Here is a 57671-nt window from a genome sequence, read left to right as displayed (position 1 = left end):
ACGGCTTTGACTGGCAACCCGACACCTTGCGCTGGTACGTCGATGGCGTGCTGGTCAGGGAATCGAAAAACACCCACTGGCATTTCCCGATGCAAGTGGTGTTTGACAGCGAGGCGTTCTGGAACTGGTTCGGCGTGGTCAACGATGCCGATTTGCCTTCCACTTTCAGCGTCGACTACCTCAGGGTCTGGCACCGCGCGCCATGACATTCGATCACAATCAACAACCGTTGAAATCCCTTTAAACGCCCATGAATCCAGGCCCTGCCGTGGAGGTTTTCGCGCGCCCGCTCGGTCGCTGGAAAAACTACTAAATACACCTATTCTCAATACGTCCAATAGTGGGCTGTAAATCAACGGATTGGTTTAATAACGTAGTAGAGGGCCTCACTATGCAAGGGTCAGGGCGTTCTTCTTTTGGCTCCCATTTGCGTCCGCAGCGTCAGGCGCTGGCGTTGGAACCACGGATTCTGTTTGACGGCGCGGCGGCCTCGGCGGCCGTCGACCAGCATCACACCGACCCGACGGCAACACCGGCGGCGGTTGATGCCCCCAACCCCCATGCCACCACGCCAACCGAAGGCCATGCCGCCACCGAGCAGGCTCCCTCGGCGGCGCGCAGCTTGCTGGTTATCGACAGCCGGATCGAAAATCGCGACCAACTGCTCGCGCAATTGCCTGCCAATGTCACGGCCATCGTGGTCAATGCCGGTGAAGACGGCCTGGCGGCGATTTCCGCCGCGCTGGCGCAACTGGGCAAGGTCGATTCGATCCAGGTCATGTCCCACGGTGCCGCCGGGCAGTTCACCCTGGGTAACCGCACGATCACTTCCGACAATGTCGACCAGTTGTCGCAGACCCTCGAACAATGGCGCAACAACCTGACCCAGGGCGCCGATATTCAGCTGTATGGCTGCGATGTCGGTGCCGGTGTTGCCGGCAAGGCACTGGTCACCGAACTGGCGCGCTGGACTGGCGCCGACGTCGGGGCCTCGAGCAACGACACCGGCAGCACCAAGGCCGGGGGTGACTGGACCCTGGAAACCAGGGTCGGCGATATCGACAAGAGCATCGCCATCAGCAGCGTCGCCATGGCCCACTTCGACGGGCTGCTGGCCGACGCCGCACCTACCGCGACTGTGTCTACTGCCGGCAGCGACGTGCTGCTGGGTGACAGCTTCACCTTCACCGTGAACTTCAGCAACACCTCGACCCAGACCGGCTTTGCGCCCTTCATCGACCTGGCGATGCCGGCCACCGGCAAGGACGGCAACGATGGCGTGAGCTTCATCTCCGCCAGTTACCTGGGGCAGAACCTGGTGACCCACGTGGTCACGTTCGACGCGTCGGGCAACGCCATCCACCCGTTGGCCAAGGACGCCAGTGGCAATTTCCGGGTGATCAGTGCCTCGACTTACGGCCTGCGGGCCGGCGACTCGCTGATCGTCATCGAGCTGCCGTTTGCCAGCGTCACCAATCAGCAACCGGTAATCGGGGTGCAAATCACCGCCAGCCTGAGCAACCTGGCCGACACGGCGTTTTCCAACGGCAGCCCGGACCTGACCATCAGTGCCACCGGCGGCTTCCAGTTCGGCAACGATGCCATTGATAACCCGACCACCGACCCGAGCCTGATCCAGGTCGGTGCCTCGACCTTCGTCGTGCACCCGACGGTCATCACTTTCGATGAAACCCTGAGCACGCCCGAGGGTGAAACCGCCACCGGGCCGAACTATGGCCGCACGCTGACACTGTCCGTCACCCCGGCACCGGGCCAGACCCTGACCAATGTGGTGGTCACCCAACCGCTGCCGGACAACGTCCAGGTCACCGCCATCACCCCTGGCCCTGGTGGTCACCTGACCTCCATCACCCTGCACGACGGTACGGTGGTGACCGACCCGGTGCGCATTGCCGCGTTGATCGCCGCCGATAACGTGTTTATCAACGCCTTTACCGTGCAGTACGACAGCCTGACTGCCAAAACCGACACCGTGGTGTCGTTCTACGTGCCGGAAGTCGATGCCAACGGGCAACCGATCATCAACCCGGTCACGGGCGATGCCGTGACCGTGACCATCGGTGCGCCAAGCGCCTCCGGGCAATGGGTACCACTGGATCCCCGGGACGTCACCGCGCCCAATACCACCATCGATTTCAGCGGTACCGGCGGCACGACGGAGTTCATCGCCAAGTCGATCACCCTGCTCAAGACCTCGACCATCCAGACCGACATCGGCCATACCGGGGTAACCCCGGGCGACACCTTGCAGTACAACCTGACGCTGAACGTCTCGGACTACTTCGCCTTCGGCAAGGACTTCTTCAACGAAGGCCAACTGGTCATTCGTGACCAACTCAGCGACGGCCAGACCCTGACCGGCACGCCGACCATGACCGTGACCCTCAACGGGGTGACCCAGACCATCACCCTGGTCACCACTGTGGTCAACAATGCCGACGGCTCGACTTCGATGGTGTTCGACATCGCCCAGTCGCTGCGCAACGCGTTTTCCAACATCCGTGGCTGGCTCAACGGCGACCTGGCCTTCGACGACACCCTCGAAGGCGCAGTGGTTGCCGTATTGAGCTATTCGGCGATTGTCGGCCAGTCGTACAAGCCGCCGTCGGGCAACCCGCAGCCGGAAATCAACGAAGGCGATGAGCTGGGCAACTCCGCCACCGTCGACGGCACCCTGTTGCAGGACATTTTCAACCTGACCGGGCAAAGTGAAACCGACAGCTCGGCCACCACCAGTGTGATCCCGACCAGCAACGTCGACATCAGCCTGGTCGAGGTCAACAACGGCACACCACCGGCCAATGGCGAGCTGCGCCCCGGCGATGAAGTGACGTTCGAACTCAGTTACGACCTGGTCACCGGTGACTATGAAAACTTCAAACTGACGGCCTACCTGCCCTTGCCGTTGTTCAACGTGACCGGGGTGACCTGGGGCTCGGGCAGTGATGTCGGGCAATGGCAAATAGGCCCAGGCAACACCAATGCCGGCGGCGTGCTCAGCGTGACCAGCGCCGACGGCAACTCGGTGGTGTTCGACTTCGGCAGTTTCGCCACCTCTGCGACCACCGGCAGTCGCATCGTCATTCGCTTTACCGTTCGGGTTGGCGACCAGCCATTTGCCGACCAGCGCGCCCTCGACGTGCTGGCGCAGTCGAGCCAGCAAACCACCCTCACCGACCGCACGCTGATTTCCTCGGACGTGGTGCCCATCGTGTCCATCGCCGAGCCAGTGCTGAACATCAAGCACGGCGTGGTCTCCGGCTCCAACGGCACCGTCAGCAACACCACCGGCAGCTGGAACCCGCCGGGCAGCACCGGCGTGCCGTTCAATGGCAGTGTCACTGACCTGGCGGCGGTCGACGGCAATATCGTCAACATCGACGGCGGCGACAGCCTGCGTCTGGTCACGGCGATTGAAAACACTGGCGGTGGCGGCGCGTTCGACGTCAGCACCAGCATCACCCTGCCCAACGGTTTGAGTTTTGTCGGTGGCAGCCTGGCGGCGGCGAACCTGCAGATTTACCGCGGCGACGGCACACTGCTGGTGCTTGGCACCGATTACAGTGTCAGCGGCAACCAGATCACCTTCCTCGATGCCGGCGGCCAGGCCACACTGCTGGCCGGGCGTAGCGGCACCGCAGCCGATACCAGCGGCGCCAATGTGGTGGTGATCAGCTATGACGTGCTTGTCAGCAACACCATCGAGGCCAGTCGCACCCTGCAATCGACCGCGACCCTGACCAATTACGCCAGCGTCAATGGCGGTACGGACTTCACCCCGACCGACCTGACCGATATCGCCAGCGAACAAGTGGCGGCCCCGGTGATCAACAAGGTGTTTGCCGATGGCACCCTGGACAATGGCGACTCCAGCGCCAGCCACACCACCGGCAGTGACCTGGTGATCGGCGAAAGCATGCGCTACGACATCGTCGTCACCCTGCCGGAAGGCACCACGCAGAATCTGCGCATCGACGACCTGATCCCGCCCGGCATGCGCCTGGACACCAGTTTCAATGGCGGCCTGGGCTACCAGATCATCACCACCCGTGCCGGCAGCGGCGCCCTCGGTGCGGACTTCGCCGGCAGTGTGGTGATCGGCACCTTTGCCGGCCAGGGCGGCACCCTGGGCGCGGACGGCGTGGATGCACGCTGGACTTTCACCGTGTCCAGCGTCTCGGCCGACAACCAGACCGGCAACAACACCTTCGTGATTCGCCTGCAACTGGTGGCCAACAACGTCATCGCCAACCAGGCCAACGTGTCCCTGCAGAACAATGCGCAACTGACCTTCAGCGATCCGGACAGCGACACGCCCAACGGCGCCGTGGCGGTCGACCGCACCGTTGCCGTCGCCGGTGGCCTGCCCACCGTGACCGTGCGCGAACCGACCCTGCAAGTGACCCAAGTGATCACCTCGACTTCGGGCCTTGGCGGCTACGACCAGGGCGACACGGTGACTTTCACCATCACCATCACCAACGGCAGTGCCGGCAGCGATTTCAACGCGTTCGACATCAGCTTCCTCGACAACCTGCCGACGCAACTGGACAACGTCACGCTGACCGGCGTGTTCTACCAGAACGGTGCGACCAACAATGGCGGCGTGGATTTCGAAATCGTCGGCGGCCAGTTGCGCACGGCCAGCGGTGCCAATATCGATATTTCCAAGGGCGGCAGCATCGTCCTCAACCTCAGTGGCGTGGTCAACGCCACGGCGGCCTCGCAATCGAACTTCGCCAACGTGGCGACGGTGCAATGGACCAGCCTCGACGGCACGCAAAGCGGCGAACGCACCGGCGTCGATGGCTTGCTCAACGGCGGCACGCTCAACGATTACCGCAGCGCTTCAACCTTGATCGTGCCGGTGGCCCAGGCCATCCAGATCTCCCGGGTCGGCGGCCTGCCCGACACCCCTGCCCCGAACCCGACCACGGCGCCCGTGGAAACGGTGACCATCGGTGAAGTGATTCGCTACCGGGTGGTGGTGCTGATTCCCGAAGGCAACAACCCCAACTACCAGATCCAGATCACCCTGGCCAACGGCCTCGAGTTCATCTCGCCGGATGCCCTGGTCAATGCCTTGCGCATCGGCTTCATTGCCGATGGCGGCCTGACCAGTGACGTCAACCTGATCGTCGGCGGCACCCTGAACATCACCGGCAACGAGAACAGCCCGCAGGCGCTGCCGATCACTCCGGACCTGCTGGGCCTTGGCCCGACCGGCGTTTTCGACCCCAGCCGCTTGACCATCGTCACCAACCCAGATGGCAGCCAGGTAATCACCTTCAACCTGGGCAACGTGGTCAACGGCGGCGGCACGGACGCCGACCTTGAAGGTGTGGTCCTGGAATTCAACGTCCGCGTCACCAACCAGGCGAGCAACATTGCCGGTGCACAACTGGGTGCCAGCGCCCATGAGATCGTCGACGGCAACGGCCGTGCGCAGAGCAATACCATTATCGAAAGAGTGGTGGAGCCGAGCTTCAGCGGCCTGGACAAACAGATCGTCGCCTTTGACCCCAACCCGACCGGCACCAGCGGCAGCGCCACGGTGCAACTGAGTTTCACCCAGAACGGCGGCCTGCCGGCCTTCGATGCGCAAGTCAGCGACAGCTTCGCCGGTGGCAGCAACTACACGCTGCTCAGCGTCACCATCAACGGCCAGAGCTTCGGACCCGGCAACCTCCCGGCGGGCGTGACTTTCAGTACCTCCGGCGGCCTGAGCGTCAACTTCGACCAACTGGACGTCGGCGCGCAGATCCAGGTGCGCTACCAGGTCACCCTGCCCAACTCGACCATTGTCGCCAGCAGCAACGCGACCCTGACCTGGAGCAGCCTGCCGGAAGACTTCACCAGTTGGGGCGGCAACAGCGTCGGCACCGACGGCACCATCGATGGCGAACGTACCGGCAGCACCGTCGGCCCGAACCAGTACATCCTCCGTGACAACGCCGGTCTGGGCGTGATCAGCGGCACCCTGTGGAACGACACCGCGACCCCGACCGCCAGCGCCACCCCCGACGGCGCCGGCCTTGCCGGACAAACCGTGACCCTGACCTGGGCCGGTGCCGATGGCGATCTGACGACCACCGCCGACAACCTGCAATTCACCACGGTCACCGACGCCAATGGCCAGTACCACTTCGGCGTGCTGCCAATAGGCGTGTTCCGCATCGACGTACCGGCTGGGCTGATCAGCTACCCACAACCTCTGGGCGACCTGCGGGTGCGGGTCGACAGCGATGCCGGCACCCTCGGCCAGATCACCATCAGCCTGGGCGATGCCGACACGCAAAACGCCAATGCCGGTTATGTCGAGCAGAACGACGCCCCGGTCAACAGCCTGCCCGGGACCCAGCAAGGTCTCGAGGACGTGGTGTTGAACATCGGCGCCATCACCGTCGCCGACGTCGATGTCGACCGCGACCCGAACGTCAACGACCGCAACATGAGCGTGACCCTGCAAGTGCTGCACGGCACGCTGTTCCTCGGTACCACGGTTCCCGGTGTCACCGTCAACGGTGCCAACACCGCCACCCTGACCCTGACCGGCACGCTCGCCGACCTCAACACCGCGCTGGCCAGCCTGCGCTACCTGGGCAACGCCAACTTCAACGGCACCGACACCCTGACGGTGATCAGTAACGACCAGGGCAATTACGGTGACGCGAACGGCGATGGTTTGCCCGGTACACCGGCCGATGCCCTGACCGACACCGACACCCTGCAAATCGTCCTCGCCCCGGTCAACGACGCACCGGTGGCGGTCAATGACAACGCCACGGCCGTTGAAGCCGGCGGCACCAACAACAATGTGGTCGGCACCGACCCTACCGGCAACGTGCTGACCAACGACAGCGACGTCGACATCGCCACCAACGCCGACCAACTGCATGTGCTTTCCGCCGGGACCAGCGGTGGCACCCAGGTACAGATCGCCGTCGTCACGGCGATCAACGGCCAATACGGCCAACTGATCATCGGCAGCAACGGTGCCTATCAATACGTGGTCGACAACAATAATCCGACGGTGCAGGCCCTGCGCCTGGCGGGCCAGACCCTGGTCGATCGTTTCGACTATGTAGTCAGCGACCTGGGCGGTTTGACCGCCACGGCGACCCTGACGGTGACCATCCAGGGTGCCAACGACACGCCGGTTGCCGTGAATGATGATGGCGTCGCCATCGAGGCCGGCGGTGTGCTCAACGGCACACCGGGCACCAACGCAACCGGCAACGTGCTGGACAACGACACCGACGTCGACAGCGTGGCCAATGGCGAAACCAAAACCGTCAACGCCGTGCGCCCCGTGCCGGAAGCTGGCACCGGCCCGATCACCCCAGTGACCGGTCCAACCAATGTGGTCGGCCTGTACGGCACGCTGACCATCAATCCGAACGGCAGTTATACCTACGTGATCGACAACAACAACGCCACCGTGCAGGGCCTGAGCGCGGGAGACCAGTTGATCGAGTTCTTCAGTTATCGGGTCAACGATGCCGCTGGGCTCAATGACGTCGGGCAATTGCGCATCGTCATCCAGGGCGCCAACGACAACCCGGTGGCCAGCGATGACGCGGCTTCGGCGCAAGCGGCATCGACCAACGGCGATGCCGCCGAAAGCAACCCGAGCGGCAACGTCATTCAGTTCCCCAGCCGGCCGGGCACCATCACCCAGCCAGGCGGCAATGGCATCGACACCGACGTCGACACGGCGGACCAGCCCAGCAGTGTGTTGCTGGTCAATGGCGTGATCAATAAAAGCGAAGCCACCTACAACCCGGCCACCGATGTGTTGAGCGGCGTAACCACCGGCACCACCTCAGCCAATGGCACGGTGGTGGTCGGCCTGTACGGCACCCTGCGCATCGGCGCCGACGGTTCGTTCTTCTATGACGTCGACAGCACCAATGCCACGGTGCAGGCACTGGCCCCGGGGCAAACCGTCACCGAGTTCTTCACTTACCGGGTGGTGGACACCAAGGGCCTGACCGACACCGCGCAACTGGTGATCACTGTGCATGGCGTCAACGATCCACCCGTGGCGCAGAACGTCATCGCTGTCGCCACCGAAAAAGGCGGCATCAACAACACCTCACCGGGTGTCGACCCCACTGGCGATGTCACGGCCACGGCTTTTGACCCGGACGGCGATCCTCTGACGGTGACACTGATCCGGCCCGGCGCCCTGGCGGATGGCGGCACGCAAGTGCCGGTGGTGGCCGGCGGCACGGTGATCACTGGCCTGTATGGCACCCTGACGATTTTCCCGGACGGCAGCTACAGCTACGCCGTCGATAACAACAACGCGGACGTGCAGGCTCTGCGCACCAACGCCAACCTGCTGCTGGAGCGCTTCACCTACACCATCAGCGATGGCGTCAACCCGACGCCGGAAACCGACAGTGCGGAAATCATCGTGTTGATTCGCGGGCAGAACGACAACCCGGTCGCCGTCGATGATACCTCCACCGCCATCGAGGCCGGTGGCTCGAACAACAATCAACCCGGTGTCGACCCCATCGGCAACGTGCTGGACAACGACAGCGATGTAGACGGCGGTGAAGTGCCCGCCGACCTGCCCGACCATAACTACGGCGAAACCCGCGCCGTGTCGGCGGTGCGGACCGGTGCCGAAACCGACACCGGCCCCGCCACCAACGGCACGCTGGGCAGCGAACTGCGCGGCACCTATGGCTGGCTGACCCTCAATGCCGACGGCAGCTACAGCTATCGCCTCGACAACAGCATGGCTGCCGTACAGGCCCTGCGCCCCGGCGACACCCTGACCGACTTGTTCACTTACACCGTGATCGATGCCAGCGCCGCCACGGACAAGGCGACACTGACCATCACCATCCAGGGCCGCGACGACACCCCGGTTGCGCAGAACGACAACGCCACCGCCATCGAGGCCGGTGGCCTGAACAACGGCACACCGGGGCAAAACCCCAGCGGCAACGTGCTGAGCAACGACACCGATGTCGACGGCAATGGCGAGACCATCAGTGTCAGCGGCGTCAACCATGGTGCAACGGTGGGTACGCTTGGCACGGGCCTGGCCGGCGCCTTTGGTACGCTGACCCTCAATGCCGACGGCAGCTACATCTACGTGGTCGACAACAACAACGCGCAAGTGCAGGCCCTGCGCACCCTGGTCGACACACTGACCGAGACCTTCACCTATCAGGTCCGCGACCTGTTCGGTGCTACCAGCAGCGCTACGCTGACCATCACCATACGCGGCGCCAACGACAACCCGCTGGCGACCGACGACAGCACAGTGGCCGTCGAAGCCGGCGGCACTTTCAATAACCTTCCCGGCGTCAATCCGTCAGGCAACGTGCTGACCAACGATACCGACGTCGATGCCAGCGACACCAAGACCGTCACCGACATTCGCAGCGGCACCGAAGCCGCCGGTGGCACCTTCACCACCGTGGGCACCAGTCGCAGCTTCGCCGGCCTCTACGGCACCCTGACCATCAATGCCGACGGCAGCTACAGCTACGTGGTCAACAATGCCCTGGCCGCAGTCCAGGCCCTCAAGGTCGGCGACTCGCTGGTGGAGACCTTCACCTACCGGATGCGCGATACCGTCGGTGCGACCGACGTCGCACAGCTCAACATCCTCATCGCCGGCGCCTGGGATGCGCCGGTGGCGGCCAACGATACCGCCGTGGCCGTCGCCGACAGCGGCAACGGTGATGCGGTCAACCCGACCCGCAACGTCTTGACCAATGACACCGACGTCGACCAGGGCGATACCCTGCAGGTCACCGGTATCCGCTTCGGCACCGAAGCCGCCGGCGGCACCCTGAGCGCGGTCAATCCGGGGACCAACAACACCAACGGCACCATCATCAATGGCCTGTACGGGCAGTTGATCATCGGCGCCGACGGCAACTTCACCTACAACGTCGATTCCAGCAACCCGACAGTCGCGGCATTGGGTCCGCTGCAATTCCTCGATGAGCACTTCACCTACCAGGTCACTGACCGTGGTGCACAAAATGACCTGGCGGAAATCCACATCATCATCCGCGGGCGCAACTCGGCACCGGTGGCCAATACTGATACCGCGACCGCCGTCGAGGCCGGTGGCATCAATAACTCGCAGGCGGGCATCAACCCGTCCGGCAACGTCATTACCAATGACACGGACGTGGAAAGCGACCCCCTGCACGTTTCGGCGATCCGTACCGGCAACCTGGCCGGCAGCGGCAACACCGGCGTGCCAGGCAGCACATTGCGCGGTCTGTACGGTGACCTGGTGATCAACGCCGACGGCAGTTACACCTACACCGTCGACAACAGCCTGGCCGTGGTGCAGGCCCTGCGCCTGAGCGGCCAGACCCTCAGCGAAGTGTTCACCTACACCGTGAGCGACATCTTCGGCGCCAGTAACAGCGCCGAACTGCGCATCACAGTGGACGGCCAGAACGACACGCCAGTCGCCCAGGACGACACCTCCACCGCCGTCGAGGCCGGGGGCGTGGCCAACGGCACACCGGGCCGCGATGCCAGCGGCAACGTACTGACCAACGATACCGACGTCGACAGCGTGGCCAACGGCGAAACCAAACAGGTGCTGAGCGTGACCGGCGAAAACGGCCAAGCCGCCAATGCCGGTCAGGTGCTGGTCGGCCGCTACGGGCAACTGACCCTGAATGCCGACGGCAGCTACACCTATGTCATCGACAACAACAATCCCACCGTCCAGGCCTTGCGCACGGCCGGCGAGACCCTCAGCGAGACCTTCACCTACCGCATGGCCGATACCGCCGGCGCCACGGCGGATGCACGCCTGACCGTGGTCATCCAGGGCGCCAACGATGCCCCGGTCGCCCGTAACGACAGTGTGACCGCCACTGACCAGACGCCTGCACCACAAGCCACCGGCAACGTGTTGCCTAACGACGGTGATGTCGATGGCAACGAACACCTGCAGGTGGTCGCCGTGCGTACCGGCGCCGAGAACGGCACCGGCACCGCAGGCGTGATCGGTCAACCCATCATCGGGCTGTACGGCACGCTGGTGCTTAACGCCGATGGCAGCTACACCTACACCATCGACCAGAACAATCCGCAAGTGCTGGCGGCCGCCGGTTTGGGTCAGGTCTTGCAGGACGTGTTCACCTACACCATCAACGATCTGGCCGGGGCCAGCGATCAGGCCGAACTGGTGATCAATCTGGATATTGCGACACCCTTCATTCCCGCACCCCAGGGTGACTTCTTCAGCCGTGACCCTAACGCCCAGACCGGCAACCTGCGCCTGCCCGATCCGTTGCCGGCGATCTTCGTCACCCCGGTGGTCGAACGGGCCGCGGATGTGCTGGAGCTGTCGACCTGGAATGCCGATGGCAGCAGCCTGCGCATGGGCTCGAACGGCGAGTTCACCGTTGACTCGCTGGGCAATGGCCTGGGTTTGGTGCCAGGGCAATTCGTCTCCCAGGCCGTTCGCGACAGCCGCGAGGACAGCGATGCGGAGCTGGCGTGGCTGCTTGGCCGGCATGGACGCATCAACCTGACCGCCGATGGCCTGTTACGCGATCCATCACTGTTTGCCGTTGATCCGGCCGACATGACCCACGCCCCGTCGGCTCCGGAGAAGCCGCAACAGGCCCGACCGGCGCGGGGTTTCAGTGCCCAGTTGCAGCATGCTGCAAAACGCTTGCACGCGAACAACCGGGGCCAATGAATTGATTGAACCGAACCGAAACAAGCAATTGAACCAAGGATTGAACATGCCGAAAAACGCGACCCGGTTTCTCAGTACTGCCCTGGCCTCGGCGTTGTTGCTCAGTGCCTGTTCATCAACGGAGCCTAAACCCTCCACCGACGAAGAAAACCGTCAGCGGATCATCGCCGACCAGTCCCGGATGTATTCCGCCCAGGAACCGGTGACTGCACCCATTACCTTCTACGAAGCCGCCGCCCGGGCGTTGAAGTACAACCTCGACTATCGCCTCAAGCTCATGGAGAGCGCACTGGCCTCGGACCTGCGCGATGTGTCCAGTCACGAGATGCTCCCGCGACTGGTGGCGTCGGCCGGTTACGCCGGGCGCAACAATGATTCCGGCGGCACCTCCATCGGCATCGAAGACCGCCAGATCAGCTTGCGTCCATCGACCTCCGAAGAGCGTTATCGCGAACTCTATGGCCTGGGCCTGAGCTGGAGCCTGCTGGACTTCGGCGTGGCCTACTACCGCACGCAGCAGAAATCCGATCAGATCCTGATGGCCGAAGAGCGTCGGCGCAAAGTCGCGCAAAACGTCCTGCAGGATGTGCGCAATGCCTACTGGCGCGCCCTCGGTGCCCAGCGCCTGATGCCGGAGGTGGACAAGCTGCTGATGCGCACTCACTCCGCGCTAGCCTCCGCCCAGCAAGCCGAGCAACGAGGACTGCTGCCGCGCCAGGAAATCCTCGCCTACCAGCGCGCCCTGCTCGATTCGATCTACCTGCTGACCGTGCGCCGCCAGGACCTGGAATTCGCCCAAGCCGAACTCGCCGCACTGATGTCATTGCCGCCAGGGGCGAAAATGGTCCTGGCCGACATGCCCGATCCACCGCTGCCCGAGGTGCGCCAAAGCATGGCGCAGCTTGAACAGCTGTCCCTGGAGCACCGCCCGGAAATCATGGAAGAGTGGTACCGCAAGCGGGTCAACCAAAAGGATCTGGAAATCGCCAAGGCGCAGCTGTGGCCTAACGTCAGCGTCGATTTTGGCTGGAAGTACGATTCCAACAAATACCTCTACAACAACGACTGGATGGGCACCGGCCTGCAAGTTTCGATGAACCTGCTGCGCCTGCTGCAACTGCCGGCACTCAACGCCGCGGAAAAATCCCAGGGCGAAACCGATGACATGCGTCGTGTCGCGCTGTCGATGGCGATCCTCACCCAGGTGCGGGTCGGTACCTTGCGTTACCAGTTGGCCCGTCAGGAGGTGGAGTTCACCGAAGACAGCCTGCGGGTCGATCGCAGCCTGCTCGACTACGCCCAGGCGGCAAAAACCGGCGCCCTGGGTTCCGAGCTTGAGGTGATTCGTTCCGAAGGCCGTTACCTGCTGTCGCGCTATCAACGTGAAGCGGCGTTCTCCAGTGCCCAGGCTGCCTGGGGCCGTTTGTACAACTCGGTGGGGCTGGACGTGCTGCCCGAAGAGATCGAAAAACACGACATCAAGACCCTCGCCCGGGAAATCCAGCGCACTTTGAACGAACAAGAACAGCAACGTCTGCTCATCACTCAGCAAGGAACGCCGAATGCGCAAAACCGCCCTTGAGTCCCGTTTCGGGGCCCTGTTGTTGGCCTGTCTGATCCTGCCCGTCAACGCCGATGACACCCCGTCGGCCTCAACCCTGGATAGTGCCAGCGCCATTCGCGTGTTGCTGGCCGCCGAGCTGGAAACCACCCTGTCGAGCCAGATGGCCGGGACCCTCGGTGAAATGAAAACCGGTTTCGGTGAACACGTCGCCAAGTCCGAGGTGCTGGCCCGGTTCAACTGCAACGAAGCCGATGCGCGGAGCAAGGTGGCCGCCGCCGAACTGGCCATGGCGAAACAGAATCTGGAAGCGAAAAAGCAGCTGCGACAGCTCAATGCAGTGGGCGATATCGAGGTGTCAGTGGCCGCCACCGAGGTGCAGAAAGCCGACGGTGCACGGGCCATGGGTGTGGCCCAGAGCGGTTACTGCCAGGTGCTGGCGCCGTTTTCCGGGCGTATCGCCAAGGTATACGTCAAACCGTACCAGACCGTCACGGCCGGCACGCCACTGTTCGATCTGGTCAGCGACGGCAACCTGAAGGTGCGCCTGAACGTACCCTCCAACTTGCTGAAAACCCTGAAGCCCGGCCTGCCATTGCAAGTGAGCATTCACGAGACCGGTAAAACCTATCCGGCCCACGTCAGCGCCATCAACTCGCGGGTCGATGCCGTGGCCCAGACGGTCGAACTCGAAGCCAGGCTCGACGAGAAATACCCGGACCTGATCGCCGGCATGAGCGGCACCGCGCGCTTCAATCAAGACGTCCAGCCATGACAATGAACGAGCCGTTGCCCCACCCTCACCTGCTGCTCGAACTCGATGCCCTGCGGGACAAGGCGCTGGCCGCCGATACCCTGAATGCACTGGCGTTCAGCATGGCCAATGACCTGTACCCGCTGCTGCCGTTTCATCAGGCGCTGGTGTTTGCCCAGCATGATTCGTCGCTGGAATTGCTCAACGTGTCCGGCCTTTCCCGGCCCAGTGAAGACTCACCGTATCTGGTGTGGCTGCGCCGCGCCAGTCGCTGGGTGAACACGCAAGTGCCAGAAGGTGAGCCGGTTTGGCTGACCCAGGACAGCACTACGCCACCGGCAGACATCGCCGAAGGTTGGGGTGAATGGTGGCCGTCAGGGCTGTGGTGCGTGCCGGTGCAACACCGCGACGGTCATCGTCTGGGTTTGCTGATTCTGTTGCTGGAGCAGGAACCGCCGGCGATTTTGTGGCAACACCTCAAGGGGCTGGTCAACACCTGGAGTTACTGCTGGGCGGCATTGACCCGGCAGCGGCGCCTCAGCCGCTGGCGCCCCAACCGCAAGCAAATGCTGTTGGGTTTGCTTGTGGTCGGTGCCTTGCTGTTGTTGCCAGTGCGGCAAACGGCACTGGCGCCCACGGAAATCGTGTCGCGACAGGCGCAGATCATCAGTTCGCCCATCGACGGCGTGATCGAACGGATACTGGTACGGCCCAATCAACCGGTCGAGGCCGGGACACCACTGTTTTCCCTCGACGAAACCACCCTGCGCAGCCGCGCCGAGGTGCTCGGCAAGGAAGTCGCAGTGGCCGACGCAGAGTTGCTGGCTGCCAGCCAGCGCGCCTTCGACAATCCGCAGAGCAAAAGCGAACTGACCTTGCTCGAAGGCCGTGCCCAGCAACGCCGGGCCGAGTTGGCGGCAGTGCAGGCGCAGCTCAAACGCACCCAGGTGCTGTCGCCCCGGGGTGGCGTGGCAGTGTTCAGCGACCCCAACGACTGGCTGGGCAAACCGGTAGTCACCGGCGAGCGCATCATGCAAGTGGCCGATCCGACGCAACCGGCAATGCAGATCCAGTTGGCCGTGGCCGATGCCATTGCCCTGGAGCCGGGCGCCGAAGTCACGCTGTTCCTCACCGCGTATCCGCTGACGCCGCTCAAGGGCAAGATCCTCGAAACCAGTTATCAGGCCCGTGCCAGCGATGAAGGCGTGGTCGCCTATCGCTTGCTCGCCAGCATCGACGGTACGCCGGAACATGCGCGACTGGGCCTGCACGGTACGGCCAAGCTCTATGGCGGCCGAGTGATGCTCGGTTACTACTTGCTGCGCCGGCCATTGGCGACGCTGCGGGCGTGGAGTGGCTGGTGATGCTCGACCCGGCTGATATTCCCCTGCCGCCGCTACGCGAGGACCTGCGCCTGAGCGAAGCGGCCCACGGCAGCAACGGCGAACCGGCCTGGGTGATCCAGGACACGGTGGTCAACCGCTTCTACCGCATCGGCTGGCTGGAGTTCGAATGCCTGCTGCGCTGGGGGCAATCGCCACGACAGATCAGCGAGCAGATTGGCGAAGGCACCGCACTGAAGCCGGAGGTCGAACAGATTCTCGATTTCCGCCAGTTCCTCGAACACCATCAACTGCTGCGTGCAGGGCCGGCGGCGCTGGAAAGACTCAAGGCCAAGGGTGAGGAAGGCAGCTGGCTGAGCTGGCGCTGGTGGCTGCACCATTACCTGTTCTTTCGCATTCCGCTGTTGCACCCTCAGCACCATCTGCAGCATCTGGCTCGGGCACTCGCCTGGCTGCTCCACCCTCTGACAGGTCTGCTGGTATTCGCCCTGAGCCTGCTCGGGGTGATCCTTGTGCTGCAACAGTGGGATGTGTTCACCCACGCCGTGGTCGAGTCGTTTTCCACCGAAGGCCTATTCAGTTTCGCCCTGGCACTGATCGTCGCCAAGACCCTGCACGAACTAGGACACGCGCTGGTGGCGACACGTCTGGGTCTGCGGGTCGGGCACATGGGCATTGCCTTCGTGGTGCTGTGGCCGATGCTCTACACCGACACCGGCGAGAGCTGGAAACTCAGCCGCTCACGGCAACGCCTGGCCATCGCTTCGGCCGGGATCATCACCGAGTTGTCCCTGGCCGGACTCTCCACCCTGGGCTGGGCCTTGTGCGACCCGGGTGCGCTGCGTAACGCCCTGCTCTATCTGGCGACCACCAGTTGGCTGCTGTCACTGGCGCTCAATGCCAGTCCGTTCATGCGCTTCGACGGCTACTTCATCCTCTCTGACCTGCTGGACTTCCCCAATCTGCACGAGCGTGCCTCGGCCTTGGCCCGAGTGACCCTGCGGCGCAACCTGCTGGGCTTGCAGGAACCCTGGCCGGAGTCATTTCCGACCGGACAGCGGCGCATGCTGGTGACCTTTGCCATCGTCACCTGGATGTATCGGCTGGTGCTGTTTTTAGGGATCGCCCTGGCGGTCTATCTGTTCTTCTTCAAATTGCTCGGGATCATTCTGTTCATGGTTGAACTGTCCTGGTTTATCGCCATGCCGGTGGTGCGCGAATTGAATCACTGGTGGCAACACCGTGCGGGCGTGCCGCGTGCGCGCAAGATACTGTTCTATGGCGTGCTGGCCCTGATCGTGGCGGGGTTGGCGATTCCCTGGCGCAGCCAGATCGACGCCGTAGGCGTAGCCCGCGCTGAACATCAACTGCGAGTCTATGCGCCCTACCCGGCACGCTTGCAGTCGATCCACGCCAACGGTCCGGTCAAGGCCGGGGAAACCCTGATCGTACTCGACGAGCCGGACATCGCCTCGCGCGTAAAAAGCAGTGAAGCCAACGCACGCAGCTATGAAGCACGCTTGTCCGGCCTGCTGGCCGACCCCGGTGGTTTGCAGGAAGATGCCGTCACCCGCCAGCGCCTCAACGTGCAGTTCGAAGAAGCCCGCGCCGCACGCTCGGAAATCGCCCGGCTCAACCTGCAGACGCCCTTTGCCGGGATCTGGCTGGACGTCAATCCGGACTGGAAACCGGGGCAATGGGTCGGTCGTCAGGAAGCCATGGGCATGCTCGTCGACCCGCGCAGCTGGCAGGTGGATGCCTATGTTGCCCAGGATCAGGTGCATCGCATGGCGATCGGTGATCACGTGCGTTTCTACCCGGACGGTCAAACCACGCCGCTTGACGGGCGGGTCCTGCAAATCGGCAGCACCCGCGCCAGCCAGCTGTCGCACCGCATGCTTTCTTCCCACTTTGGTGGTCCAGTGCCGACCACCTCCGCCGAACATGCGTTGATCCCAAGTTCGGCGTTGTTTCAGGTGCTGATTCAGTTGGACGAACCACTGCCGAGCCTGCGCGAAACCCGCGGGCACCTGAAAATCGAAGGTGAGCGGCGCAGCCTGCTGGCCGATGGCGCAACGCATCTGATGGCGGTGTTCATGCGTGAGAGCGGGTTCTGAGGGGCGTCTATCCCGCCACCACAAACACGATGATCGGCCCGCACACAGCCAACAGCACATTGGAAATCGCATAGCACACGGTAAAACCAATCACCGGGGTGTTGCTGCCGGACTGCTCGATGATCTTGTTCATCGACGCCGCTTCTGTCTGCGCACCCGCCAGACCACCGAACAGGATCATCGGGTGCAAGCGCAGGACATAACGACCGAAGTACAGCGCCACCAGCGGCGGGATGATGGTCACCACGGCCCCGGACAGCAGCAATGCCAGGCCTTGTTCCTTCATTGCGGCAAACGCGGCAGGACCGGCAAGCAAGCCGACCACCGCGCCGAAGGCTGTCAGGCCGAACTCGGAAAACGCCCATTGCGCAGCTGGTGGCAGCGCGCCGACTTCCGGATGACGGGAGTTGTACCAGCCGATCACCAGGGCTGCGACCAACACCCCGCCACCGATACCGAGCTCTACGGGAATCATGCCGATATGGGTCGACAGCAACCCCAGCAGCGAGCCCAGCACCATGCCCAGGGTGTGCATGGCGATGTCGCTTTTGTAGTTGTGTTCACGAATCCGCCCCAACCGCTTGGCCAGCGCTTCGACGCTGGCGGTACGCCCGGTCAGGGTGATCACGTCGCCCCGACGCAACACCGTATTGGGCAGCAACGGCAATTCGTAGCCTTGACGGGTGATGGTGTTGATGAAGCACCCCAGGCGCTCGGTATTGACCAGCCGGCCCCGTGCGGCATGGATGGTCTTGCCGGCGAATTCCGGTGAGGTCAGGACGATGTCCACTTCACGGGTGGGGAACGACAGGGATTCCGGATGGTCGATTTCCGGTCCGAGCCATTGGCTGAGCGTGCCCACCGCATCACGCAAGGCATAGACGCCAACGATGTCACCGGCCATCAGCAGGAAATTCTCGTCGCGGTCGATGACCTGACCGGCACGCACCACACGCTCGAACGTCAGCGACGCATGTTCACGCTCGACATCGGCAATCCGCCGGCCATTGGCCTGGCTATTCGCAGCGACCTGATGGGCGCGCACCACCACACGGGTATAGGGCACGGTGATCGCGTCTTCTTCCTTGGCGATACCCAGTTCCAGCTCCAGCTCCCGGGCTGAGGCCTTGAGATCGACACCGAGCAGTTTCGGCGCAATGCTGCCGACAAAGACAATCAGGCCGATGGTGCCGAACAGGTAGGTGATCGCGTAGGCAATCGCCATGTGGCTGTTGAGCTGGGCCCGGGCGGCATCGTCGATCGACAGTTGATTGATGGCGCTGCTGGCGGTGCCCATGATCGCGGTATCAGTCAGCGCACCGGCCCCCAGGCCCGCCGTGAAACCGGCATCGAATTTGAAGATGTAGTTCATCAACAGGATCGCACCCAGTGCGGTGGCACAGAGCACTACCGACAACAGCACCAGTTTCAGCGTGCCGCGATTGAGACTGCCGAAAAATTCCGGACCGCTCTTGAAACCCACTGCGTAGATGAACATCACAAAGAACACTGACTTCAACCCGGCGGGTACTTCGAGACCGATCTGGCCGATCAGCAAGCCCATCAACAACGCGCCGGCAACCGACCCCAAATGAAAACTGCCGAGGTGGATACGGCCGACGAACACGCCGAGGGCGATGGCCAAAAATACCGCGATTTCCGGGTCAGTCCGCAGGGCGTGGAGAATGAACTCAAGCATGGTGCGGACTCCCTATCGGTGAATTTCAAGATTCCTTCGGTTCTTGCGCAGGCGCCGTGTACCACTTGTCCCTCGGCACCCACTTCTCCTGTTGCGGATCGCCCAGGTAGTGCGGCGACATGATCTGCACGCCGTACTCGTTGAACACGTCCTGGATATTGGCGTGCAGCATGCTCAGCAACACCGCGCGCGGCCGTGGCTGGCTGGGAATGGCCTGGGCGACCAGGCGGTATTCCGGGTAGAAGTCCGACAGTGCCGTCTGGAACACCTGTGGCGGCGGCGATTCGAGGATGCCCTGGGTACGTTTGGCCGCCTCCAGCAACATGCCTTCAACCTGGCGCCATGGCGTGTCGTAGCCGATGGTCACTACCGTGTCGACCACATAACCGGGCCCTTGCACGACCCGTGAATAGTTTTTGGTGACGGTCCCGGTGATCATCGAGTTGGGCAGGGTCAGCACTTCGCCGAGGCCGGTACGAATGCTGGTGGTGAACATGCCCAGTTCGGTCACCGTGCCTTCATGGTCGCCGATGCGCACGAACTCGCCGGGACGCAAGGTGCGGGTGTAGGTCAGGATCAACCCGGCCGCTGCCTGACCAACCACGCTGGAAGCACCCAGCGAAATCATCAGGCCGACCAGCACTGACAAGCCCTTGAACGCATCGGTGCCGGCACCCGGCAGGTAGGGATAGGCCATGGCCAGGGCAAACAGCCAGATCGCCAGGGACGTCAGGCGCTGGGTCGGGCGCAGGGTTTCGTGATTCAGCCAGTTGAAGGTGCCGGGCGTCGCCATGCGCCGCAGCATGCGCTGACTGAACGCTACGACGCCACGGGCGATAAAGAAAATCGCCAGCGCCACACCCAGCCCGGGGATGGCGCCGATAATGCCTTGCAGCAGATATTCGCCGACTTCCAGCAGGTAGCTGTTAAGGCTTTCTCCCCAGGGCCGGGTGTAGGGAAACCGCGACAGGACAAAGCCCAGCCACTCATAGGTGAGCAGCAACACCACGACCCAGCGCACAAACTCCAGTACACGACTGGCCAAGGGGTACAGGAAGCTGGCATCGATCAGTGGAATGCGACCGACCTTCAGCGCCTGGGTGTGTTTATGCATCAGCTCGGGCAGCTTTTTCAGCAATCGGCGACGCAGGTACGACATGCCGAGCAACAGGCCCAGGTAGATACCGGTGGCCAGTACGGCCGCGGCGATTGATCTGAGGATCAATTGCAGACTGCGGGCTTCCTGGGTTTCGCCCACGACCTGGCGTAGTTTTTCCGCCGCCGCGTCGGCAGCCTGCTGCACGGTGTCGAATTCAGTCGGATCGAAATCGTCAGGTGAAACGATGAACGCCCGACGCGAGCCCAACAGCACCATGTAGCTTTTCATGATCGGATCGAGGCTGACGTTAGGAACGTCGTCCTCGTCCAGTGCCTCGGTGATGACCGCCTTGGCCCGCTTGACCCGCACCGCCGGTGCTTCGCCCAGCAACGTCGCGCGAAACACCATGATGCTGCGGTTCGCTACCTTCAGTTCAGCCGGGGCATCGGGCGTTTTTGGCGCGTCTTCGGCCCACAGCTGCACTGACCAGAACATCCCGAAAACAGCAAACAATACAGCGAGCGGCCTGCTCCACATCTATCGGTTCCTTACATCACGAAATTCAGGTCGAGGGTTCCTGTCGGAGCATAGTTCACCGATGAACGGTTGCCAGATTTCGTTCAAGGCGCCTTGAGAGGGAGCAAAAATCCTGCCTCCGGCTCGATCAGGCGGCGTCCTTGTCGCCCAGTGGTTCTTCGACCCACTGCCAGAACAGCTGATAACCCACGGCCAGCACCACTGGCCCGATGAACAAGCCGATGATCCCGCTGGTAACCATGCCGCCCAAGGCACCGATCAACACCACCGGCATCGGCACGTCGACACCACGCCCCAGCAGCAAAGGCTTGAGCACGTTGTCCACCAGACCGGCGACGAAGGAGTAGATCGCAAAAATGATGGTCGCGGTGCTGGCGCCTTCGGTGGCGAAAACGAAGGCGATCACCGGGATCGTCACCAGCGCCACCGGCAACTGCATGATGCCGAGCAACAGCACAGCCATGGCCAGCAGGCCGGCACCGGGAACGCCCTTGAGGACGAAACCGATGCCCACCAGCAGCATCTGGATAAACGCGATACCCACCACGCCGAGGGCCACCGCACGAATGGTTGCGGTACACAGCGCCGCGATGCGCGGGCCTCTTTCCGGGCCGCTGATGCGCGAGGTGATCTGCACCGCGCTGCGTGCACCGGCCCGCCCATGGGCCATGAACACGCCGGCGATGATCAGCGCAAACAGAAAGGTCAGGAAGCCCATGCCGACCCCGGCGAGCTTGCCCAACAGGCTCAGGCTGACGTCCTTGATCTGCGGGATGTACTTAGCCATCAGCCCGGAGAGGTCCGTGGACGCCTGCAGCCAGATCGCCGACAGCGGCTTGCCGATCACCGGCCAGCTGGCGATGGAGTCGGCAGGTGGCGGAATATGGAAGCCGCCTTCCTTGACGACACCGATGGCGCTGGTCACGGAATCGGCAATCGAGGTGCCGAGGATGTAGATCGGAATGACCAGCAGCACGATGGAGACCACCACTATCAGCGTCGCAATCATGCCCTCCTTCTCACCCAATGGTCCCTTGAGCTTCTCCAGCAAGGGATAGAGGGTGATCGCCAGGATCAGCGACCAGAGCATCAGGTCACGAAACGGGCTGAAGATGTCGAAGCAGAACAGCACCAGCACCGCAATCAGTCCCGCGCGTATGAACACATCGAGCAGATTGCGGGAGAAAGTTTTCTCGGACAGAGGGGTAAGCTGCATGAGCGCTTCCTGGCATTGGGGAGGATTAGCCCAGCATAGACGCTCCTGCAAGAGTCTGCGGTAGCCGAGACTTTCGCCAAGCCACAGGCAAAGACAGCACACCGGTTCAATATTCGTACTGCGATCTGCGCAACCATGACGCCTTCACTCCCCCCCGTAAGGACAGTGTCATGGCCATCGCAAAAGCAGTTCCCGGCAAAACCCTGCTGACCCCGACCGACCACACCCTGATCATGATCGACCATCAGTCGCAAATGTCCTTCGCGACCAAGTCGATCGATGCCGTCACCCTGCGCAACAACGCGGCGCTGGTGGCCAAGGCAGCCCGTGGCTTCAAGGTCTCGACCATTCTCACCACCGTTGCCGAGAAGAGTTTTTCCGGCCCGATATTCGATGAGATCAAAGCGGTGTTCCCCGAACACAACATCATCGACCGCACCAGCATGAACACCTGGGAAGACGAGCGTATTGCCGTCGAAGTGAACCGGATCGGCAAGGCGAAAATCGTCCTCGCCGGCCTGTGGACCTCGGTATGCATCGTCGGCCCGGCGCTGTCGGCCATCGACCAGGGTTTCGAGGTCTATGTGATCGCCGACGCCTGCGGTGACGTCAGCACCGAAGCCCATGAAATGGCCATGCAGCGCATGATCCAGATCGGCGCCCGTCCCATGACCTCCCTGCAATACCTGCTGGAACTGCAACGGGACTGGGCGCGCAGCGAGACCTATGACGAGACGGTCAGAACTTCGATTGCCAATGGCGGCGCTTATGGCCTGGGGCTGATCTATGCCAAGACCATGTTTGGTGCCTCGGAAGGCCACTAATACGGCCCCCTGTAGGAGCGAGCATGCTCGCGATGAGCGCATGGACAACACGGAGTGTCTGAGGCCCCGCGTTATCGTTGACGACCATCGCGAGCTTGATCCTACAGGACGGTGGAAAACCCGCCCCTTGTGGTGAACGAATGATGATGTGTGATTCGCAAGACCTCCGCGCAGGTTTGCCGTTGTGGTTATCGCTATTGCTGGCCGGTACAACTGGGAGCGCATGGGCCGACGAGTCCGCCCAAGGTTTTATCGACGGCGCAACCCTGGGCGTGCTCAGTCGCAACTTCTACCTCAACAGCGATTACCGCACGCCCTCGCCGTCCGGCAAGAGCTACAAAGCCGAATGGGCGCAAGGCTTCATCAGCTCCTTTGAATCCGGTTTCACCCAGGGCACCGTGGGTTTTGGCCTCGACGCCCATGGGTTTCTCGGGATCAAACTCGATGGCGGCAAGGGCCATTCCGGTACCGGCCTGCTGCCAGTGGACAGTGATGGTGAAAGCGCCAGCAACTATTCAAGCGGCGGCGGTGCAATCAAACTGAAAAGCTCGAAAACCACCCTGGCGTTCGGCGAAATGCTGGTGGAAACCCCGGTGTTCGACACCGCCGACAAACGCCTGCAACCGGAATACGCCACCGGGTTTCTCTTCGACAGCCGCGAAATCGACGGGATGAACCTGCAAGCCGGGCACTTCACCGCGTTCAAGAATCAGGACAGCGCGTCGAGCAAGGGCGACTTCTTCGGTTACGGGGCCAATACCGAGGCCGGTGGCATTTCCTTTGTCGGTGCCGATCTGTTCACCGACAGCCCCGTGGGCGGCGCGCTGTATGCCTCGGAACTGACGGACACCTGGCATCAGTACTACGGCAACCTGCACTTCAAGCAGTCGAGCGTATTTCTCGACGCCAACGTCTATCACACCCAGGACACCGGCCGGGCGCTGGCCGGGGCGATCGACAATACGGCGTTCAGCCTGTCCGGCCAGTACTCGGTCGCCGGCCATGGCTTTACCCTGGCCTACCAGAAGATCGACGGTGATACGCCGTTCGATTTTGTCGGTGGCGATTCGATCTATCTGGCCAACTCGATCAAATACGCCGACTTCAATGGCGCACACGAACAATCCTGGCAGGCGCGCTATGACTTCGACCTTGCGGTGCTGGGCGTGCCGGGCCTGAAGTTCATGACGCGCTACGTCAGGGGCAGCCAGATCGACGGCACCCACGCACCGCAAGGCGGCGCCTATAACCCGTTCAACGACACCACTGGCACCTACGAGCCCCAGCAAGGCGACGGCGGCAAACACTGGGAGCGGGACATCGACCTGCATTACGTGGTGCAGTCCGGGGCGGCCAAGGGCTTGTCAGTGCAACTGTCCCACGTCTCGCATCGGGCCAACGCGGCCCAAGCCGGCGATGACATTGACCGGGTCTACGTTGTCATCCAGTACCCGCTGGCGTTCGGGCCGTTCTGAGGGGAAAAGTGGCGGAAGGCAGCCGGAGTCGAACCTGCCCGGGAACGGATGCCGTCCCCAACCGGGTTTGAAGCCCGGCCGCGCCACCGGGCGCGATTGCCTTCCTTGAATCAGGCCTCTGTGCGTTGAGCCAGGGCGTTGTCCGTACGGATCTGCCGACGATCACCGAAACGTCGGGTCAGGCCGATACGGTCGAAGTATTCCAGAATCTGGATGCTGCGCTTGCGCCCCAACCCCACGGCATCGCGAAACGCGGTGACCTGAATATCCGGGTCGGCGTTCGCCAGTTGCACAAGCATAGCCGCCATTCGTCGCAGCAACGCGTCGGTGTAAAACAAGTCGCGCACCACTTGATGCAGCAAGCCCAGGCGCGCCATTTTGCGCAGCAGTGCGCGCACCACCGTTTCGTCATGCCCAAGGTCACGCACCCAGGGCGGATTGAAGCCGGCAGCCTCGAACTGTGGTTGCAGTTGCTGCCACAGCAACTGGTCTTCATCACTCAAGCGCACCTGGTGTTCGGGCAGATGCAACCACGGCCCGCTGCTGGCGATGGCGCTGCTGGCCAGTAACTCGTCGAGCAAGCTGATGAAAACCGGACGGGCCAGTGGGCTGCCGCTGAATCGGCGCAGGCGATCGCGGTCGGGGCCCATTTGATCGGGTTCGAGTTCATGAAAACGCGCGAGATGACCCAGCAGTGGTGCTTTCAGGGCTTCCCAATGTGCCCGGCTGAACAGTAGCGGACCTTGCCGGGTGTCGACCATGCGCACGTCAGCGGGCAACTGCCAATGGCTGCGCGGCTGGTTGAACTGGCGTTCCAGACGTTGCGGATCAACGCCGGATTCGCTGTGAGCCAGCAACGCCGGCAATACCTCTTCAAGACGGACGGCGCCGACCAGCGCCTGCAACTGCGCCAGCCGTTCCGGGCTACGCCGTTGTCGGGTCGGTGCGAACGGATCGACTACCCGTCCACCTCCAAGGGTACGCTGGGCACTCTGGTCGCGCAGGATCAGCGGGTCACCCTTGACCGCGTGCACTGGCGTATTGAGCAGCAGCTGCGCGAACATCCGTTCACCCGGTGCCAGGCTCGAACCCTCCAGCAAGGCCACGCGCCCGGTGACGTCCTGGGTGCCGATGTGCACATGCACGGGCTGGAAATGTTCGAACGAACGCAACTCGCCGGGCAGCAGATGCAGATCGATATCCAGGCGTTGGGTCGGCGCGTACAGCCCCTCGCCCAGCAACCAGTGGCCACGGTGAATCTGCTCCAGTGCCAGGCGTTCGGCACTCAGGTTCAAAGCCACGCGCTCCCCGGCGAATGCCCGTTCTGCCAGCTGATTTTGTGCGTGCAGGCCGCGAATGCGCACCGGTTTGCCTTGTGGCCCGAACAGCAGCGTGTCGCCGACCGCGACCTGCCCGGACAACGCGGTGCCGGTGACCACGATGCCGGCACCGGCGACACTGAAGGCGCGATCGATGGCCAGCCTGAAACCGCCCTCGCGGCTGCGTTGCTGCACGTCGCGTTGCGCTTGCAGCAGGTGTGCACGCAGCGTCTCCACGCCTGCGCCGGTGATGCTCGACAGTGCAATCAAAGGCGCGGCGGCGTAGGGCCCGGGGGCCAACAACGCCCGTACTTGCTCCTGCACCTCCAGCACCCTGCCCGCATCGACCCGATCACATTTGCTGATTGCTACCAGCGCCTGCGGGATACCCAGCAACTCGACAATCGCCAGATGCTCACGGGTCTGCGGCATCACGCCGTCATCGGCGGCCACCACCAGCAGCACCAGATCGATGCCTTGCGCCCCGGCGAGCATGTTATGGGTGAAGCGTTCGTGGCCGGGCACGTCAATGAACCCGGTCAGCGCCGCTCCCTGCTCCAGCGCGGCATAGCGATAACCGAGGTCGATGGTCATGCCCCGTTCGCGCTCTTCGCGGCGGGTGTCGCCGGCCTGACCGGTCAGTGCCTGCAGCAATGCGGTCTTGCCGTGGTCGATATGCCCCGCCGTGCCGACGATCACCCTGCCCGGCCCTCCACCGGCAATTGCTCTAGTTGCGCCAGCCAGGCCGTTTCATCATCCAGCTGCCGCAAATCGAGCCACAAGGCGTCGTCATCAATGCGTCCCAGCACGGCAATCGGCAATTCACGAAACGCCGCCTCCAGCTTCAGCAAGGATCGACCGCGTAGACGCTTGGAGGTCAGCGGACGCAGGCACAATGCCGCGCTGGCGAGCCGCGCCACGGGTTGGCTGCCGCTGCCGATCATGCCCAGCGCGGGCATGGCGCTGACACTCCAGCCTGCGCCCAACACGTTGGCCAGGGTCGGGCGCAGACGTTCGGCCTGGGCGAGGATGTCGGCCTGAGGTCGGGTCAACAGGCGCAGGCTGGGCAACTTCTCCGCCAGGCGATCCGGGTTGCGGTACAGGTTCAGCACCGCTTCAAGCGCAGCGAGGGTCAGTTTGTCGACCCGCAGTGCGCGTTTGAGCGGGTTTTTCTTGATTTTGCTGATCAGCTCTTTGCGCCCGACGATCAACCCGGCTTGCGGGCCGCCGAGCAACTTGTCGCCGCTGAAGGTGACGATGTCCGCGCCATCGAGCAACGCCTGGCGCACCGTGGGCTCAGCAGGTAGGCCCCAGCGCGTGAGGTCCAGCAGGCTGCCACTGCCGAGGTCTTCGAGCAGTGGCAGGCCATGTTGATGGGCGATCTGCGCCAGCGCTGCGGTGTCGACGCGGGTGGTAAAGCCTTGAATGCTGTAGTTGCTGGCGTGTACACGCATGATCAAGCCGCTACGCGGGCCGATGGCCGCCTCGTAATCACGGGCGTGGGTGCGGTTGGTGGTGCCGACTTCGTGCAGCTTCACCCCGGCGCGGGCCATGATGTCGGGAATGCGAAAGGCGCCACCGATCTCGATCAGTTCGCCCCGGGAAATGATGCCTTCCTTGCGTGCGCCCAGGCTATTGAGGGTCAGCAACACCGCCGCCGCGTTGTTGTTGACCACGGTCACCGCTTCAGCGCCGGTCAGTTCGCGGATCAGGCCTTCGATCAGATCGTCACGGTCACCGCGCTTGCCGCTGTGCAGGTCGAATTCCAGATTGAGCGGATAGCGTGCGGCCATTTGTACGGCTTCGATGGCGGCGTCCGGCAGCAAGGCTCGGCCGAGGTTGGTATGCAATACGGTGCCGGTGAGGTTGAACACCCGACGCACCTGGCTGCGATGCTGCACGTGCAGGCGCTCCCCCACTCGCCCCGCCAGAACCTCGGGGCCGACTTCTGCCGGCGTCAGTTCACCCCGTTGCAGACCCTCACGCAGCTCATCCAGCAATTGCCGCAACGCCGCCAGCAACGCCTCGCGCCCGTAGCGTTCGAGCAACGGCTGGCACGCCGGGTGACGCAGCAGGCTGTCGATGGAAGGCAGATGCGGTGCTTGGCGGGTAACACTGGAAGGCATCAGGCGCTCCTGAAATCGAATGACCGTCGCGCCAGAGTGTAGACGCTGTGGTCATTCGTCTCCCGGCGCCAGCAACAGATTCGGCGCCAGGCGCTGATAGCCGTCCTGGGCCAGGCGCATGTCGAGCATCAGGCTGGCCAGATCGCCGGACAAGGCCTCGGCCTCGGCGTCGTTTTCCAGGTAGAACAGTTTCAGGTAGCTGTTGCAGCCCGGACAGATCTCGGCGCGCAGCGGCGCCTGATTGGCGGCATGGCGATCGTCGGCGAGGCTGAGGTATTCCAGGCCCTTGCTTTGCTCGCAGTACACGCACTTGACCCGCACCACATGCCACTCGCAGGCGCACAGGGAGCACACCAGGTATCGCAAGCCGTTGTGCTTGCCACGGTGGCGAATCACCCCGGCCATGGCCGGTGAACCGCAGGCCGGACATTGGCAGAGACTGTCGCCGGGGGTCAGTTGCAGATTGGGCGTGCCCAGCAGCCAATGGCTCCAGGCCGTTTGCAGTGCGGCGCCAAGAAACGGCACCAGGGCCGCCGGCACCAGCGAATACTGACCGCTGACCAGGGCCACCGCCCAACTGCGGCGTTGTCCGGTACTGGCCTGACGCAATGTCGCCAAGGCTTCAGCCACGGCGTTTTGCGACGGCTCAGGATGGCGCTGCAACAGCGCATCCAGGTAAGGCTGCCAGTCATCTTCGCGGGCCAGACTGTCAGCGGCGAACGGCGGCAAGCCGTGTTGCCGGCACAGTTCTATGCGCTGACGATCCAGTGGCTGGCTCTGCGGTGGATCGTCGAAGACCTGCTGTTGTACGCGACACAGCCCGGCGATCAAATGCAGGTAATCGGCCAGCGGATGGCCTTCGGCCAGACGCTCCAGGCGCTCCAGGCGCTCGGCGCGCAGGCTGAACAGGTTGTGCGGTGGCAGGTGCAGAAACGGCGGCGAACTGGCGGCCGCTTCGATTTCCCCAGGTTCCAGGATGCTTGGCAATGGTCAGCCCTTTTTGGTGATCGGCCGTTCGGCAGGCTCGTCACGAGTCACCTCGCGGTACCAGAGTTCGTGGTGCTTTTTCGCCCAGGCGCGGCTGACCCAGCCGTGCATCATCGCGCTGATCGAACCCTTGATCCAGATGCCGGCGTAGATGTGGATGATGATGCTCAGGATCAGCACAAACCCGGCAAGTGCATGCAACAGCATCGCCCAGCGAATCACGGTGATGCCAAAGTACGCACTGAAGTACGCCCGCCAGATCACCAGCCCGGTGAACAGCAGGCCGAGCATGCACAGCAGTAAAGTCCAGAACAGCATTTTCTGCCCGGCGTTGTACTTGCCCACCGGAGGTACGCTTTCCTCGTCGTTGACCAGCACGCGGTCGATGCGGCGCATCCACTTCCAGTCGTTGTCGATAAAGAAGTTGGCCCGCCAGAAGCGAAACACCAGGCCGAGGAACAGCAGGAACATCAACACGCCCATGAACGGGTGCAGGATGCGCGTCCAAGGCCCACCGCCGAACATGTTGCTCAGCCAGAACAGCGCCGGGTGAAACAACGCCAGCCCGGACAGCGCGGCCATGAAGAACAGAATCGCCACCAGCCAGTGATTGGTGCGCTGGTTGGCGGTGTAACGCAGGATCGTCTTGTTGCTCATGGCCGGTCCTCCCCGCGTGGATCGAAGGTGTGTACCGCAGGATCGACGACATGCACCGCGGTGTCCGGTGCATCGGGATGCTCATCCTCTTCGGTACGGTTCGGCCCGATGCGCACGTAATGGAAGAACCCGGCCAGCACCGCCGCCCCCATGGCCAGCAGGCCCAGCGGCTTGCTGATGCCTTTCCACAGGCCTACCAACGGGCTGATGGCCGGGTCTTGCGGCAGGTTGGCGTAGATTGTCGGTGTGTCGGCGTGGTGCAGCACGTACATCACATGGGTGCCGCCGACGCCGGCGGGGTCGTACAGGCCGGCGTTGTCAAAGCCACGGCTCTTGAGGTCGACGATGCGTTCGTCGGCATGCACCTTCATGTCGGCCTTGGAGCCGAACACGATGGCCCCGGTCGGGCAGGTTTTTACGCAGGCCGGCTCCAGCCCCACGGCCACACGGTCGGAACACAGGGTGCACTTGTAGGCCTTGTGATCCTTCTGCGAGATGCGCGGGATGTTGAACGGGCAACCGGTGATGCAATAACCGCAACCAATGCAGTGGTCCTGGTTGAAGTCGACAATGCCGTTGGCGTGCTTGATGATCGCCCCGGGGCTTGGGCACGCGGCCAGGCAACCGGGTTCGGCACAGTGCATGCAGCCGTCCTTGCGGATCAGCCACTCGAGGTTGCCGGCGTCGGTTTCGTGCTCGGTGAAGCGCATCAGGGTCCAGGTCTCTGCGCTGAGGTCCTGCGGGTTGTCGTAGGTGCCGTGGTTGTGCCCCACTTCGTCACGCAGCTCGTTCCATTCCGAGCACGCGACCTGGCAGGCCTTGCAACCGATGCACTTGGTGGTGTCGATCAGCTTGGCGACTTCCTCCAGCTGTCGCACCGAGGACGGCACAGTGGTGGTGGCCGAGCGAGCGATGATGTCTTGGCTGGCCATTCAGATTTTCTCCACGTTGACCAGGAATGACTTGGATTCCGGGGTCTGGGTGTTGCCATCACCGAGGAACGGCACCAGGGTGTTGGTCAGGTAGCCGTGGCGCGTGAGCCCGGTGAAGCCCCAGTGCAGCGGGATACCGATCTGGTGCACCACCTGATTGTTGACCTGCAGCGGACGAATCCGCTTGGTCACCACCGCCACCGCTTCAATGAAACCGCGCTTGCTGCTGACCCGCACCCGGTCACCGGCCGCTATGCCTTTTTCCTTGGCCAGCACTTCGCCGATTTCCACGAACTGCTCGGGTTGGGCAATCGCGTTGAGCTTGCAATGCTTGCTCCAGAAGTGGAAATGCTCGGTCAGCCGGTAACTGGTGGCGGCGTACGGATAGTCCTTGGCCACGCCGAGGGAATCCCACACCGAATCGAAGATCCGCGCTGCCGGGTTGCTGGTGGCTTTCTTGTTTTGCGGGTGCAGCGGGTTGATACCGATCGGCGTCTCGAACGGCTCGTAGTGCTCGGGGAACGGGCCTTCGTTCATCTTGTCGACGGCGAAGAAGCGCGCCACGCCTTCGGGGTTCATGATGAACGGGTTCATCCCCGCCTCCGGCGCGACGTCGGCCTTGTAGTCCGGCACATCGGTACCGGTCCAGGCCTTGCCGTTCCACCACACCAGGCGTTTTTTCGGATCCCACGGCTTGCCTTGCAGATCCGCCGAGGCACGGTTGTAGAGAATCCGCCGGTTGGCCGGCCAGGCCCAGGCCCAGCCCTGATGCTGGTGCATGCCATAGGGGTCACTGTTATCACGGCGAGCCATCTGGTTGCCGGTCTCGGTCCAGCTGCCGCAGAAGATCCAGCAACCGGACGCCGTACTGCCGTCGTCCTTGAGCTGGGCGAACGCCGCCAGTTGCGAATTGCCCTTGATCGCCGCGCCCGTGGCATCGGTGAAGTCGGTGGTGGCGTAGCCGTTGATTTCCTTGGCCAGTTCCTCCGGTGAAGGCTCGTCGGGAATCTTGTACGGCCAGGACAGTTTCAGAATCGGGTCGGGGTATTTGCCGCCCTCGGCCTGATAGCGTTGGCGCAGGCGCAGGAACAGTTCGCTCATGATGCGGATGTCGGTCTGCGCTTCGCCCGGGCCATCGGCGCCCTTCCAGTGCCATTGCAGCCAGCGGCTGCTGTTGACCAGCGAGCCGTCTTCCTCGGCAAAACAGGTGGTGGGCAGGCGAATCACTTCGGTCTGGATGTCGGCGCTTTTCACATCGTTGTACGGCCCGACATTGCGCCAGAACTCCGAGGTTTCGGTGCCCAGCGGGTCCATCACCACCAGCCACTTCAGTTTCGCCAGCGCCGCCATCACCCGGTTCTTGTCCGGCAAGGCCGCAATCGGGTTGAAGCCCTGGCACATGTAGCCGTTGACCTTGCCCTGGCCCATCAGGTCGAACACCTTGAGGATGTCGTAGTTGGGGATGTCCAATTTCGGCAGGTAGTCGTAGGCCCAGTTGTTTTCCAGGGTGGCGTTGGCGCCGTACCAGGCTTTCATCAGGCTGACGTGGAATTTGCCGTAGTTCTGCCAGTAGGACAGCTGCCCTGGTCGCAGCGGTTTTTGCGTGCGCTTGGTGATGTAGCCGTTGTAATCCTGCTCGGCATCCACCGGCAGCGTGAGGTAGCCCGGCAGCGAATTGGACAACAGGCCCAGGTCGGTCAGGCCCTGGATGTTGGAGTGCCCGCGCAGGGCATTGACGCCCCCGCCCGGCATGCCGACGTTGCCCAGCAACAGTTGCACCATCGCCGCGCTGCGGATGATCTGCGCACCGATCGAGTGCTGGGTCCAGCCCAATGCGTAGAGGATGGTCATGGTCTTGCCCGGTTGCGAGCAAGTGGCGATTTCCTCCCAGATCTTCTGCATCGCATCCACGGGCATGCCACAGATCTGGCTGGCCAGGTCGATGTTGTAGCGGCTGTAGTGCTGCTTCATCAGTTGATAGACGCAGCGTGGGTCCTGCAGGGTCGGGTCGACCTTGGCAAAGCCGTCTTCGCCCAGCTCGTAGCCCCAGCCGGATTTGTCGCTGTAGGTACGCTTGGCCGCGTCATAGCCGCTGAAGATGCCATCCTCGAAGCCATAGCCGGCTTTGACGATGAACGACACGTCGGTGTAGTTGCGCACGTATTCGTGCTGGATCTTGTCCTCGGTCAGCAGGTAATTGATCAGGCCGCCCATGAAGGCGATGTCAGTGCCGGTGCGGATCGGCGCGTAATAGTCGGCCACCGAGGCGGTCCGGGTAAAACGCGGGTCGACCACGATCAGGCGCGCCCTGTTGTGCGCCTTGGCTTCGGTCACCCACTTGAATCCGCAAGGGTGCGCTTCTGCAGAGTTGCCGCCCATCACCAGGACCAGGTTCGCGTTGGCGATATCGGTCCAGGTATTGGTCATGGCACCACGGCCGTACGTCGGGGCAAGACTTGCCACCGTCGGGCCGTGTCAGACACGTGCCTGGTTATCGAACCCCAGCATGCCGAGACTGCGCACCACTTTATGGGTGATGTAGCCTGCCTCGTTGGAGGCCGCCGACGCCGCGAGGAATCCGGTGGTCAGCCAGCGGTTCACCGTTTGCCCCTGGGCATTCTTCTCGATGAAGTTGGCGTCGCGGTCGGCCTTCATCAGATCGGCGACGCGGTCCAGCGCTTCGTCCCAGGAGATACGCGTCCATTCGCTACTGCCGGGTTTGCGCACCTGCGGGTATTGCAGGCGGCTCGGGCTGTGAATGAAGTCCAGCAGGCCGGCGCCTTTGGGGCACAGGGTGCCGCGGTTGACCGGGTGATCGGCGTCACCTTCGATGTGAATGATGTTTTGTGCGACGTTCTTCGCCGTATCGCCCTGGCTGTACATGATCACCCCGCAACCCACCGAGCAGTACGGGCAGGTGTTGCGGGTTTCAAGGGTGTGGGCGAGCTTGAAGTGACGCACCTGTTCGGCAAAGGCAAGCGTCGGGGCCATGCCCAACGCCCCCAGGCTTGAGCCTGCAAGGCCGATACCGGCGACCTTGAAGAATTGACGACGGCTGAGATCCATCGTGCACTCCTGATCAGGTGGAGATCCGCTGCTTTGGCGGATTTTTCGGACAATCACGGGCGCGGCAGACGGGCTGCCGACACTTGAAACTGTAGTCAACACCCAGGCGTCCGGTGTGAAAACCGACCGTCGGCCGTTTGTCGGTCAGTACACAATCCCTGTGGCAGCGAGCCTGCTCGCGATGGCGTCGGCACACTCACTTTCAGTTTTGCCTGCCCCGCCTCTTCGCGAGCAGGCTCACTGTCACAGGGGATGGTGGTGTCGCCTATCGGTGGGGCTTATCATGGCGGGCATGATTAACCCCGCCTTTTACGAGACCACGCATGACTTTCGATTTTGATCAGGTCTTCGACCGCCACGACACCGGCAGCACCAAGTGGAGCCGCTATCCGGCCGACGTCTTGCCGATGTGGGTCGCCGACATGGATTTTGCCGCGCCGCCGATGATCATCCAGGCCCTGCAAAAGCGTCTGGAACACCCCATGGTCGGCTACAGCGTGGCCCAGGACGACCTGCGCGAAGCCATAGTCGCCGACCTGTGGAACAAGTACGCCTGGCGTGTCGAACCCCAGGAGCTGATTTTCCTGCCGGGTGTCGAGTCCGGTTTCAATATGGCGCTCAAGGCGCTGGTGCAACCACAGCAGAACGTAGTGGTCCAGGTGCCTAACTACCCACCATTGCGCCATGCGCCGGGGCATTGGGGGCTGAACAAGGTTGAGCTCGGTTTCGACGAGCAGGCTGATGGCTCCTACAGCACGCCACTGGCGACCTTGAACGAATCGCTGCAAGGTGGCGGTGCGCTGCTGCTGAGCAACCCGCACAATCCGCTGGGCAAAGCCTTCCCACGGGAAGAACTGCAGGCCATTGCCGACATTTGCCTGGAACATGGCGCCTGGATCATTTCCGACGAGATCCACGCCGAACTGTGTTTCGACGGTCGCACCCACGTGCCGATGGCCACCCTGAGCCCGCAAGTCGCCCAGCGCACCATCACCCTGATGTCGGCGAGCAAGGCCTACAACATCGCCGGCCTGAAGACCTCGTTCATGATCATTCAGGACCGCCATGTACGTGAAAGAGTCAACCAGGCCCGCTGCGGCATGGTCGACAGCGTCAACCCGCTGGGCATGGAAGCCACCCGCATCGCCTACAGCGAAGCCGCGCCATGGCTCGCCGAGTTGAAGGTCTACCTGCAAGGCAATCGTGATTACCTGGTCGAGGCCGTGCGCACCCGCTTGCCCGGCATTCGCATGAACGTGCCGCAAAGCACCTACCTGGCATGGCTCGATTGCTCGGCGCTGGGCCTGGACAACCCTCAGCAGTTCTTCCTTGAACAGGCCAAAGTCGGCTTGAGCGCAGGCCTGGATTTCGGCGATGACGGCCAACAGTTCGTGCGCCTGAACTTCGGTTGCCCGCGGGCCTTGCTCGAAGAAGGCATCGCGCGCATGGAGCGCAGCCTGCGCAATCGCGTGGCCTGAGCCGCCCCAAGGTTTACCGCATTGAACCTGCCGGCACTTCACGCACTCCACTGCGAATAAGCCCACCCATCGGTGGGCCTTTCGATGTCTGGAGGTACTGATGCCCGCCCCCCCTCGCCTGCTCGCTGAACCCCTGATCAAGCTCCGCCCATGAGCTTCGTTGCCTGGCTGGCGGTGATGGGCGCGGTATTGCTGACATTGGCCCTCACTTCCTCCTACCTGCGCTGGCTGCCGGTCACGACCTCGGCGGTGTGTCTGGTGCTGGGCGTGGCCATCGGGCCGGCGGGGTTTGGCCTGTTGCGGCTGGATATCAAGGACGCGGCGTTCTGGATGGAGCACCTGACGGAAGTGGCGGTGCTGTTTTCCCTGTTTGTCTGCGGGCTCAAATTAAGGCTGCCGATGGGTGACCGCCGCTGGCGGGTGGCCTTTGCCCTCGCGGGGCCGGTGATGGTCCTGACGATTGCCGGTGTCACGCTGTTGTTGCACCTTGCGTTCGGGGTGGCCTGGGGTCCGGCGCTGCTGATCGGCGCGATCCTGGCACCGACCGATCCTGTGCTGGCCTCGCTGGTTCAGGTCAGCGATGCCCGGGACGCCGACCCGGTGCGATTCGGGCTGACCGGCGAGGCAGGCCTGAACGACGGGATCGCCTTTCCTTTTGTCATCCTGGGTTTACTGCTGATTCAACAGGGCACCGACTCCACGGCCTGGCTCGATGAGTGGGCCATCAAGCGCCTGCTGTGGGCCGTTCCCGTCGGGTTACTCACCGGCTACTGGATGGCGCGGGGCATTGGTCGACTGACGTTGATCATGCGTATCCGCAACGCTGACAGCACCTTCTCCCCCAATGATTACCTGGCCCTTGCCCTGATCGCCTTGGCCTACGTCGTGGCCGAGACGATCCACGGCTATGGGTTTCTTTCGGTGTTTGCCGCCGGGCTGGGCTTGCGCCAGGCGGAAGCACAAACCACAGGGCATGGCCATACCCCCGCCGAACAGCTGGTCCAGCCGGTGGTCGGCCACCAGCATGTCGACCCCGAAGCTGCTGTTCACGGCGATGTGGAGCACCTGGAAGACGCTCAGGTCGCCGCCGGCATCATGATGGGTGACATGTTGTCATTCGGCAGCCTGGTGGAACGGGCCATGGAAGTATTTCTGGTGACCTTGCTGGGGGTGGTACTGGTTGCACACTGGGACTGGCGGGCACTGCTGATCGCCTTCGGGCTGTTCGCGGTGATCCGCCCCCTGTGTGTCGCGGTGATGCCGTGGGGACGCTTGCTCGATGGCCGGCAGCGCCTGTTGGTGGGTTGGTTCGGCATCCGCGGAATCGGCAGCCTGTATTACCTGTTCTATGCCTTGAACCATAACCTGGCGCCCTCCGCGGCGACACTGTGCGCGGACATCACACTCTCGGTGGTGGCCCTGAGCATCCTGGTCCATGGCATCAGCACGCAACCGCTGCTGGCCCGTTACGAACGGCAAAAACGCCGGTTTACTTCATCGCCGTCGCGATGATGTCCACCAGATTGAGTTGGGTAAACGGCTTGGACAAGCGTGGCAGATGGGCGGAGAAGCCTTCCAGCCGCTCAGCGTAACCAGTCGCCAGAATGATCGGTACGTCGGGCCGGATCAGCCGCATCGCATGGGCCAGTTGCGCGCCGTTCATGTTCGGCATGGCCATGTCGGTGATGACCAGGTCGATGCACGGCTCGCGCTGGAAGGCCTCCAGCGCGCTCGCCCCGGAGGTGGCGCTGATGACCTTGTGCCCCAAGTCTTCGAGCAGCAGGCCAGTGCTGGTCAATACCAGGTTGTCGTCGTCCACCACCAGTACGCAAAGCCGCGGCACAGTGACCGTGTTCTGCTTCATGATCGGCACGGCTACCGCGCCAGCCGTGGCAACCGGCAACCATATTTCTGCGGTGGTGCCCCGGTTAATCTCGCTCTTGAGGGTAAATTGCCCACCCAATTGCTCGATAAAACCGTGGACCATCGACAAGCCCAGGCCTGTGCCCTTGCCCACGCCCTTGGTGGTGAAGAACGGGTCCATCGCCGAAGCCAGTGTTGCTTCGTCCATGCCCTCCCCGGTATCCGTGATGCTCAGGCAGACATAACGCCCCGCCGCCAATGAAGAACGATCGGTGTCAGTGACCACCTCAGTGTCTGCGCTAAAGAGGATCGTGCCGCCCTGGGGCATGGCATCGCGGGCATTGGTGGCCAGGTTCAGCACCGCCAACTCCAGCTGGTTGGCATCGGCCAACACCGCTTCCAGGCCCTCGGGAAAGCGCGTTTGTATTTTTACCGTAGGGCCCAACGAACTGCGCAACAACCCGGAAATACCTTCAATCAGCGCCGGGACCTGCACAGACTCCGACTTGAGTTCCTGACGCCGGGCAAAGGCCAGCATGCGCTGGGTCAGGGAGACTCCGCGCAGCGCGCCTTGGGTAGCGTTGTCGATCAGGCGGAGGATTTTCGGATCCTCCGACACGCGTTTACGGACGATTTCCAGGTTGCCGAGGATCACGGTCAGCAGGTTGTTGAAGTCGTGGGCGATGCCGCCACTGAGCTGACCGATGGCCTGCATTTTCTGCGCCTGGAACAGCGCTTCCCGGGTTTGCTCCAGTGCCTGCTGGGCCTGGGTCACGTCGGTGATGTCGCGGGTGATTTTCGCGAAACCGAGCAAGGTCCCGGTTTCGCCCCAGATCGGGTCAACGATCACATGGGCCAGAAACCGTGTGCCGTCCTTGCGCAGCCGCCAGCCCTTGTTTTCAAAACGCCCTTCGCGCACGGCCTTCTCAAGGGTTTTTGCCGGTTCGCCAGCCTCGCGGTCTTCCGGGGTGTAGAACATCGAAAAGTGTTGGCCGATGACTTCTTCGGGAAAATAGCCCTTGATGCGCTGGGCACCGGGGTTCCAGTTGGTCACGCAGCCTTCGGCCGAAAGCATGTAGATCGCATAGTCGGTCACGCTTTGCACCAGCAGGCGGAACTGCTGCTCGCTTTGCTTGAGGGTTTCCTCGGCCATCTTGCGGTCGGTCAGGTCGCGGGTGATCTTGGCGAACCCCAGCAAGGTGCCGGATGCATCGCGAATCGGATCGATCACCACATGGCACCAGAAATGCGTGCCGTCCTTGCGCACCCGCCATCCCTCGCCCTCGAAACGCCCTTCGCGAATCGCCGTGTCCAGCGCCCGTTGCGGCAAACCGGCGCGACGATCGTCTTCGGTATAGAAACGCGAGAAGTGCTGGCCGAGGATCTCCGTTTCTTCGTAGCCCTTGAAGCGCCTGGCACCGGAGTTCCAGCTGGTGATGATGCCGTCGGGATCAATCATGTAGATCGCATAGTCAATCACCGCATCGATCAGCAGCCGGAAACGGCTGTCATCGATGGCGCTGGTCTTGATTCGATCTTCGTTCATTGATCCCACCGCACGATTGTTTCTTTCGAGTATGAGACAAACCGTCAATTTGGAAAGTCCGAATGACCGCCTGCCGAAAACGCGCAAGGATATCAGTCTATTTCGTGGTCAATCAGCTGCGTATGCCAACGTTGGCGCAATCGACCACCAGCGCGGCAGCAACTGTTTGACCTTGCTTTCGCCGAAGCGGTCATCGATCAACATCACCACGCCTCGGTCCTCTTGGGTACGGATCACCCGGCCGGCGGCCTGCACGACTTTTTGTACACCGGGATACAGATAGGTGTAGTCGTAACCGGCGCCGAAAATCGCCGCCATGCGCGATTTCAGCTGCTCATTCACCGGATTGAGCTGCGCCAGCCCCAAAGTGGCAATGAACGCACCGATCAACCTTGCCCCGGGCAAGTCGATACCTTCACCAAAAGCGCCACCCAGAACGGCAAATCCTACGCCCTGTCCGTTCGCGCAAAACTGATCGAGAAACTGCTGGCGTTGTGCCTCGGCCATGCCCCGTGACTGCGACCACTGCTTGATGTGCGGGTGTTTCTCGGCCAACAACTGCGCCACTTGCTGCAGGTAATCGAAACTGCTGAAAAACGCCAGGTAGTTACCGGGACGCTCGCTGAACTGCCGGGCAATCAGGGCCACGATCGGTTCAAGGGACGCCTGGCGATGGACAAAACGCGTGGAAATGCGGCTGACAATGTGCACCTGCAGCTGTTCGGCATGAAACGGCGATTCGACGTCGATGCACACCGTATCTTCCGGGGTGCCCAGCAGATCGGCGTAATACCGCCGCGGGCTCAGGGTGGCGGAAAACAGCACGGTGCTGCGTGCAGCCTTGAGCCGTGGGCGGATAAATCCGGCAGGCACCACATTGCGCAGGCACAGCTGCGACAGCGGACGCTTGCGCTCGAGATCGCGCTTGCTGATGTCGAACAGGAACTGTTCATCGAACAGCTCGGCCACACGGCCAAATTGCAGCATGTCGAAGTAAAAGCCTTGTAACGCCGAATCCAGGCCCTGGGGATGATCATTGAGATAATCACCAATGCTCGCGTTAGCAGATGACAACGCCTGCAAGAGCTTTTCAGGCGGCCGGTCATACGCCTGATAGGCGGCGATTTGCGGGGTGTGCAAGGCATTCCACTCGCGGTTGACTCGCTGCAAGGCTTTTTTCAAGGGCTCGGGTGCGGTTTTGCGCACGGCGTTGAGCGTGGCCTGGTCGAGACTGGCGCTGTACATCTGCCGGCCACGCTCCACCAGGTTGTGGGCTTCATCGACCAGCACGGCGACTTTCCAGTTGTTGGCCTGGGCCAGGCCGAACAACAGGGCACTGAAGTCGAAGTAGTAGTTGTAATCGGCGACCACCACGTCGGCCCAGCGCGCCATTTCCTGGCTCAGGTAGTACGGGCAGACTTCGTGTGCCAAGGCGACCTCACGCAAGGTGCCCTGATTCAACAGGCTGAGCCGGCTGGCCGCCTGCCGGGCCGCAGGCAACCGATCGTAGAAACCTCGGGCCAGAGGACAGGACTCACCATGGCAGGCCTTGTCGAGATGCTCGCAGGCCTTGTCCCGGGCAATCATTTCCAGCACCCGCAACGGTGGCGCGGCCGGAGCGTCGAGCATCACTTGCGCGGCATCCAGGGCCAGCTTTCGCCCTGGGGTTTTCGCCGTGAGGAAGAACACCTTGTCCAGCTGCTGCGGTGCCAGGGCCTTGAGCATGGGAAACAGCGTGCCCAGGGTCTTGCCGATCCCCGTGGGCGCCTGTGCCATCAGGCAGCGGCCGGTGCTGACCGCCTTGAACACCGACTCGGCCAGATGGCGCTGGCCCGGCCTGAATCCGGCATGGGGAAACGCCATCTGCTGCGCCGCCCGGTTGCGCCCTTCGCGATGGGTCATTTCCTGCTCTGCCCAGTGCAGGAAAGCCAGGCAGTGCTGTTCGAAAAACGCCTGCAGGTCTGCGGCCGTGAACGCTTCGAGCAGACAGGTTTCCTTTTCGCTGACGATGTCGAAATACACCAGCGCCAGATTGATCTGCGCAAGGTCGAGCTTGCAGCACATCAACCAGCCGTAGATTTTCGCCTGGGCCCAATGCAACTGGCGATGGTTGACCGGCTGTTTGCTCAAGTCGCCACGATAGGTCTTCACTTCCTCCAGACAGTTTTGCGCTGGATCGTAGCCATCCGCCCTGCCCTTGACCGTCAAGCTGCGGAACTGCCCTTCAAGGGCGACCTCGCTTTGATAGCCCTCGCTGCGCCGCGACGCGACCGTACGGTGGCCGACGATGCCTTCGAGGGCCGTCGGCGATGGCGTGAAGCGCAGGTCCAGGTCACCGGTCTTGGCGGTGAACTCGCACAGCGCGCGCACCGCAATGCTGTAACTCAAGGGCCTGGCTCCGCCCATTGCACGTAGCACACGGCGACTGGCATCTGGTGTTGGTGACAGAACTCCAGCCAACGCAGCTGATTATCCTGCAGGCGATCCCCCGGCCCCTTCACCTCGATCATGCGGTAAGTCTTTTGCGCTGGCCAAAACTGGATCAGGTCCGGCATGCCGGCGCGGTTGGCCTTGATGTCCAGCAACAAACGATTGAACCAGTGCTTGAGGTGTTCGGCGGGCAAGCAGTCCAGTGCCTGTTCCAGCAAGTCGTCACTGAGCAGGTTCCAGAACACGAACGGCGATTGCACGTTCCACTTGCTGATGTAGCGCTCACGGATGGTCTGCCGGTAGCGCCCGTCGTCGAGCTCGGCCAGGCACGCCTGGAACAGATCGGCCCGGCGCCCGTGGAAGTCCTCGCTGTGCAAGTCCACCGGACCGCGCTGGAACGGATGGAAAAACGACCCCGGCAACGGCGCGAATATTGCCGGCCAGCAGAGCAACCCGAACAACGAGTTGATCAGGCCGTTCTCGACGTAGTGGACCGGCGCGAGGTCCTCGCTCAGGTGCGCCTGAACGTGAAACTCCACGGACAACCCCGGATCGACCCGAGGCAACTGCAAGTCCAGGCGCTGCACCGGTCGCGAACTGACGCGCTTCAACGGCGGCCCGCCGAGCTTGCGTCGCAGCCTTGGCACGATCCGCAGCAAATGCTGCTGTTCGGCGGCGCTTTGCGGCGCTTGTGCCGCGTGCTCGGCCAGTTCCAGGGCCAATGCATATTCGGCGCAGCGCTCGAGCACGCGAATCATCCGCGAGCGTGCGCCGGGATAGGCGCATTCGCGATAGAGAGCCAGCGCCGTGGAGAAATCGGCGATGCGCTCGCAGTGCTGGCCGATCTGGAACAGCAGCTTGCCACGGCGCCTCTGCAACCAGGGATTGTCGAGCGCCAGACCCTGGATCCGCGCGATCACGTCCTCCAGCGCCTCACCGGCCTCGAACTGTTGCTGGTACAGGTGCAGGCAGATGAAGGCATCGACATCTTCTCGGCTGCGCAAACCACGGGACTCGGCGCCGATCTCGACTTTCTCGTAGGTGTAGATGCCAAGGTCGGCGAGCACGAACTCGGACCAGTCCTGGTATAGGTTGCCGAAGAACATCAACCGCAGGCGATCGCACAGATCCATGATGGTCAGGCTGAACAGGCGCTCTTGCAGCCCGGGACACCATTGCCCGAGGCTCTTTGCCTCGGGGAACTGCTCGCTGAGTGCCGGCAGCCAGTCGGCCTTTTTGCCTTTGGGCTGGTCAATGCCCGCGGCAAAGTGCTGCAGGATCTCTGCTTTAAGCAGCACCTCGAACAACACCTGAAGCGACACCGGCTGCTGTTCGTCGATCCATCCCAGCTCCAGCAATGGTCCTGCAGCGCTGGCAATGTCACCGATCTCATCGTAATGCAGCTTGCTGGCCCGGAAATGAATGCCCTTGCGCATGACCATGCGCACCAGCAGCGCCCGCGACTCACGGGGCAACCCCTGGAACTCATGCAGGAAGCGCAGCTCATCGACGCTCAGCACATCGGCATAGCGTTGCTCAAGCCAATCAAGCACTTGCATGAAGTTATTGAGGTAATAGAACGGGTCGTCGAGCGGGTTAGCGGTCACAGGTCAAAGGGCCATGGCGAAACGAGTACTGGTTATGCGTACAGATAACAGCTACGCCCGTGCAGGTGCAAACGGAAAAGGATAAATGGTGGCAATTGCGATGTTTTTTTGTGCCTGCCATAGAACTTTCCCTCGATGCACAGAACCAACCGCGTTAGAGATGCAGTGAGATGATTGGCTGCGCGAACGAACGTGAGGTGAACATGAAGATCAAGACCCTGGGCTGGCCATTGGCGATGGCCGTTTTGTTGACCCTGGCCGGTTGCTCGACGCCAACGGTGGTGACCTTGCAAAACGGCACGCAGTACTTGACCAAGGACATGCCGAAAACCAAAACCAGTGACGGCTTTATCGAGTTCAGGGACATTTCCGGTGCCAAAGTGAAGGTTCGCGCGGACGAAGTGGCAACGATTCGCAAAGAAGACTGACGAGATTTCACGTTCCGGCGCCCTTCTCTTCCTCCTCGGTGTGGCAGGTTTCGAGCACTGCTTTACACTGCGTAGACCCCGTGCAACCGAAGGACTGTGCAGCAGATTGAGGGATAAAGTTGCGATACGGGTATTACAGGTGACACCGAAATGAACAAGGTCACGCCACTGTTGGCTGCCTTCCTCGCCGCCGGCGCGTTCGCGACAGCGAGCGACTGCGTTGCGGCCAAAAAAACCAAGCCTTTACCTGTCTACAAAACCAGCTTCGACTGTGCCTCGCCGCGCTCGACCGTGGAAAACCTGATTTGCCACGACGGCCAGCTGGCGCAGATGGACCTGGAGCTCAATCGTCTGTACCTGCTGGCACTGACCGATGACCACTCGGTGCCGAAACCGGCCAAGGTCGAGATCGATCAGCAGTTCTGGATCGATGCGCGCAACCAGTGCGGTGGCGGCCCGCAAGCCCGAGGATGCGTGATCGGCAGTTATGCCGAACGAGCCGATCAACTGCGCCAGGGCTCGGCCATCGCCAGGACCAAGGATCCCAGCAGACTCAGTGAAGGCCCGGTGGCATTCCGTTGTGCCGGCATGAGCACGCCGGTTTCCGCCACCTACTTCACGGTGCAACCAGGGGTAGTGTTTTTGAAATGGGCAAAAAGCTCGGCCACCCTGATGCAGGTGCCGAGCGATTCCGGCCACCTCTACACGGGCAAGGACTACCGGGGCAGCTACCGCTTCTGGCAAGACGGCAACGATGCCACCTTGCAGGTACCGGCTTCAGGGCAGATGGTTTGCACCGCCGAACCGGTCAGTTGAAGATCAGGGTGTCGACAAAGGGGCCGACGGAACATCCTGTCCCGTCGGCCTGATCAGCCATTTCAGCTGCCGGTACGAATCTTGTTCCAGACCCGGGTGCGCACGCGGTCGATGTTCAACGGCATGGCTTCCAGGGCGAACAGTTTGCCCATCATTTCCGGGCTTGGATAAACCTTGGTGTCGTTCTTGATCGCCGGATCGATCAGGCTGTCGGCCTGTTCGTTGCCGTTGGCGTAGTGCACGTAGTTACTGACAGCGGCCATGACGTCCGGGCGCAGCAGGTAGTTCATGAAGGCATAACCGGCCTTTTCGTCCGGTGCATCGGCTGGCATGGCCACCATGTCGAACCAGATCGCCGCACCTTCCTTGGGAATCGAATAACCGATGTCGATGCCGTTTTTGGCTTCCTTGGCGCGGGTTTCCGCCTGCAGGATGTCGCCGGAGAATCCGACCGCCACGCAGATATCGCCGTTGGCCAGGTCACTGGTGTACTTCGATGAGTGGAAGTAGCTGACGTACGGCCGCACTTTCATCAACAGGGCTTCAGCCTTTTTGTAGTCTTCCGGATTCTTGCTGTGATGCGGCAGTCCAAGGTAGTTCAACGCCGCCGGCAGCAGCTCGGGGCCGTTGTCGAGGATGGCCACGCCGCACTTTTGCAGTTTCTCCATGTTCTCGGGCTTGAAGATCAGGTCCCAGGAATCCACCGGCGCGTTGTCGCCCAGCACGGCCTTGACCTTGGCGATGTTGTAACCGATGCCGGTACTGCCCCACAGGTACGGGAAACCGTGCTCGTTGTTCGGGTCATTGACCTGCAGGGCTTTCATCAGCACCGGATTGAGGTTCTTCCAGTTCGGCAACTGGCTCTTGTCGAGCTTCTTCAGCGCCCCGCCCTGGATCTGCCGGGCCATGAAGTGGTTGGAGGGAAACACCACGTCGTAGCCGGATTTACCGGTCATCAGCTTGCCGTCCAGGGTTTCGTTGCTGTCATAGACGTCGTAGGTGAAACCGATGCCGGTTTCTTTCTGGAAGTTTTTCGTGGTGTCCGGTGCGATGTAGTCCGACCAGTTGTAGATCTTGACGGTGTCGGCCGCCTGACTGATGGAAGCCGCCAGCATCAGTGGAGCCAGGGTCAGTGTCTTTCGAATCATGAGTCGATTCCTGTGGGGTTGTTTTTATTGGCAGGCAATCAAAGGATCAGCGATCAAAAAAATCAGAAAATCAGTACGTAGGTCTTGCGCACGGTTTCCTGGATGTCCCAGATACCGAGGGTATTGGCCGGCATCATCAGGGCATCGCCGGCTTCGATGTGCAGGGTTTTGCCGCCGTCATCCGGGGTGAAGGTGCAACGGCCCTGGATGAAGTGACAGAACTCCTGGGCGACGATCTGCCGCCGCCAGCGCCCCGGCGTGCACTCCCAGACGCCGGTCTCGACGCCATCGTCGCGCTCGACACTGGTGGTCGAGGCGACAGCGACGGGCGTGCCCAGCGGCACGGCGACCGGGTTCGATTCGTCCAGCAGCAGGGTTGCGGTGTTTTTGAATTGGGTGATGCTCATGGGATTACCTGTCGAGAGAGAAACGCCGTTTAATGCATGAAACCTTCCATGAAACCCGCAACCCCACTGGCGAGCTTGCGCCGCCACGGCGCAGTCGCCGGGTTGGCCAGGGTCTGGTCTTCATGGACGAAGCTGCGAATGATCGCGTTGTAACCGAGCCAGCGGATGGGCTCCGGTTCCCAGGCCCGAAGCGCGTCGATACCGCGTTGCGGCATGACCCAGGGCTGGCGGACCAATTCGGTATCGCGTTGCAGAATCAGGTCGGCCAGGGTCCGTCCGCCAAGGTTGCTGGCGCCGACACCCTCGCCGCCATATCCACCGGACAAGGCGATGCCACTGGCCTGATCGCAGAGCATGTGCGGTTTGAAATGCCGCGACATACCGAGGTTGCCGCCCCAGGAATGGGTGATCTGCACGTTCTTCAGTTGCGGGAACAGTTCACCGAACAGGTAACGACGCAGTTGTTTCTCGTCATCGGTCAGTTCGAAGTTGTGGCGCAACTTGCCGGCAAACTGGTAGCCGCCACGGGCGCCGAAGATCAGGCGGTTGTCGGCGGTGCGCTGGCCGTAGGTGACCTGACGGCTGGCCTCGCTAAAGGCCTGGCCGCGGCTCAGGCCGATTTCATCCCAGGTCGCGGCCGACAGTGGCTCGGTGGCGACGATCAGGCTTTGCACCGGCATTTGATAACGCCCCAATGGCGGCAAGGTGACGGAATAACCCTCAACTGCCGGCACCACCCAACGGCTGCGCACCGAGGCTTTGGCCGTGCGAACGCTGCCCGATTGCCAGTGGGTGACCGGGCTGTTTTCGTAAATCTTCACGCCCATGCGTTCCACCGTGCGGGCCAGACCGCGTACCAGTTTGGCCGGGTGTATGGTCGCGACGTGCGGGGCGTAGATGCCGCCATAGGGCTTGGCGACGCGGATCTGCTGCGCCAACTGCTCGGGTGACAGCCAGCGATAGTCGTTTTCGTTGAGGCCCTGACGGTACAGATCGTCCAGGTATTCGCGCAGGCTGGCCTCCTGCTCCGGATAACGCGCCGCGCAATACAGCACACCGCCCTTGCGGTAATCGCAGTCGATGCCCTCACGTTCGAGGACAATCTCCACTTCATCGGGGATGCTGTGCAACAGGTCATAAGAGGCACGACGCGCCTCGGGCGATAGACCGGCGAGCAAGCGATCCTCGCCCAGCAGGTTGCCCATCAACCAGCCGCCATTGCGCCCCGACGCGCCGAAACCGGCGGTTTGCGCTTCGACGATGGCGATGCTCAGTTCAGGTTTGTGCAACTTGAGGTAATACGCGGTCCAGAGCCCGGTGTAACCGGCACCGATGATGGCGACGTCGACATCCAGGTCCTGCTCCAGCGCCGGACGCGCCAACAGGGGCTCGTCGAGCTGATCCATCCATAAACTGATAGTGCGCCACGCCGGCATGCAAGACTCCGCCAATCAAACCTTCGATGGCGCTGATCCTAGTGCGTGGCTTCAGGCGTTGTCTTGCGCGCGTGCACGCAAAGAAATTTGTTTGACGTAGGCCTTGGGCGACTGGCCGGTGTGTTGGCGAAAACAGCTGTAGAACGCCGACAGCGAATTGAACCCGGCAGCAAATGCCAGCTCATCGATGCGCAACGGCGGCGTGGCGGCATCCAGCGCCGCGAGCAGGTGTTGCAGGCGCGCCTGGTTGACGTAGCGGTAGAAGCTCTGGCCCAGCACCTGATTGAGCAAGTAGGAGATCTGGTTGCGGCTGTAGCCGCACTCTTTCGCCACCCGCTGCAGATCGAGTTCCGGGTCGAGGTACGGCTGTTGGCGCTGGAAGTACTGCTGCAAGTCCTCGGCCATGAAGCTCAACTGGCGCGGCGACAAGCCCAGCCGACTGACCGCCGGACGCTGTTTGTCCGAGGTTTTGCTGGTGGTGTGTTCGTGCACCAGCGACGCGTACTCGTTGACCCGCCAGATCAGGCCGTCCTTGACGGTGATCGCCTCACTGGCGCGAAACGACACCAGCCCTTCACCACCGCGCAGGGTGATGCGGTACTGGATGAACGCGGTGTTGCCGTCCAGGCGAATCCGGTCGGAGTGCTCCAGGGCTTCGTCCGGGTCCCTGGGCATGCTGCTGCGCACATACTCGCGCAATTCATCGAGGCCCATCACCCGGTTCTGGAAAAAATCGCTGTAGACGACATCCGGGTGATAGAGCGCCATGACGCCATCGAGGTCGCGGTGTTTCCAGCGCAGGTGATAACGCATGACCGTTTCACCCGTGGCCTGGGTTTGCAGGGGGCCATCATCCTCGGCGTGCATGGCAATCTCGCTGAAAAAAACCGAGCTTGCCCAACTTCTGCTTGCGCTTCAACGACTAAACAGATGATGGCTTTTTGCCAAAACCTGCCGCGAAACGTGCGCTGAATCAAAAAAGTGCAAGCAATCGCCAAACGGCCTGAAAAAGAAACGTTTTTTTCACAAGCGGATGCTACTTTTAAAGACCGGTACTGGTTGAACCATTGAAGGTTCTTCCCTCCTAACATGAGCTAAAGGAAGCGCTCGATGAAGAAGGCGGGCAACACATGAATAAAGGGTTCAGCAAGGTCACCTTTCCAAACGCCTGCCAGCTGATGCGCTGGCATTTTCATCCCATGGGCTTCGAGGCGAGCATGGATGCCCCGGGCAGCATGATTGCCCGTCTGTTTGACCGTGCGACTGGCGAGACCATGATCGCTATTGCCGGCATCCCCTGTGCGACCGTGATGAATGCGGCCGACGTGGAGCGAATAATCGAAGCGGTGGAAATCGAGCTGGAAGCTTTCGTGCCACCGGAGGCGCTCAGGAGCTATGCCTGAAGGCTTGGCCACCCAATAAAAAACCCACACTGCTGTGGGTTTTTTATTGGCCGGAACATCGGGCTCAAGCCGAAACCTTGCCCTGGCGATGATCAGCGAAGAACGCCTTGCCCTTGCCGATCCGGTCGGAGGCCTTGGGCAGGTTGGCTGCCTGGTTGTCCTGGCCGTCCACGTACCAGTAGCAATGGCTCACCGCGCGGGTGATGCCGACGTAGGCCAGTCGCAGAATTTCATCTTTCTGCGCATTGTCGTAGGCCTCGCTGTCGCCGGCCTTGCCCAGACCCGCCATGCGATACACCTGGTTTTTGTAGGGCGAACTGGTCAGGTGCTGGCAGTCACCCAACAAAAACACCGCGTCGGCCTGCAGGCCTTTGGCGCTGTGGTAGGTCAATTGCTTAAGCCGCCGTGCCGGGTACGGCAAGCTAGAATCAACATTAACTACAGATTGAATATGCTGCTCAATCAATACCTTATCGCTACTTTTTCGATACAACATCAAGATTGAATCGCCCTTCCTGTAATGCTCCATCAGGCGCTGTGCCATGGCCTGATCATCGCGATCCAGCACATTCACCGGCAGCAAGTCCTTCGACTCGCCCGCGGCCTTGGCCTTTTTGCCGGCAATGGCCGGTGCTGCCCGGACGATGTGTTCAGCGGCATCGATGATGTGCTGATGGCTGCGATAGTTGTCACTGAGCATGACCTTGGTGGTGCTCGGTGACGGGAATTCCTTGTTGAACTCCATGAAATAGCTCGGCGAACTGCCGCGCCAGCCGTAGATCGATTGCCAGTCATCACCGACGCAGAGCAAGGACGAACGCTGGGCGCCGCGACCGACATGCATGGCCGGTCCGCGACTGCGGATTTCTGTCAGGCTGGCGCGGATCCACGAGACGATTTGCGGTGATACGTCCTGAAACTCGTCGATCATCAGATGCGACAGCGGCCTTAACAGGTCATCACTGAGCAACTTGAGGTTTTCCGGCGAGTGCTCGCTGAACAGCGCAAACATGCGGTTGTAGGTCATCATCGGCGGTTTCTGATCGAGCAGATGATCCTCCAGCGCCCGCCAGTAAAGGCTCAGTGCTTCAAAGAAGAACCGGTCCGGGTCGTCCTTGGCAAAACTCATCTGGCTCACGGCGTTCGGAACATCCAGGCCGAGGTTCTCGATAAACCCGGCGGCGGCGACAAAACAGTCCAGCAATGGCGCCGACACCAGCTCGCCCTTGACCTTGTAATCAAAGCCCGGCCCGGCACTGGCATCCCCGGCCAGCGACGCTAAAACACGCTTTGAAGACTCATAACTATCCAACCATATCAAAGGCTTACGACAGAAAGCTTGAAACAGGGTGCGCTTTACGGCCCACTCTGCGCGCACCGTCAGCTTGGCGTTCGGGCGGCTGACCTGCGGGTTTTCCCGAGGGTCGAACCCCAGCACCACCCAGGCATCGAGGGATGGGATGTAGCCGTGGCACTGAAACCTTGAACCGTTGATATCGAAGGACTGGCGACTGGGCTCGATGCCTTTGATCGGCCAGGCACCGGCACGAAACCACAAGTCTTCGATGAGGTCGCACAGTTCTTCGTCGCGCTTGGCCGCCAATTCGGTCACGCCGATGCGCTTCTGTACATCCGGGTGATCGCGTTCCAGTTCCCGGAGCTGCAAGGCATGGCGGGACAGCGGCTTGATCAGCTCGCGAAAACGCTCGTCGCTGCCGTGCAGACGGTGATAACAGGCATTGAGCTGCTGGCGCTGGGCATCGTTGATGCGCAAGTCGAAAGGATTGCTGTCGGCTTCAGCGTCGCTGTCCTGAGCCTGAAAACTGAGGTTTTCGAAGGCTTGCAGGCGCTCGAACCCCGGAAGGCTGCGCACCATCGGCAGAATTCGCGAGTGGAAGGTACGCACCAGCTCACGTGCTTCCTTGAGGCTGGGGGCCGGTCCCCAGAGCGAAAAGAGTTCGATCAGTTTGTTGATGAAGTCCTTGCGCGACTCACGGGTGAAGGTCACCACCGTCATGGAATTCAGTTCAAAACCCAAGTAGTGATTGAGCAACAGGATCCGCATCACCAGGGTGGTCGATTTACCGGCCCCTGCGCCGGCAATCACCGATGTTGACGGTGTATCGCTGAAAATCATCTTCCACTGGGCCGCGCTTGGCTGGGCATGCGCCGGCAGCAGGCGGGCCACATCAGCCTTCATGCGTTTCTTCAATTCAGCGCTCAGCGGCAGACGCCAGTCGTCAAAAAGCAGATCGTCCACTTGCGGTGGTCTGTGCTCCGTACTGCGTGAATCACGGATCAGCAGGACCTGCCGCCCTTCTTCCAGCCCTTCGAGCTTGCCTTCCTTGTAGCCGTAGTCGACACCGGCGCTGTGGCCGCTGCGAAAGCCGTCGGCCTGGCCGTGCAACCAGGACGCTCGGTGCTGTGCGTGCAGGCGAGTCAGACTGTAGCCGAAGAAACGCGCGAGCAGACGCTTGATCAGCGGCATCTCGGTCAGGGGGCGAAGTTCAGGAGGAAGATCGGGGGTGTGTTGCGGCACGCGGACTGACTCCAGGGTGTGAGGCTGTTGAGCGCTATGGTGTCTGCATTTGCCGATGAGTTCTAGTCAAATGCTTACAGGTCATTGGCTTATGCGCAGAAGTGAAGGTTCTGTGAGAACCATGCGCCATCAAAATGATCGAATCTTTAGATCAATATGCTGCACTTTTTACGCTTTTTATCGATGTGTAGCTGATGGATGATGCTTGTCATCAACCACCGGTCTCGCTTCGTGGCTCAGGCGCATCGCCCCATGACGAACCTTTACAGGAGACGATCATGCTGGAACTCAGACCTTTCAACTCGCTCGGTGGCGCTCACCACGGCTGGTTGGATGCCCATCACCATTTTTCGTTCGCCGAGTATTACGACCCCAAGCGCATGAACTGGGGCAACCTGCGGGTCTGGAACGATGACATCATCGCCCCCGGCAGTGGTTTTCCGCAGCATCCACACCGGGACATGGAAATCATCACCTACGTCCGTGAAGGCGCCATTACTCACCAGGACAACCTTGGCAACAAGGGCCGCACTGAAGCCGGTGACGTTCAGGTCATGAGCGCCGGCACCGGGATCGCCCACAGCGAATACAACCTGGAAGCGAGTGAAACACGGATTTTCCAGATCTGGATCATCCCCAACGAAACGGGCCTGGCACCATCGTGGGGCGCCAAGCCTTTCCCGAAAGGCAACCGTGAAGGCTTCGTGACCCTGGCCAGTGGCAAGGACGGCGACGATCAAAGCCTGCGCATTCGTGCCGATGCGCGCCTGGTGGCGGCGAACCTCAAGGCCGGTGAGTCCGCCGAGTATCGCCTGGACAACGGCCGACGCGCCTACCTGGTGCCGGCTACCGGTGTCATTGAAGTCAATGGCTTGCGCGCGCAAGCTCGAGACGGTGTGGCGGTCGATGAAGAACCGGTGCTGCGCGTGACCGCGATCGAGGACAGCGAGATCGTGCTGGTGGATCTGGCTTGATGGGCTCAAGCACACACGAAAAAGGGGCGACCGTGATGGTCGCCCTTTTTTTTTGCAGTTTGTCCCTTGCAGGCGCCGATTTATTGGGTCGAAATAGCGCCATCCACCAACGTCTGCGCCTCGGCCACCAATTGCTTGAGATGGTCGTCGCTGACAAAACTTTCGGCGTAGATCTTGTAGATGTCTTCAGTGCCCGACGGGCGCGCGGCGAACCAGCCGTTTTCGGTCATGACTTTCAGGCCGCCAATCGCCTGGTCGTTGCCCGGCGCGTGGCTGAGGATGCTCTGAATCGGCTCACCGGCCAGTTCAGTCGACGTCACCTGCTGTGGCGACAGCTTGCTCAGCAAGGCTTTCTGCTCCGGATTGGCCTTGGCATCGACACGCACCGAGAACGGCTCGCCCAGCTCATCGGTCAACGCGCGGTAAGCCTGGCTCGGATCACGACCGGTGCGCGCGGTCATTTCAGCCGCCAGCAACGCAGGGATCAAGCCGTCCTTGTCCGTGCTCCAGACGCCACCGTCCTTGCGCAGGAACGAGGCACCGGCGCTTTCTTCGCCACCGAAGCCCAGCGAACCATCGAACAGGCCATCGGCAAACCATTTGAAGCCCACCGGCACTTCGTACAGGCGACGACCCAGACGCTTGGCCACGCGGTCGATCAGGCCACTGCTGACCACGGTCTTGCCTACGGCCGCATCGGCACGCCACTGCGGACGGTTCTGGAACAGGTAGTCGATCGACACGGCCAGGTAATTGTTCGGCGCCAACAGGCCACCGGACGGCGTGACGATGCCGTGACGGTCATGGTCCGGATCGCAGGCAAAGGCCACGTCGAAACGTTCCTTGAGCCCGATCAGGCCTTGCATGGCATGGCTGGACGATGGGTCCATGCGAATCTGTCCGTCCCAGTCGACGGTCATGAAGCGGAATGTCGCATCCACTTCCTTGTTCACCACGTCCAGGTCGAGACGATAGTGCTCGGCAATCGCCGACCAGTAACGCACCCCTGCTCCACCCAGCGGATCAACGCCCAGGCGCAGCTTCGCGTTCCGGATGGCGTCGAAGTCGATCACGTTGACCAAATCGGCCACGTAGGTGTTGAGGTAATCGTGACGGTGAGTGGTGTCGGCCTTCAGCGCCTGTTCGTAGCTGATGCGCTTGACCCCGGCAAGCTTGTTGGCCAGCAGTTCGTTGGCCTTGGCCTCGATCCATTTGGTGATGTGGGTATCGGCCGGGCCACCGTTGGTCGGGTTGTATTTATAGCCGCCGCTTTGCGGAGGGTTGTGCGACGGCGTAATGACGATACCGTCCGCCAGGCCCGTGGTGCGCCCGCGGTTGTAGCAAAGAATGGCGTGGGACACGGCCGGCGTCGGCGTGTACTCGTCGCCCTCGGCGATCATCACGGTCACGCCGTTGGCGGCCAGCACCTCAAGGGCACTGGCGCCCGCAGGCGTGGACAGTGCATGGGTGTCGATACCCACGAACAGCGGACCATCGATGCCCTGGGCCTGACGATACAGGCAGATTGCCTGGCTGATGGCCAGAACGTGCCATTCGTTGAAACTCAGATCGAACGAGCTACCGCGGTGCCCGGAGGTGCCGAAGGCAACGCGCTGGGTGGCAATCGAGGCATCAGGCTGGCCGGTGTAATAGGCCGTTACCAGTCGCGGGATGTCGACCAACAAGGCTGCCGGTGCCGGTTTGCCCGCAAAAGGACTGAGTGTCATGCAAAACCTCTGGAATCGAGTGGTTCGGGAATAGGGTCGCAGTTTACTGGCAGTTTGACCGCAACGCGATGGGATCGATCCAGGCACCGGCGAGATGTTTCACCCGCCTCTCAATCTGTCGACTCCAGGCGCAACGCGTCACCCAGCAACCCCAGGGCGGCCGCCAGGTCGTGATCACCGGCAAAGGTATGACTCAAGCGCAGGTGCTGCCCATGCAGGCCCTGCAGGCTGAACAACTCCCCCGGGGCAATGACGATCTGCTGGATCAGCAGACGCTGGAACACCCGGCGCATATTGACCTGACGCAGCGAGCGCACCCAGATCGTTGCTCCGCCCTGCGGCTCGACAAACTCGAGCGCGTCCCCCAGCCGCTCCTCAAGCAGCGTGACCAGATGACTCTTGCGTTCCTTTAGCAACCGCCGCAGTACCTGCAGGTGCTGGTCGATGCGACCATTGCTGTACAGGCGCGCGATGGCTTTCTGGCGGATCGGCGACAGCCGGAAGGAACGCAGGAGAAAGTGTCGTCGCAACTGGACAGTCAGGTGGCGTGACAGCAGGTAACCGAAGGGTGCTTCCGGGCCGATGATTTTTTCGAAAGTGGAAAATACCATCAACCGCTCGGGCGGTAGCAGTTCGCGGATTTTCACGCCATCGGCGTCGAAACCCAACTCACCGTAACAATCGTTTTCCCACACCCATCCATCGTAACGCTCCAGCAATCGGACAATGGCCTCGCGGTTGCCGTCGGGCGCCAGGCTGCCATGCGGCATGTTCAGCACCGATGAAAGCATCACCAGCCGTATCGGTTCGCTTTCCAGGTGCTGTTTGAGCCGGCCCACGTCCAGGCCGCCATCAGCCTGCTGCGGTAATTCGATGACCCGCACATCCGAGGCTTGCAACAAGCGCAGGATCGACCAGTCACACGGTGACTCCACGATAACGGTAGCGTCCTTGAGGCCCAGCACTGCGATCAGTATTTCCAGCACGCCGCGCAGGTCAGCGCCGATGAAAACATCTTCGGCGTGCCAGCAGCGCGCGGCGGACGTGGTGTAGCGTGCCGCCAGGGCGGTACGCAGTTCCAGTTCACCACAGGGCTGCGAAGACGATTGTGGCTGACGCGGATACTGACGCAGCAGCTCCCTCTCCAGCAGCAACAGTGGGCTGTCGAGTGGTTGCAACAACGCCGGCTCATCAGCGCTCAGTACCAGCATGCCCGGGCGTCGGGCATTGATATAGACTGTTTCGAGCAGATCGTCACCGTTATGCTGCAAGCCAGCGCAAGACACCGGCAAGGCGTAGTAGCCGGATTTGGCCACGGAATAGACGCGCCCTTCCTTCTCCAGCAATGAATAAGCGTACTGGATGGTTGAAATCGACACCTTCAGGCGATCCGCCAGACTGCGCAATGAAGGTAGGCGCATCCCCGCATCGCCGACGGATTCACTGATCAGGCAGGTCAGGTATCGATAGACCGCCTGATAGGCGAAACCTGTTTCTCGTGGACCTTTCATTGACAAAAACGGCCCTCAGAACCCAAAAAACCAATCATGGTCAACGACCTGCGGACCATTCTTCCAAATCAGGCGCATCGCCCGCTGCATCCGCCGGCAACGCTGCGGCATCGGCAAGACCCTGCGGCGCGCCGATGTCGCCCGTAACCATACGGCTCATGCCATACAGCCTGACGATCAGGCCGACCGGCAAACCGCTGACTTCCATCATCCATTGCATCACCTGTTCCGCGACCGCATGCCCCTGCATGGCCCGATGCAGTTCAGGCAGCGCCACCAGCATGCCGGGGTGGTGCTGACGCAAAAAATCTTCGAGCCTGGCACCCTTCTCGATAAAGGGCGTGTGGAGCAAACAGACCAGTTGCGTTTCACTTAAATCCAGATGTCTCTGTGCCTCGACAGAAGCCTGATCACGCAGTTGCGTGAAACTCGCGGGATTACCAAAGACCCCCGAGAACTGCTCGCAAATCGCATCCGGCAGACGTCTGCGGCTCATCATCACCAGGGTGCGTTGCACATAATCAGCAACGCCGGACTCGTAGCTGCGCCCTTCCATGAAGCAGGCCTGCAGGCCTTGCAGGTGCGCCGAGATCGACACGCTGGTGAATTCGTTTTCGGCAACCTGCGCCATCGAATCGACAGGCTGGAACCTGAGAAACTCCGTCGACAATTGCCAGCGCTCGTCGATACCGCTGACCAACAAGTCGTGAATATCGATGCACGCGGTACGCCGGCAGGTTTCGAAGGACTCTTGCGGCCGCCACTGCGGGCGAGGCTGATCGGCGTACAGTGCTCGATAGCAATCGTTGCCAAGTTGATCGATCAGCGCAAACAGGCTGGCGTATCCCGGTTCAGCGGGACTTGAAGTCCACAACCCCGCCTTGGCGGCGGCACGCCGCAGACCTGTAATGAACTGCTTCTGCTGGCGCGGTGAATCGCTGCTGACCAATGCATCAACGCCGCCCTGCCAGCGGGCGATCTGGCCATAGAATTCGCCGGCGCTCAGGTACCCGTCGTCCCAGCGCTCAAAAGGACCGCTGTCGACTTGACGATGCTCGATCATCAACAGGTTGCAACGGTTGGACTCACGGCCGGCTCTGGACATCGGTGTCACGTGGCAGAAAGGCAAAACCTCCCGATTGTCCACCATCAGCACCTCGACCCGAGGGTCGTCGTACACAAACAGGGCACTGAAGGTGCGATGCATGTTTTCCAGCACCTGCGGGTGGATGGCATTCGATCGCTGGGTAGCGATGCGTAGCTGGAAGGTGTTCGGCGAGCGCGATGCGATGGACAGTTGCGCGGCGCGCAACAGCGCCAGTGTGTAACAGCAGTCCCGCGTGCCGTTCTGGATCGCCAGCACCTTGAACTCACCGATGTATTCCATGCCACCGGCGGCCACCACCAGACGCTGTATCAACAACTGCAATGCCGTGCGCTCGGCCCGCGAGAAAAAACCCAGCAGTCGCTGCAAGACTTGTTGATAGACGTAGTTCATCGCTTGATCGTGAATGCTGGTCATCTTGATATACCTGATGCTTGTAAGTTCAATTCGCGCAAACAGCAAAATGCAGCCCGCACGACTAGAGTCATGGACTTTATTGCCAAATGCTAACGTATGAATTTATGAAGTTTTTTTGAAAGGGTCGCTTACTGCGCACGCGCAACCCTATCTAACGGCTCAAGACACCCGTAAATCAAGGCCTTACGCTGCACTTTAATGAGTCCTAGGAAATGTCCGACAACTTCCCACAGACAAGTAATACAGAAAATCAGGAATACAGTGCAGGTCGACCACTTACTCAATAGTCGATTACGCACTAGTTCTGTGACGCACACCCAGGATGCGCATTGAGAAGTATCAGCCGGACAGTCAGCCATGACTCATTCCTTGAGATGAAAGTAATCATTCAATTATCAGGGCTTAGTGGCTGATTAGAAGCTACAGATCAAGAGCAAAAACCAGTTCAGTTGCTGAATCGGTCCTGCCAGCGATGGAGATCAGGGGGCTGAAACGAAAGAGTCCGTGCTGGCACGGACTCTGGAGGGGCAGTTACGCGGGTTCGACCTGAAGGGCGACCCGTTCGCGACACGGGCATTCGTCCATGTAGCGGTGTGCTTCGACGAACTCGGCAAATGGAAACACCCGAGTCTTGAGCGGCACCAGCACACGGTCAGCAGTCATCTGGTTGATATCGCGCAGGGCCCGCTGCAGCGCAGCCTGGTCCTGGGTGATGCCCAGCTCCGGTTTACCGGTGAAGTTGCCGATGCAGTGCACGAAGAACTGAATGTTCTTCTGGAACGCCGCACACGCCGGGAATGGCGTCTGGTTGCCACCTTGCAGGCCGTACAGCACCAGGCTGCCACGGGGAGCGAGGACGTCACCCAGCAACGACATCTGCGGGCCACCCAGGCCATCGAACACCACATCCACACCGCGATTGTCGGTGATCTTGTTGATCCGCATCAGCAGATCTTCTTCTTCGGTGACGATGACTTTCTCGGCACCCAGCGACAGCAGGTATTCACGCTCGTCGGCGGTTTTCGTTGCCGCGATCACGCGAACACCCAGGGCCTTGCCCAGTTGTACGAATGACGGGCCGGCACAGTGACTGGCGTCGGTGACCAGGGCAAATTGCCCCGGTTTGACCCGCGCCAGGTCTGCATAGGCAAAGTAGGCGATCAACAACGGCGTGTAATGCACGGACGCTTCGATCGGGCTCAGGATGTCCGGGTAACGGGTCAATGCCGAGCGCGGCAACACGATCTGCTCGCCGTACACCGGGTAATCGTTGGGGCTTTCGGCCGGAAAGCTGGCGACCTTGTCACCAACGGCCAGGTCATCGACGCCCTCGCCTACGGCGGTGACGATACCGGCCATTTCATGGCCGAGGCCTGACGGCAAACGCGCCTGGGAC

The 57671-nt window shown here is 61.7% G+C and carries 35 protein-coding genes and 1 tRNA gene (2 of these 36 running past the window's edge); 14 read left to right on the top strand and 22 right to left on the bottom strand.

The genetic code is table 11. The features are described from left to right. From EIY72_RS17320 to EIY72_RS17295, 6 genes are all read left to right on the top strand, one after another. Nucleotides 1–206, top strand: partial view of a family 16 glycosylhydrolase gene (locus EIY72_RS17320; RefSeq protein ID WP_231985556.1) — the 3' portion only. It extends 1288 nt beyond the left edge of the window; the window shows 206 of its 1494 coding nt (coding positions 1289–1494); its start codon lies beyond the left edge, outside the window; the stop codon is at nucleotides 204–206. A gap of 185 nt (nucleotides 207–391) precedes the next feature. Beyond that, entirely contained in the window at nucleotides 392–11728 is an 11337-nt protein-coding gene (locus EIY72_RS17315; RefSeq protein ID WP_093220817.1) for a VCBS domain-containing protein, read from the top strand. Between the two features lie 46 nt (nucleotides 11729–11774). Further along, the gene (locus EIY72_RS17310; RefSeq protein WP_093220813.1) at nucleotides 11775–13310 is read left to right on the top strand and encodes a TolC family protein; all 1536 of its coding nucleotides are present in this window, start codon (nucleotides 11775–11777) and stop codon (nucleotides 13308–13310) included. Further along, nucleotides 13291–14064 (top strand): efflux RND transporter periplasmic adaptor subunit, encoded by a 774-nt coding sequence (locus EIY72_RS17305; protein WP_093220801.1) that lies wholly within the window; start codon nucleotides 13291–13293, stop codon nucleotides 14062–14064. Before EIY72_RS17310 ends, EIY72_RS17305 begins: the two co-directional genes overlap by 20 nt. Further along, entirely contained in the window at nucleotides 14061–15407 is a 1347-nt protein-coding gene (locus EIY72_RS17300; RefSeq protein WP_197678835.1) for an efflux RND transporter periplasmic adaptor subunit, read from the top strand. Before EIY72_RS17305 ends, EIY72_RS17300 begins: the two co-directional genes overlap by 4 nt. Next, the gene (locus tag EIY72_RS17295; protein WP_093220792.1) at nucleotides 15407–17503 is read left to right on the top strand and encodes a site-2 protease family protein; all 2097 of its coding nucleotides are present in this window, start codon (nucleotides 15407–15409) and stop codon (nucleotides 17501–17503) included. Before EIY72_RS17300 ends, EIY72_RS17295 begins: the two co-directional genes overlap by 1 nt. Before the next feature lie 7 nt (nucleotides 17504–17510). On the opposite strand, the gene aspT is transcribed toward EIY72_RS17295, so the two are convergent. The 3 genes from aspT to EIY72_RS17280 form a co-directional block, all read right to left on the bottom strand. Then, nucleotides 17511–19202 (bottom strand): aspartate-alanine antiporter, encoded by a 1692-nt coding sequence (aspT, locus tag EIY72_RS17290; protein ID WP_093220788.1) that lies wholly within the window; start codon nucleotides 19200–19202, stop codon nucleotides 17511–17513. Between the two features lie 25 nt (nucleotides 19203–19227). Further along, entirely contained in the window at nucleotides 19228–20838 is a 1611-nt protein-coding gene (locus EIY72_RS17285; RefSeq protein WP_093220784.1) for a mechanosensitive ion channel family protein, read from the bottom strand. Between the two features lie 127 nt (nucleotides 20839–20965). Then, nucleotides 20966–22054 carry an AI-2E family transporter gene (locus EIY72_RS17280; RefSeq protein WP_093220779.1) on the bottom strand — a complete coding sequence of 363 codons (1089 nt, stop codon included), beginning with the start codon at nucleotides 22052–22054 and terminating at the stop codon, nucleotides 20966–20968. Between the two features lie 170 nt (nucleotides 22055–22224). On the opposite strand from EIY72_RS17280, the gene EIY72_RS17275 reads away from it, so the two are divergent. Next, nucleotides 22225–22878, top strand: a complete 654-nt coding sequence (locus EIY72_RS17275) for a hydrolase (RefSeq protein ID WP_093220773.1) — start codon at nucleotides 22225–22227, stop codon at nucleotides 22876–22878. Between the two features lie 143 nt (nucleotides 22879–23021). Beyond that, complete coding sequence (locus EIY72_RS17270; RefSeq protein ID WP_093230514.1) at nucleotides 23022–24353, top strand: OprD family porin; 1332 nt, start codon at nucleotides 23022–23024, stop codon at nucleotides 24351–24353. Between the two features lie 9 nt (nucleotides 24354–24362). Here EIY72_RS17270 and EIY72_RS17265 read toward each other — a convergent pair. The 7 genes from EIY72_RS17265 to fdnG all read right to left on the bottom strand — a co-directional run bounded on the left by EIY72_RS17265 (nucleotide 24363) and on the right by fdnG (nucleotide 33440). Further along, nucleotides 24363–24458: transfer RNA gene (locus EIY72_RS17265), tRNA-Sec, on the bottom strand. A 5-nt stretch (nucleotides 24459–24463) separates the two neighbouring features. After that, the gene (selB, locus tag EIY72_RS17260) at nucleotides 24464–26371 is read right to left on the bottom strand and encodes a selenocysteine-specific translation elongation factor (protein ID WP_093220770.1); all 1908 of its coding nucleotides are present in this window, start codon (nucleotides 26369–26371) and stop codon (nucleotides 24464–24466) included. Further along, the gene (gene selA, locus EIY72_RS17255; protein WP_093220767.1) at nucleotides 26368–27798 is read right to left on the bottom strand and encodes an L-seryl-tRNA(Sec) selenium transferase; all 1431 of its coding nucleotides are present in this window, start codon (nucleotides 27796–27798) and stop codon (nucleotides 26368–26370) included. Before selA ends, selB begins: the two co-directional genes overlap by 4 nt. A 51-nt stretch (nucleotides 27799–27849) precedes the next feature. After that, on the bottom strand, nucleotides 27850–28785 hold the full coding sequence (gene fdhE / locus EIY72_RS17250) for a formate dehydrogenase accessory protein FdhE (protein WP_093220762.1): 936 nt from the start codon (nucleotides 28783–28785) through the stop codon (nucleotides 27850–27852). A gap of 3 nt (nucleotides 28786–28788) precedes the next feature. After that, complete coding sequence (locus tag EIY72_RS17245) at nucleotides 28789–29442, bottom strand: formate dehydrogenase subunit gamma (RefSeq protein WP_093220759.1); 654 nt, start codon at nucleotides 29440–29442, stop codon at nucleotides 28789–28791. Continuing rightward, a complete protein-coding gene (gene fdxH / locus EIY72_RS17240) occupies nucleotides 29439–30374 on the bottom strand; it encodes a formate dehydrogenase subunit beta (RefSeq protein ID WP_093220754.1) in 936 nt (311 codons plus the stop codon). Before fdxH ends, EIY72_RS17245 begins: the two co-directional genes overlap by 4 nt. Further along, the gene (fdnG, locus tag EIY72_RS17235) at nucleotides 30375–33440 is read right to left on the bottom strand and encodes a formate dehydrogenase-N subunit alpha (RefSeq protein ID WP_151098665.1); all 3066 of its coding nucleotides are present in this window, start codon (nucleotides 33438–33440) and stop codon (nucleotides 30375–30377) included. It abuts the gene before it with no gap. Nucleotides 33441–33763: 323 nt separating this feature from the next. Between fdnG and EIY72_RS17225 the strand changes: the two genes are divergently transcribed. Together EIY72_RS17225 and EIY72_RS17220 are read left to right on the top strand one after the other, a co-directional pair. Further along, nucleotides 33764–34918: a MalY/PatB family protein gene (locus tag EIY72_RS17225; RefSeq protein ID WP_093220740.1), complete on the top strand. Its 1155-nt coding sequence runs from the start codon at nucleotides 33764–33766 to the stop codon at nucleotides 34916–34918. Between the two features lie 150 nt (nucleotides 34919–35068). Continuing rightward, a complete protein-coding gene (locus EIY72_RS17220) occupies nucleotides 35069–36430 on the top strand; it encodes a cation:proton antiporter (protein ID WP_093220735.1) in 1362 nt (453 codons plus the stop codon). Here EIY72_RS17220 and EIY72_RS17215 read toward each other — a convergent pair. The 3 genes from EIY72_RS17215 to EIY72_RS17205 all read right to left on the bottom strand — a co-directional run bounded on the left by EIY72_RS17215 (nucleotide 36408) and on the right by EIY72_RS17205 (nucleotide 42364). Beyond that, the gene (locus EIY72_RS17215; protein WP_093220731.1) at nucleotides 36408–38327 is read right to left on the bottom strand and encodes a hybrid sensor histidine kinase/response regulator; all 1920 of its coding nucleotides are present in this window, start codon (nucleotides 38325–38327) and stop codon (nucleotides 36408–36410) included. The genes EIY72_RS17220 and EIY72_RS17215 overlap by 23 nt on opposite strands. 108 nt (nucleotides 38328–38435) lie before the next feature. Then, entirely contained in the window at nucleotides 38436–40715 is a 2280-nt protein-coding gene (locus EIY72_RS17210) for an ATP-dependent DNA helicase (RefSeq protein WP_093220725.1), read from the bottom strand. Next, on the bottom strand, nucleotides 40712–42364 hold the full coding sequence (locus tag EIY72_RS17205; protein ID WP_093220720.1) for a VRR-NUC domain-containing protein: 1653 nt from the start codon (nucleotides 42362–42364) through the stop codon (nucleotides 40712–40714). The genes EIY72_RS17210 and EIY72_RS17205 overlap by 4 nt, the downstream gene beginning before the upstream one ends. 203 nt (nucleotides 42365–42567) lie before the next feature. On the opposite strand from EIY72_RS17205, the gene EIY72_RS17200 reads away from it, so the two are divergent. Further along, the gene (locus EIY72_RS17200; protein ID WP_093230511.1) at nucleotides 42568–42792 is read left to right on the top strand and encodes a YgdI/YgdR family lipoprotein; all 225 of its coding nucleotides are present in this window, start codon (nucleotides 42568–42570) and stop codon (nucleotides 42790–42792) included. Between the two features lie 150 nt (nucleotides 42793–42942). Next, complete coding sequence (locus EIY72_RS17195; protein WP_093220716.1) at nucleotides 42943–43608, top strand: MliC family protein; 666 nt, start codon at nucleotides 42943–42945, stop codon at nucleotides 43606–43608. A 62-nt stretch (nucleotides 43609–43670) separates the two neighbouring features. Here EIY72_RS17195 and EIY72_RS17190 read toward each other — a convergent pair whose 3' ends face one another. The 4 genes from EIY72_RS17190 to EIY72_RS17175 all read right to left on the bottom strand — a co-directional run bounded on the left by EIY72_RS17190 (nucleotide 43671) and on the right by EIY72_RS17175 (nucleotide 47466). Next, nucleotides 43671–44756, bottom strand: coding sequence for a polyamine ABC transporter substrate-binding protein (locus EIY72_RS17190; protein WP_093220711.1), 1086 nt, complete (start codon nucleotides 44754–44756; stop codon nucleotides 43671–43673). Between the two features lie 62 nt (nucleotides 44757–44818). Continuing rightward, nucleotides 44819–45163 (bottom strand): cupin domain-containing protein, encoded by a 345-nt coding sequence (locus EIY72_RS17185; RefSeq protein ID WP_093220706.1) that lies wholly within the window; start codon nucleotides 45161–45163, stop codon nucleotides 44819–44821. A 29-nt stretch (nucleotides 45164–45192) separates the two neighbouring features. Continuing rightward, nucleotides 45193–46599 carry an NAD(P)/FAD-dependent oxidoreductase gene (locus EIY72_RS17180; protein WP_093220702.1) on the bottom strand — a complete coding sequence of 469 codons (1407 nt, stop codon included), beginning with the start codon at nucleotides 46597–46599 and terminating at the stop codon, nucleotides 45193–45195. Nucleotides 46600–46650: 51 nt separating this feature from the next. Further along, the gene (locus EIY72_RS17175; protein ID WP_093220698.1) at nucleotides 46651–47466 is read right to left on the bottom strand and encodes a helix-turn-helix transcriptional regulator; all 816 of its coding nucleotides are present in this window, start codon (nucleotides 47464–47466) and stop codon (nucleotides 46651–46653) included. Nucleotides 47467–47729: 263 nt separating this feature from the next. Here EIY72_RS17175 and EIY72_RS17170 point away from each other — a divergent pair, with 263 nt between their 5' ends. Then, nucleotides 47730–48002 (top strand): DUF1652 domain-containing protein, encoded by a 273-nt coding sequence (locus EIY72_RS17170; protein ID WP_093220693.1) that lies wholly within the window; start codon nucleotides 47730–47732, stop codon nucleotides 48000–48002. Nucleotides 48003–48066: 64 nt separating this feature from the next. Here EIY72_RS17170 and EIY72_RS17165 read toward each other — a convergent pair whose 3' ends face one another. Further along, nucleotides 48067–50541, bottom strand: a complete 2475-nt coding sequence (locus EIY72_RS17165; protein WP_093220689.1) for a UvrD-helicase domain-containing protein — start codon at nucleotides 50539–50541, stop codon at nucleotides 48067–48069. A 278-nt stretch (nucleotides 50542–50819) separates the two neighbouring features. Here EIY72_RS17165 and EIY72_RS17160 point away from each other — a divergent pair, with 278 nt between their 5' ends. Next, entirely contained in the window at nucleotides 50820–51515 is a 696-nt protein-coding gene (locus EIY72_RS17160) for a pirin family protein (RefSeq protein WP_093220684.1), read from the top strand. An 80-nt stretch (nucleotides 51516–51595) separates the two neighbouring features. On the opposite strand, the gene pgm is transcribed toward EIY72_RS17160, so the two are convergent. The 4 genes from pgm to EIY72_RS17140 form a co-directional block, all read right to left on the bottom strand. Then, the gene (pgm, locus tag EIY72_RS17155; protein ID WP_093220680.1) at nucleotides 51596–53242 is read right to left on the bottom strand and encodes a phosphoglucomutase (alpha-D-glucose-1,6-bisphosphate-dependent); all 1647 of its coding nucleotides are present in this window, start codon (nucleotides 53240–53242) and stop codon (nucleotides 51596–51598) included. 110 nt (nucleotides 53243–53352) lie between these two features. After that, nucleotides 53353–54753 carry an aminotransferase-like domain-containing protein gene (locus EIY72_RS17150; protein ID WP_093220677.1) on the bottom strand — a complete coding sequence of 467 codons (1401 nt, stop codon included), beginning with the start codon at nucleotides 54751–54753 and terminating at the stop codon, nucleotides 53353–53355. A gap of 40 nt (nucleotides 54754–54793) precedes the next feature. After that, nucleotides 54794–56275, bottom strand: a complete 1482-nt coding sequence (locus EIY72_RS17145) for a hypothetical protein (protein ID WP_093220675.1) — start codon at nucleotides 56273–56275, stop codon at nucleotides 54794–54796. A 531-nt stretch (nucleotides 56276–56806) separates the two neighbouring features. Further along, nucleotides 56807–57671: the 3' portion of a zinc-dependent alcohol dehydrogenase family protein gene (locus EIY72_RS17140; RefSeq protein ID WP_093220672.1), read on the bottom strand. Its footprint extends 158 nt past the window's final position; the window shows 865 of its 1023 coding nt (coding positions 159–1023); its start codon lies off the right edge, out of view; its stop codon occupies nucleotides 56807–56809.

It is taken from the genome of Pseudomonas vancouverensis (assembly GCF_004348895.1).
GTDB lineage: Bacteria > Pseudomonadota > Gammaproteobacteria > Pseudomonadales > Pseudomonadaceae > Aquipseudomonas > Aquipseudomonas vancouverensis.
Note: the sequence above shows the minus strand (reverse complement) of the source record. Positions and strands in the feature narration are given on the sequence as shown.

Coding starts and splice junctions, on each gene's coding strand:
- EIY72_RS17280 (WP_093220779.1), bottom strand. CDS start 22,054: ATGCAGCTTACCCCTCTGTCCGAGAAAACTTTCTCCCGCAATCTGCTC.
- EIY72_RS17145 (WP_093220675.1), bottom strand. CDS start 56,275: ATGACCAGCATTCACGATCAAGCGATGAACTACGTCTATCAACAAGTC.
- fdxH (WP_093220754.1), bottom strand. CDS start 30,374: ATGGCCAGCCAAGACATCATCGCTCGCTCGGCCACCACCACTGTGCCG.
- EIY72_RS17220 (WP_093220735.1), top strand. CDS start 35,069: ATGAGCTTCGTTGCCTGGCTGGCGGTGATGGGCGCGGTATTGCTGACA.
- selA (WP_093220767.1), bottom strand. CDS start 27,798: ATGCCTTCCAGTGTTACCCGCCAAGCACCGCATCTGCCTTCCATCGAC.
- EIY72_RS17200 (WP_093230511.1), top strand. CDS start 42,568: ATGAAGATCAAGACCCTGGGCTGGCCATTGGCGATGGCCGTTTTGTTG.
- EIY72_RS17295 (WP_093220792.1), top strand. CDS start 15,407: ATGCTCGACCCGGCTGATATTCCCCTGCCGCCGCTACGCGAGGACCTG.
- EIY72_RS17190 (WP_093220711.1), bottom strand. CDS start 44,756: ATGATTCGAAAGACACTGACCCTGGCTCCACTGATGCTGGCGGCTTCC.
- EIY72_RS17185 (WP_093220706.1), bottom strand. CDS start 45,163: ATGAGCATCACCCAATTCAAAAACACCGCAACCCTGCTGCTGGACGAA.
- EIY72_RS17285 (WP_093220784.1), bottom strand. CDS start 20,838: ATGTGGAGCAGGCCGCTCGCTGTATTGTTTGCTGTTTTCGGGATGTTC.
- EIY72_RS17175 (WP_093220698.1), bottom strand. CDS start 47,466: ATGCACGCCGAGGATGATGGCCCCCTGCAAACCCAGGCCACGGGTGAA.
- pgm (WP_093220680.1), bottom strand. CDS start 53,242: ATGACACTCAGTCCTTTTGCGGGCAAACCGGCACCGGCAGCCTTGTTG.
- EIY72_RS17180 (WP_093220702.1), bottom strand. CDS start 46,599: ATGCCGGCGTGGCGCACTATCAGTTTATGGATGGATCAGCTCGACGAG.
- EIY72_RS17275 (WP_093220773.1), top strand. CDS start 22,225: ATGGCCATCGCAAAAGCAGTTCCCGGCAAAACCCTGCTGACCCCGACC.
- EIY72_RS17150 (WP_093220677.1), bottom strand. CDS start 54,753: ATGAAAGGTCCACGAGAAACAGGTTTCGCCTATCAGGCGGTCTATCGA.
- EIY72_RS17170 (WP_093220693.1), top strand. CDS start 47,730: ATGAATAAAGGGTTCAGCAAGGTCACCTTTCCAAACGCCTGCCAGCTG.
- EIY72_RS17310 (WP_093220813.1), top strand. CDS start 11,775: ATGCCGAAAAACGCGACCCGGTTTCTCAGTACTGCCCTGGCCTCGGCG.
- aspT (WP_093220788.1), bottom strand. CDS start 19,202: ATGCTTGAGTTCATTCTCCACGCCCTGCGGACTGACCCGGAAATCGCG.
- EIY72_RS17195 (WP_093220716.1), top strand. CDS start 42,943: ATGAACAAGGTCACGCCACTGTTGGCTGCCTTCCTCGCCGCCGGCGCG.
- EIY72_RS17225 (WP_093220740.1), top strand. CDS start 33,764: ATGACTTTCGATTTTGATCAGGTCTTCGACCGCCACGACACCGGCAGC.
- EIY72_RS17270 (WP_093230514.1), top strand. CDS start 23,022: ATGATGTGTGATTCGCAAGACCTCCGCGCAGGTTTGCCGTTGTGGTTA.
- EIY72_RS17245 (WP_093220759.1), bottom strand. CDS start 29,442: ATGAGCAACAAGACGATCCTGCGTTACACCGCCAACCAGCGCACCAAT.
- EIY72_RS17300 (WP_197678835.1), top strand. CDS start 14,061: ATGACAATGAACGAGCCGTTGCCCCACCCTCACCTGCTGCTCGAACTC.
- EIY72_RS17215 (WP_093220731.1), bottom strand. CDS start 38,327: ATGAACGAAGATCGAATCAAGACCAGCGCCATCGATGACAGCCGTTTC.
- EIY72_RS17315 (WP_093220817.1), top strand. CDS start 392: ATGCAAGGGTCAGGGCGTTCTTCTTTTGGCTCCCATTTGCGTCCGCAG.
- EIY72_RS17305 (WP_093220801.1), top strand. CDS start 13,291: ATGCGCAAAACCGCCCTTGAGTCCCGTTTCGGGGCCCTGTTGTTGGCC.
- EIY72_RS17160 (WP_093220684.1), top strand. CDS start 50,820: ATGCTGGAACTCAGACCTTTCAACTCGCTCGGTGGCGCTCACCACGGC.